Genomic DNA, 56,708 nt, shown 5'->3' with positions numbered 1-56,708 from the left:
TGACGACAGTGGTGGTGCGCATGTGATCCCCCGTTGGTTGTACCGCACGTGTGCGCTGTGCGATGCAGTGCGTGTTCGGTACGGCGCTTGTCCGTACATCCGTCACCTTTTCATCTCACCGGCGCTCGACGCGAGTTGAATCCGCCCGCGTCACCCGTCCGGTGACGTGATGTGGACCACGCCGCGTCTCAGCTGTCCGGCAGCTCAGCCGCCGCTGCCGCGTCGTACAGGACGGCCGCGTGGTCCCCGGCCGAGGCGACGCGGGCGGCCACGGACTCCGGGGTGAAGGCGAGGTCGGCCGGGGAGGTGCAGCCGTCGACCTCGGGCCAGGTGAGCGGGGCGGAGGCGCCCGGGAGGTCGGTGTGGGTGGCACGCAGCGTGTAGGGCGCGGAGGTGGTCTTGGAGGTGGAGTTCTGGGACCAGTCCAGGAAGACCTTGCCGCGCCGCAGCGACTTGGTCATCCGGGCCACCACCAGCGACGGATACGCCGCCGCCAGCCGCTCCGCGAGGGCCTTGGCGTAGGCGACGACCACCGCCTCGGGGCTGGGCCGCAGCGGTGCGTACAGGTGCAGGCCCTTGACGCCGGAGGTGACCGGCACGCAGGCGAGGCCGTCGGCGGCGAGCTCCTCGCGGATCAGCAGGGCGACCCGGCAGCACTCGGTGATCGTCGCGCCCTCGCCCGGGTCGAGGTCGATGACGAGACGGTCGTGGGCGTCCCGGCCGCCGGTCACGGTCCACTGCGGGACGTGGATCTCCAGGCAGTACATGTTGGCCGCGGCGATCAGGCTGGGCGTGTCGTCCAGGACCAGGTGCTGGCGCGGCCCCTCCTTGCCGATCACGTCCACCACCCGCAGCCAGGACGGGCTGCCCGGCGGCACGTTCTTCGCCACGAAGAGCGGGCCGGTCATCCCCTCCGGTCCGCGCAGGAAGGAGGCCGGGCGGTCGCGCAGGTGCGGGACCATCGCCCCGGCCACGCGGGCGTAGTAGTCGATCATCTCGGCCTTCGACCAGGCGGGCCAGAGCACCTTGTCCAGATGGGACAGGAGGATCGCGCGCCCGTCGACCTGCACGGGTACCTTTCCGGGCATAACGTGTGAATACCCCGGGAAAGGTGCAGGTCATGCCTCGCAGTGTGTGGACGGGCAGCATCACGTTCGGGCTGGTGTCGGTGCCGGTCAAGCTCTATCCCGCCACCGACACGCATTCCGGCCCCGTCCTCCATCAGGTCCACCAGGAGGACGGTTCACGCGTTCGGCTGAAGCGTTTCTGCGAGGCCGAGGACCGCGAGGTCGAGTACGGCGAGATCGCCAAGGGCTGGGACGCCTCGGACGGACGCGTCGTCGTCCTCACCGACGCGGACATGGCCGAACTGCCCGTGCCCAGCAAGAAGATCATCGATGTGGTCGCCTTCCTCCCCGCCGAGGAGATCGACCCGCTGCGCTGGGACAGCCCCTATTACGTGGGTCTCGGCGACAAGGCCCCGGCCAAGCCGTACGCGCTGCTGCGCGAGGCGCTGCGCGCGTCCGGGCAGGTGGCGGTCACGAAGATCACCATGCGCTCGCGCGAGTCGCTGGCGATCCTCCGGGTCCAGGACGAGCTCATGGTGCTGCAGACCATCCGCTGGGCCGACGAGATCCGCTCGACCGAGGGCCTCGGGCCCGAGGAGGACGTCGACCTGCGCCCGCAGGAGCTGGCCATGGCCCGCTCGCTGATGGAGACCCTCTCCGAGGGCTTCGACCTGGACGCGGAGAAGGACTCCTACGTCGTCGCACTGGCCGAGTTGATCAAGGCCAAGGCGGAGGGTGCGACCCCGGTCCACGTCCCCGTCGCCGAGGGCGGCGCGGAGGTGATCGACCTGATGGCCGCGCTAAAGTCCAGCGTGGCGGCGGCCAAGGCGCAGCGCGGCGAGTCCGCTGCGGACGACGACGCGGCGGAGGACGACGCGTCGGCGGCCCGCAAGACCGTCCCCGCGCGCAAGGCCACGGCGTCGTCCGGCACGGCCAGGACCAGCAAGGACGCGAACGCGAAGAAGTCGGTCTCCGGCACCCGGACCAGCAGCAGGACGCCTTCGTCGTCGGCGAAGGCGACGAAGACGACGGCGGCGAGGACGGCGACGAAGAAGACCGCGGCCAAGTCCACGGCCAAGTCCACAGAGTCTGCCAAGAAGAGCGCGCCCAGGCGCGCGTCCTGATCGGACCGGTCCTCTCATGGCTGCCCGCCCCCGCACCCCCGTCGCGCTGCCCGCCTACACGCCCATGCTGGCGACCACCGCGCCGCTGCCCCGCGACGTGTCGCACTGGGCCGCCGAGGTGAAGTGGGACGGGATGCGGGTGCTCGTCTACGTCCCCGGCGACGGCACGGTCACCGTCCGCTCGCGCACCGGCGGAGACGCCACCGAGCGCTACCCGGAGCTGACCGGCGTCGCCGAACTGCTCGGCGACCGCGCGGCGGTGCTGGACGGCGAGGTGGTCGCGCTCGGCGCGGACGGCGCGCCCAGCTTCGGCGCGCTGCAGGAGCGGATGAGCCTGCGCCGCCCGGCGCAGATCCAGGTGGCCCGGCATGACACCCCGGTCACGCTGATGGCCTTCGACCTGCTGAACGCGGGCGGCCACGACCTCACCCACGAGCCCTACACCCGACGCCGCACGCTGCTCACCGAACTCGGCCTGGACGAGGGCCCGGTGCGCACCCCGCCGTCCTGGATCGGCGACCTGGGCGCGGCGGTGGAGTGGACCGAGGCCTACGGCATCGAGGGCATCGTGGCCAAGCGGCTCGACTCCCTCTACCAGCCGGGACACCGCTCGCGGGCGTGGATCAAGCACAAGCACCGCCGACACGTCGACGTCCGCGTCGGCGGCTGGCTGGCCAACGAGCGCGGCGAGCTGCGCAGCGTCCTGGTCGGCCTGCCGGAACCGCGCGGCCTGCGCTACCTCGGCGCGGTCGGCTCCGGCATGGGCGTCAACGAGGCCGCCGACCTGGCGGAAGTCCTGCGCAGCCTGGAACTCGACCGCTCTCCCTTCGTCGCCACACCGACCGACCTCGGCCGCCCCGACTCCACCGTCCACTGGGCCTCCCCGGCCCTGGCCGCGGAGGTCGAGTACGCGGAACTGACGGCAGGCGGGATCCTCCGTCAACCGGTCTGGAAGGGCCTGCGCGAGATCACGCCTCCCGCGGAACTCCCGGACGAGCCCAGGTTCTGACGCTCAGTCATCTTGTGTGGCGGGGTCACCTCGCGTGGCGCGCTCAGCCCTGGGCGGAGACCAGTCCCGCCTCGTAGGCGAGGATGACCAGGTGGACGCGGTCGCGGGCGTCCAACTTGGAGAGCAGGCGGGCGACATGGGACTTGGCCGTGGCGACGCTGATGAAGAGCTGTTCCGCGATCTCGCTGTTGCTCAGGCCGCGGCCGACCAGGGTGAGGACCTCGAACTCGCGGTCGGTGATGCTCTCCCGGACGCGGTGCGGGGCCCGGGGTGAAGAGGCCCTGGACGACGGGCGGTTGGCGAACTCGGCGATGAGGCGGCGGGTGATGCTCGGGGCGATCAGGGCCTCGCCTGCCGCGACGACGCGGATGGCGGAGAGGATCTCGTCCAGGGCCATGTCCTTGACCAGGAAGCCGCTCGCGCCCGCGCGCAGCGCGCCGTAGACGTAGTCGTCGTCGTCGAAGGTGGTCAGCATGATGACGTGTGCCGACTCCGGCCCGGCGGCGATCCGGCGGGTGGCCTCGATGCCGTCCATGCCAGGCATCCGGATGTCCATCACCACCACGTCCGGCCGTACTTGGCCGACCAGCGTGATCGCCTCGTCGCCCGAGCCGGCCTCGCCGACGACCTCCAGGTCCGGATTGTCGTTGATCAGCACCCTAAGCCCGGACCGCACCAACGGCTGGTCGTCCGCCAGGACGACGCGGATCCTGGCCGGCAGGTCCGGCGCGTCCGGGGTGCTGATCATCTCGCTCATGCGCCGAGCGTATCGGCGCTCCGCGGGGTCGGCATCGACCCGCGGGACTACGCCCACGGGCGGGTCACCCGCCGACGGCGACTGCGCTCGGGTCCTGGTACACCGCGTCCAGGGCCAGAAACGCGCCTCCGCGTGCCGGCGCGGTGAAGCCCAGCGTCGACGGCAGGACCTCGCAGCCGCCTGAGTCCGCCGCCATGACCCGCTGCGCGACACCCTCGCGCACGGGGCCCAGCAGGTGCTCCGCGAAGACCGCGAAGTAGCCGCCCAGGACCACCGCCCGTGGGTTGAGGATGTCGACCAGCAGCGCCAGCCCCACGCTCAGGTCCTGCGCGATGCGCGTCAACGCGGCCAGCGTCCGCTCGTCGCCGCCGTCCGCCCGGGCGCGGAGGTCGGCGAGGCGGGACTCGACGTCCAACGACGGGTCGTGGACCGGGTCGTCCGGGTCGGCCGCGTGGCGCAGCAGCGCGCCGAGGCCGACCATGGTCTCCCAGCAGCCGCGGCGGCCGCAGGGGCAGGGGAGGCCCTCCGGGCCGGGGGTGAGCGGCATGTGGCCGATCTCGCCCGCGAAACCGCGGGCGCCGCGCATGAGTTGGCCGCCGGTGATGATTCCGCCGCCGACGCCGGTCTCACCGGTGACGTAGATCAGGTCGTGGATGTCGGACGCCGCGGCGACCAGGTACTCGGCGATCGCGCCCAACTTGGCGTCGTTCTCCAGGCGCAACGGCGGTGCGCCTGGGCCGAGTCGGGCGCGGAGCGCGTCCAGCGCGGGGATGCCGCGCCAGTCGATGTTGCTGGCGAAGGCGACCGTGCCGGTCGTGATGTCGACGTTGCCGGGCGCGGCCAGCGCCGCGCCGACGATGCGGGCGTTCTGGGCGCGCACCGCCGCGTCCGCCTCGCGGATCAGCGCCGCCGCCGCGTCGAGCACCGCCTCCGCGCCCGCCGCGCGGACGTCGACGGCGATCCGGCGTTCGAAGGCCACGTCGCCGCGCAGGGTCAGCGCCACGGCGGCGAGGTAGTCGACGTTGATCTCCAGGCCGACGCCGCAGATCGACCGTCCGTCGATGGCCACGGAGAGGCCCGGACGGCCGACCGAGCCGTCGCGCTCGGACTCGCCCTCCTCGACCAGGCCCAACTCGACGAGTTCGGCTATCAGGTTGGTGACGGTGGGGCGGGGCAGGCCGGTGTCCGCGGCGATCCGGGCGCGGGAGCGCGGGCCGGAGTCGCGGAGCAGGCGCAGCACCAGGCCCAGGTTGGTGCGCCGGATCGACGCCCGGTCGCTGGGCTTGGACGGGCCGGTCATCATCACCACCTGGTGGGCCGCGCTTCCGCGCAGGTCTGCCTTCACGGATCCTCCCTACCTCTCACGGTTCGACCCCGGCAAGAAGTTCGGCGCGGGTGTTGACAGTAGCTCAGTTAATTCTGATCCTACTTTAACTAATCACCTCGAACGCAAGAGATCCAGCCGCACCTCCACAGCAACGACATCATGGGAGACAGTCGGATGAGAAGTCGTCAGATACGCGTGGCCATCGCACTCACGGCCGCAGCCACCGTCGTCACGGCACTGGCGGGTTGCGGCTCCTCCGGTGGAAGCGGCAACAGCGGTGGGAGCAGCGGCGGTTCCAGCGCCTCTGGGCCGGTGAAGCTCGACTTCTGGGGCTGGGCGCCCGGTTACGACAAGTCGGTCGCGCTGTGGAACAAGTCGCACCCGGACATCCAGGTGACCTTCGACAAGATCCCCTCCGGCGCCAAGGGCGGCTACACCAAGATGCTGACGGCCGCTCAGGCGGGCAACGCGCCCTGCCTGGGCATGGTCGGCTACGAGACCATGCCCAGCTTCGCCGCCGCCGGTGCGCTGATGGACGTCACGCAGTACATGGCCCCGGCGCAGAGCCAGTTCGCACCGTGGACCTGGAACCAGGTGACCATCGAGGGGAAGACCTTCGGCGCGCCCGTCGACATCGCGCCGATGGCGCTGATCTACCGCAAGGACCTGTTCGCCAAGTACGGCATCACGCAGCCGCCCGCGACCTGGGCCCAGTACGCCGCCGACGCGGCCAAGGTGCACGCCGCCGATCCCTCCGTCTACCTCGGCGACTTCGGCAACGACGCGTACAACTACGCCGGCCTGGCCTGGCAGGCGGGCGCGCCGTGGTTCGGGACGAGTGGCGGTTCGTGGCAGGTGGGCATCGACAGCGCCGCCAACCAGAAGGTGGCGAACTACTGGCAGGGCCTGCTGGACAACAAGCTGCTCAAGACCGACCCCAGCTTCGACCCCAGCCTCTACAAGGACATGGCCGCCGGGAAGATCCTCTCCGACGTCAACGCCGTCTGGGACACGCCGATCCTCTCCTCCAGCGTCCAGGGCACCAGCGGCGACTGGGCCGTCGCGCCGATGCCGGTCTGGGACGCGGGCAACCCCGTCTACGGGAACGACGGCGGGTCGGCGACAGCCGTGCTCAAGGGCTGTGCCCACCCCAAGGAGGCGGCCGAGTTCGCCACCTGGATGAGCACCGACCCGTCCAGCCTGACCAACCTGATCAACGTCACCGGCATCTACCCGGCCGCCACCGCCGGGTTGAGCAACCCCGCACTGAACCGGCCCGACCCGTTCTACGGCAACCAGGTCGTCTTCAACGTCTTCAAGGCCGAGACCGCGCACATCGACACCAGCTGGCTCTGGGGTCCGACCATGACCCAGACCTCCACCGACCTCGCCGACGGCCTCGGTACCAGCGCCACCGGGTCCACCACACTCCCCGGCACGCTCGCCACCGTGCAGGGCAAGACCGTTGCGGAGATGAAGCAGCAGGGGATGACGGTCTCCGGATGAGCGTCGCAACCTCCCTCGCAGTCTCGCCGCACGCGCGGCGCCGGGTGCGCACCGCCGCCGCGTTCCTGGCGCCGTTCGCGCTGCTCTTCGCCGTCGTCTACGTGGCGCCGATCGGCTACACCGTCTACCAGAGCCTGTTCAAGCTGCACCGCGACGGCCTCGGACTGTCCGCACCGACGAAGGTCTTCGCCGGTCTCGGCAACTACGTGGACGCGCTGCACGACGCCGACTTCCGTGCCTCGCTGCTGCGGGTGCTGCTGATCGGCGTGGTGCAGGTGCCGGTGATGCTCGGGCTCGCGCTGCTGCTGGCGCTGTTGCTGGACGCGCGCTCGACGCTGTTCAAGCGGTTCTTCCGGCTCGCGTTCTTCCTGCCGTACGCGGTGCCGGGTGTGGTCGGCGCGCTGATGTGGTCCTACCTCGTCGCGCCCGGACTGAGCCCGATCACCGCCCTGGGCAAGGCAGTCGGGCTCCATCTCGACCTGACCTCGAACGCCATGCTCGCCCCGACCATCGGCAACATGCTGACCTGGGGCTGGACCGGCTACAACATGCTGATCATCTACTCCGCGCTGCAGGCCATCCCGCCCGAGTTGAGCGAGGCCGCGCGGATGGACGGCTGCGGCGCGTTCCGGATCGCCTGGCACGTCAAGATTCCGATCGTGCGCCCGGCACTGGTGCTGACCACGGTCTTCTCCATCATCGGCACCGCCCAGCTCTACAACGAGCCGGCCGTGCTGCAGCATGTCGCGCCCAATCTGAGCAGCAGTTACACGCCCATCTTCGCTGCGTACAACGCGGTCGACGACAACAACTTCGGCTATGCGGCGACGGAGTCGGTGCTGCTGGCGTTGCTGGCCTTCGTGCTGTCGTTCGGCTTCCTCAAGCTGGTCCAGCGGCGCGGGGCGGAGGCGGCGTCATGACGGTCTCCCAACTTCCGGTCGAGCGCCCGGTTGTGGAGTCGGACGACAGCAGGTCCCGGACGGGGACCGACCGGTCGGCGGCCAGCCCCGGTCGCTGGGTCACCCTGGGCGTGCTGGGCGTGGCGTCGGTCTACTTCCTCGCGCCGGTGTGGTGGCTGGTGGTCTCCGCGACCAAGACCAACAGCGCGCTGTTCACCACCGACGGCTTCTGGTTCGGCGGTCACTTCGCGCTCTTCTCCAACCTGCACGACGCGTTCACCCGCCAGGGCGGCATCTACGTCCGCTGGTTGCTCAACACCGCCCTCTACGCGGGCGGCGGCGCCTTGGTGAGCACGGCGGTCTCGGCGCTGGCCGGGTACGCGCTGGCCAAGTACGCGTTCCGGGGACGGGAGTTCGCGTTCAACGTGGTGCTGGCGGCGGTGCTGGTGCCGCAGCCGCTGCTGGCGATCCCGCTCTACCTGCTCTTCTCACCGGTCCATCTGGTCAACACCTACTGGGCCGTTCTCATCCCCAGCGTGGTCAGCCCGTTCGGCGTCTACCTGTCCCGGATCTACGCGGCGGCCTCGGTGCCGGACGAGCTGATCGAGGCCGGACGGATGGACGGCGCGGGCGAGGTGCGGATCTTCACCACCATCGCGCTGCGGCTGATGTCGCCCGCGTTGGTCACCGTCTTCCTCTTCCAGTTCGTCTCCATCTGGTCCAACTACCTGCTGCCCGCGCTGATGCTGGCCTCGGACCGGCTCCAGCCGGTCACCGTGGGCCTGGTCGGCTGGCAGGCGCAGCGCGGCATCGGCGACGCGGTGCCGTTCAACGTGGTGATCACCGCGGCAGCGGTGTCGGTGGTCCCGCTGGTCGTGATGTTCCTGTCGTTGCAACGGTTCTGGCGTTCCGGCCTGGTGGCCGGGAGCGTCAAGTGAGGGGAGCGGCATGCCCGCGCGGTACCCGACGCGTTACCACTTGCGGTTCCAGATCCACGCCGACGCCGACCCCGCCGTGGTCACGGCGGACGCGACCGCGCTGGCCAAGGTCTGCGCGGAGGCGGGCGTCGAGGAGGTGGTGCTGCTGACCGCCGCCGAGGAGGCCTTCCCCGGCCACCTGACCGGGCCGGAGGAGGAGTCCTGGCTGACCGCGACCCGGCTGGCCCGGGAGGTTCTCGTCGACGCGGGGCTGACCGTCAGCCTCAACCCCTGGGTGACCGTGGGGCATGCCGACCGGGGACGGCGCGGGCGGATGGAACGCCCCGGACCGGGCCCGGGCTTCGCGCCGATGGTCTCGCCCTACGGCGAGGTCGCCGCCGCTCAGGCGTCGTTCGCCTGCCCGCGCTGGCAGGCCTGGATCGTCGGGCACTACGGCCGATTCGCCGAACTCGGCTTCCGGGTCCTGTGGTTGGAGGACGACTTCCGCTACCACAACCACGCGCCGCTGCGCTGGGGTGGCGGCTTCGAACCGTTGATGCTGGAGCGGTTCGCCGAGCGGGCGGGCACGGTCGTCGGGCGGGAGGAACTGGTCGCGGCCGTCACGGCGCCGGGGGAGCCGCACCCGTGGCGGGCGCTGCTGCAACAGGTCTGGCGCGAGGCGCAGCTGGGGGTCGCCCGGGCGGTCGCCGCCGAGGTCGCACAACGCTCAGGCGGGCAGGCGCAGTTGGGGCTGATGAGCTCCGGTCTTGATGTCGCGTCCGTCGAGGGGCGCGACTGGCGGGCGCTCTTCGCGGCCATGTCGAGCGGCGGCCCCGGCGCGGCCCGGGCCGCGCACCGTCCGCACTTCGCGCCCTACTCCGACGCCCCCGGACGGGAGTTGAGCCGCCCGCTCTGGTCGCTGGAACTGCAGCGGTCGCTGCGCCCGGAGTTCGTCGAGAGCGCGCCGGAGGTCGAGAACTGGCCGCACACCGCCTGGTCCAAGTCCGACACGCAGACCTGGTCCGAGCTGGCCGCCGCCCAACTGGCGGGATCGGACGCGCTGTTGCTCAACGTCCATCCCATGCACGGCCGGCGCGCGGACCGCTTCCCGCGCGTCACCGACCTGCTGCGTCGCTCACGGGCCGGGCTGGACTGGCTGGCCGAGCGCTACGACCGGGACCAGCCCCGGCTCGGCGTCGGGCTGCCCTTCCGGCAGGACGCCGCCGCACACGTCCGGCTGCGCCCGGAGCAGTCGACCGATCCGGCGACGGCCCTGGGCGCGCTGGCCGTCGACCCCGCGCCGGCGGCCGACCTGCTGCTCCGCTACGGCGTCCCGGTCACCACGGCCGCCGACGCGCCGGTGCAGGCGGTCTTCGGGCAACTGGTCGAGGCTCTCGACGACGCGGAGGTGCGCAGCCTGCTCCACGGCGGCCTGCTGCTCGACGGTGTCGCGGCGGAAGCGCTGCTGCGGCGCGGCTTCGGCCCGCTGCTCGGCCTCGACGCGGTCGAGCTCGTCGGCCGTGAGGAGCCTTGTGCGACCGGACCGTACGCGGAGGAGCACCTCACCAGCGGCGAGGTGCTCAGCGTCAACATGCAGCCCGCGCTGGCCCGACTGACCCCGGCCCCGGGCGCGGAGGTCTGGTCCCGGATCCGGACGCCGTACGGCCCGCCGTGGGGCGCGGGCCGTACGGCGTTCCGCAACCGGCTCGGCGGACGCGTCGTCGTCCTCGCGGCGACCGACGCCACGGTGCTGCCCTACGACGACGCCGGACAGCGGCTGGTCCACCGCGCGGTCCGCTTCCTGGAGGGCGACACCCCGCGGCTGCCGCTGGTCAGCGGCGGACCATATCTGATGCCACATCACATCCGGGCGGCCGACGGCGTACTGCGGCTGGCGATCGCCAACGGCAGCGCCGATCCGACCCGGCCGGTCGTCGACTGGCCCGCGACCGCACTCCGTCGCGTCGACGCCACGCTGCTGCTCCCGCTCGCGGAGCCGCGGCCCACCCCGATCACCGCGGACCCGCAGGGCCCGCGGGCCGCCGAGGACCTCCCGCACCGCGCGTGGCTGGTCCTCGAAGCGGCAGCCCCCACCGATTAGCAACACCGAGACAACCGAGACAGGAGTCCCCCGTGGTGTTTCGCTCCGCTCGCACGTTAAAGCTTCCAGCCGCCGTTGCGGCCCTCGCCCTGGCACTGGTCGGCGGCAACGTCGTCGGCGCCGCCTCGGCGTCCGCACACGGCTCGTCCCACGACCCGTCCGCCGCGAGCTACACCGTGACCATCGGCTCGACCGGTACGTACAACTACGCCGACGACACCCCGGCCAGCAGCTACATCGACAAGGACGGGACGTTCTACTTCCAGGAGTCGCACTCGCTCTACGGCGCGACCGACCCCCGGGCGTGGAGCTTCTACAGCGGCAGCAACTTCGACACCGCTACCGCCGACTCGTCCCTCGACAACGCGGTCAACCCCGCCAACTCGAAGGACGGCAACGCCGACACCACCTGGCGCTGCAACAACAGCCCGACCGGCCTGACCGCCACCTCCGCGCCCTCCGGGTCCGGCTACGCCCAGCCCAACTACTGCGACCTGGTCGGAGTCTGGGTCGACCCGGACACCGGTGACTGGTACGGCCTGGTCCACAACGAGTTCACCCCGCAGCCGTTCGGCGACGGGCTGCACTACGACTCGATCGACTACGCCAAGTCGACGGACCAGGGCCACACCTGGAGCATCGAGGGCCACGCGATCACGTCCCCGTACAGCACCACGCGCGGGGACACCACGGCCTTCCCCAACCAGACCTACGACTACGGTGACGGCGACCCGCGTCTCTTCGTCGACACCGCGTCCGGGTACTTCTACGTCTACTACGGCTCGCGGATCATCCCCAAGGGCGGCGTCGGCGGCAGCAACGGCGGCCTCGCGCACGTCGCCCGCGCGCCCATCTCCGGCAGGATGGCGAGCGGCACCTGGCAGAAGTGGTACGACGGCTCCTGGTCCCAGCCCGGCATCGGCGGCCTGGAGAGCAACATGGTCCCGGTCACCTCGTCCACCCCGACGGGCTACACGGATCCGTCGAGCGACTACAGCCCGGCCAACACCGGCGACGTCGACCAGCAGATCGCGGCCGGAGTGCTGCCGGCCAAGTCGCAACTGTTCATCATGAACATCACCTACGACGCCTACCTCGGCCTCTACATCGGCGAGCCGGAGAACGCGACCACCTCGGCGGCGGCGCAGCAGTACTACGTCACCGACAACCTGGCCACGCAGAAGTGGTACCTGGCGGGCACCTCCGGCAGCTACACCGACCAGTCCTGGTACCGCTGGTTCCTGGACAGCGCCAACCTGACCAGCTCCAGCATCGTCGGCAAGTCGTTCCGGGCCTACTGCGCCATCTCCTGCCACAGCTCGGACGGCGAGTACGCCAACGTGACCGTGGACTCCTCGGCCCCGGCCGCCTCCCCGTTCGACCCGACGAAGACCTACACCGTCGCCAGCGGTGACGGCCGGGTGCTGACCCAGGTCGCCGGCGGCAGCGCCACCAGCTCCGCGTCCGCCGCCACCGGGTCGACGCTTGCGGACTGGTCCTTCGCCAGCGACGGCGACGGCTCCTACCGGATCACCAACGCGTCCACCGGGCAGCTGCTCGGTGTGGACTCCGGCACGACCGCCGGTCGCGCCTGGGGTACCAGTCCGACGGTCACCGCCGAGGGCAGCGGCGGTCCGACGGTCGGTCAGCAGTGGTTCGTCATCCCGGACGCCGACGGCAGCGGCACGTACCGACTGGTCAACCGCTACAGCGGCCTGGTGCTGGGGCTGTCCGCCGCAGGCGGCGGCGTCGCCGAGACCACTCCGGCCCGGTACTGGACCGACACCTCGGGCAGCAGCGTCGGCGGGGGCCGGACGGCGGCGCAGCAGACGCTGACGATGACCGCCGTGGGCACCGCGCCGAGCAACCTCAACGGCACCCACTCCCTGGTCCTCGGCGCGGGCGGCGGAGGCAAGGCGCTGGACGACCCCAACCACAGCACCAAGGCGGGCACCCAGCTGATCACCTGGACGGCCAACGGCGGCGCCAACCAGAGCTGGCAGTTCACCCAGCAGCCGGACGGGTCGTACCAGATCGTCAACGCCCAGTCCGGCCTCTGCATGGACGACAACGGCGGCGCCACCACACCCGGCGACGCCGTCATCCAGTGGACCTGCACCGGCAACAGCAACCAGCACTGGACGGTCGCCCGGCTGGCCTCCGGCCAGGACACGGTGACCAACGTCCACAGCGGGCTGCTGCTCACCACGGCCGGGGCCGCCGACGGCTCGCTGGTGACCCAGGAGACGGACACCGGCTCCGCGCTCCAGCAGTGGACGATCAGCTAGTGCCGTGAGGGTGGCGCGGCGAGTGTGAGGGCGTGCGGCACGCGGCCGCCCCGGACCCTGCGGGCCTGCTTCGGCCTAGGATCTGGGGCATGTCGCTGCCGCACGCCATCCTCACCGCCCTGCTGGAGAAGCCGTCCTCCGGGCTGGAGCTGACGCGGCGCTTCGACAAGTCGATCGGCTTCTTCTGGGCCGCCACCCACCAGCAGATCTACCGCGAGCTCGGCAAGTTGGAGGAGGCCGGGCTGATCCGGGCCATCCCCGGCCCGCCGGCCCAGGGCCGCCGCAAGGAGTACGAGGTGCTGCCCCGCGGCCGGGACGAGCTGGCCGCCTGGGTCTCCCGCAGCGACGAGCCGCGTGCGCTGCGCGACCCGCTCGCCCTGCGGCTGCGCGCGGCGGCCATGGTCGGCGTCGGGGACCTCGGCGCGGAGGTCCGCCGTCATCTGGCGCTCCACACCGCGCAACTGGACGCCTACCGGGTGATGGAGACCCGCGACTTCCCCGACAAGGAGGCCCGGCAGACCGCCGAGGCCAAGCTGCAGCACCTGGTGCTGACCGCGGGCATCGAGATGGAGCGGTTCTGGACCGGGTGGCTGACCGAGGTCGACGCCGTTGTCTCCGAACTGGGCGATGTCGGGGAAGCCGACGGGCGGTCGTAGGTCAGGCGGAGCGGGTGGCCCGCTGGATGTGGAAGTTGAAGTCCCCGTCCCCGAAGGACCCGTAGAGGCGGAGCCAGATCGGGAGCACCATCTCGGTCCCGCGCGCGCCGGTGACGTCACCGAGGTCGTAGATCTCGTCGGCGGGCCAGCCGATGGACTCCAGCAGCGCGGTCACCGTCTTCTTCGCCTCGGCGTCGTTGCCGCAGACGAAGACCGAGTGCGGTCCGGGGACGCGCGTCGGCTCGACCATGACCAGCGCGCTCATGGTGTTGAGCGTCTTGACGACGTGGGCCTCGGGGAAGGCCCGCTGGATCTGCTCGGCCAGGCTGTCGGTGTTGACCGGGCTGAGCGAGGGCGGGAAGCCCTGGGAGAAGTCGAGCGGGTTGGCGACATCGATGACGATCTTCCCGACCAGGTGGTCCGCGCCGACCGCCTCCAGCGCGGGCAGGCTGCCCTCTCCGGAGGTCGCGTTGACGACGTGGTCGGCGAACGCGCCCACCTCGGGGTAGGGGAGGAGCCGGACCTGCGGGTGTTCCGAGAGCCACGCGGAGATCGGTGGGTTCCCGGCGCGGTCCTTGTCCTGACGGGCGAGCGTCGCCTCCGGGTCGCGGGTGCCGATCACCACGTCGTGGCCGAGTGAGGACAGCTTTCCGGCGATCGTACGACCGACGATGCCGGTACCCAGGACAGCAAAGCGCATGAGCTGAAGTCCTTCCGCAGCGAGGGCGTTGACGCGCAGCACACGCGCGCTCGGCCGGTGGCCGACAACTCCTCATCGGCCATCCAACCCGGATTCGGCCGGAACGCTTCCTTCCAATAGTCGGTGTCGGCTGTGTCGTGCCGTGTGGCCCGCGTGGCAAGCTGAGCGCGCACGCACGAACGGCGACGAGACGGAAGGCGTGGCGGATGGCGCACGAGCACGGCGGGCACGGTCACGGCGGGCACGGCCACCAGCACGGGAGCGGCCACGACCACGACGGCCCGCGTCCGGTCCTGCCGGGGGACCGGGAGCGGATCGACGCGCTGTGGCCGTTCGTGAAGGAGCAGGTGCCGCCCGGGCCGGGCGCCGTGGTGGAGATCGGGTGCGGGCCGCTCGGCGGCTTCGTCCCGCTGCTGCACGCGAAGGGCCACCACGCCGTCGGCGTCGACCCGAGTGCGCCGGAGGGTCCGTCGTACCGGCGGCTCCGCTTCGAGGACTGGCAGCCGGAGGCCGGTGACCTCCCCGTCGAGGCGGCCGTAGCCTGCCTCTCGCTCCACCATGTCGACGACATCGACGCCCTGCTGGCCCGGGTGGCCGAGCTGATGCAGCCCGGCGGGCGGCTGGTCGTGCGCGAGTGGGCGCGGGAGCGGTTCGACGAGGCGACCGCCCGCTGGTGCTTCGACCGGCTGGGGCCCGACGCGCCCGAGCCGGCCGAGGGCGAGGGCGAGGGCGAGGAGCTGCAGCGGGGCTGGTGGCTGCGTCGGTACCGCCAGGCCTGGCAGGAGGAGGGCGGCGACTGGTCCGCGTACTTCAACGGCTGGGCGGACGCCGCGGGGCTGCTCACCGGCGAGACGCTGCTCCACGCGCTGGAGGCCTCGCCCTTCGAGACGGAGCTGCTGGAGTTCGACGCCTACTTCCACCTGGCACTGGACGGCGTCACCGCCGAGCAGGAGCAGGCGGCCATCGACGCCCGAGCGATCCGAGCCAACGGCATCCGCTACGTGGGCCGGCTCGCCTGAGGTGGACATCGGCACGAGCAGGCCAGCAGACTCGCTGACCATGAGCACTTCCCCTGCATCCTGCGTCGCGGCGATCGACATCGGCGGTACCAAGATCGCCGGTGGCCTGGTGGACCCGGACGGCGTCCTCCTCCACCGGGTCGAGCGTCCGACCAAGGCCAAGGCCCCCGATCCGGACGAGGTCTTCGCGGCGGTCGCCGAGGTGCTCGCGGTGCTGGCGGAGCACGAGCGGTGGGCCGGTGTCACCGCGGTCGGCGTCGGCAGCGCGGGGCCGGTGGACATCGGGCTCGGGACGGTCAGCCCCGTCAACATCCCGGCCTGGCGCGGGTTTCCCGTCGTCGCTCGGGTGCGCGGGCTGCCGCAGGTCGACGGTCTGCCCACGGTCCTGGGCGGTGACGCCGTCGCCATGACGGCCGCCGAGCACTGGCGCGGCGCGGCGCGCGGCTACGCCAACGCGCTCTGCCTGGTCGTCTCGACCGGAGTCGGCGCGGGCCTGGTCCTGGACGGCAAGGTCTACCCGGGGCCGACCGGCAACGCGGGTCATCTCGGCCACATCACCGTCGACTTCGACGGCGAGCCCTGCCCGTGCGGCTCACGCGGCTGCCTGGAGCGGGTGGCCAGCGGCACCGCCATCGCCTCCTGGGCGGTGGCCCACGGCTGGCGCACCCCTGACGGCCCGGACGGCGCGGTGGACGCGGCGGCGGTGGCGGAGTCGGCCCGTGCGGGCGACCCGGTCGCCGTGGCGGCCTTCGACCGCGCCGCGCGGGCACTGGCCGCGGGCATCGCGGCGACCGCGACGCTGGTCGAGCTGGACGTGGCCGTCCTCGGCGGCGGCGTCCTGCGGGCGGGCGAGCTGCTGCTCGCGCCGCTGCGTGACCACCTGACGACCTACGCGGCGCTGCCCTTCACTCAGGGCCTGCAGGTCCGCGCGGCGGAACTGGGCACGGACGCGGGCCTGATCGGCGCGGCGGCACTGGCGCTGACCTGAGCCGGAACCCACACCGCCGGGATTGTCACACCCCCTCGCTAGAGTCCTCTGCATGGAGACGAACGCCCGCTGGGTCGCGGTCCAGTCGCCGCTGCCCACCGGGCCGATACAGGTCGCGGTGACCGATCGCGGGGTCGTCAGCACGTCGTTCTGGCACGACGGGCTGCCCGGTGAGCCGTGTCCGGAGGACGACGAGCGGGCGGCGATGGTGGCCGCCCGGTTCGCGGAGTACTTCGCGGGGGCGCGCCGGACACTCTCACTGCCGTTGGACTGGAGCTGGACGGACGGGGTCCAGCGCCAGGTGCTGCAGACGCTGGAGCGCACCGTCGGGTACGGGCGGACGGTCACCTACGGCGAACTCGCCGCCCGCAGCGGCGCGTTCGAGAACGAGTTGGAGGCGCACCTCGCCGCCCGCGCGGTGGGGCAGATCATGGGGTCGAACCCGCTGTTCCTGCTGGTGCCCTGTCACCGCGTGGTCGCGGCCGACGGGTTGGGCGGCTTCTTCGGGGGAGAGCTGGGGATGGACGTGAAGCGCTGGCTGCTCACGCTGGAGGGCGTGCTCCCGCCGACGCTCGACTGGGACGGACCGAGCTGAGTGCTCAACTCTTCGCGGCGGCGATGATCTTCTCGACGGTGTGGTGGAAGCGCCCGGTGCCCTGGACGCCGAACGCCTTCTCCAGTCGCGGCACCGGGTTGGCCGGTCCGCGGCCCTCGACGACGCGGTAGCGGAGGTAGGCGGTCGCGTCGTGGAGGCCCACCACCTCCCAGTCGCCGCGGGCCCCGGCCTGCGGCAGGACGGACGGATCGAGCGGGCCGGTGGTGAAGAGCATCGAGTACCGCTCGTGGGAGGCGACCGGTCCCATGGCCGCGAACGGCGCGGCGGCGTACGCCTCCTCGACCTCGTCCAGGGTGTAGAGGGCGGTCGGGATCTCGAAGCCGAAGGCCGTCTGCAGCCGCGCCTCGATCCGCGCGCGCAGCGCCGCCCGCTTCGCGCCGCTGGTGCGCGGCGCGGCGAAGAAGGCGTTCCCGCTGGCGATGTAGGTACGGGCCGGCCCCAGACCGAGCTGGTCCAGCTCGGCCCGGAGCCGGGCCATCTCCACCTTCCGGCCGCCGACGTTGACGGCCCGGAGGAAGGCGACGTACGTGATCTGATCCGCGCTCATACGCCGATCGTAGGCGGCGCCACGCCGTCCGGGGTGGACCAGCGGTGGACTACCAGGCGTAGTCCTCGGGCGCGGGCTTGTGGCCGGGGAAGATCCGGTCCAGCTCGGCCAGCGCGTCCGCGTCCAGGGACAGCTCCAGCGCGGCCAGAGCCGTGGTGAGCTGGGCGTCGGTGCGCGGGCCGATGATCGGCGCGGTCACGGCGGGCTGGTGCAGCAGCCAGGCCAGCGCCACCGTGCCCGGCTCCGCGCCGAGCTTGTCGCAGAACTCCTCCCACTGCCGCAGCTGTGCGATCTGGGCCTCGTCGAGGCGGGCCAGCCGCTCCGCGCCGCGCACGCCCTCGTTCTCGGCCTTGCGCAGCACACCGCCCAGCAGGCCGCCCTGGAGCGGCGACCACGGGATCACGCCGAGCCCGTGGTACTGCGCGGACGGCAGCACCTCCAGCTCCACCGTGCGGGCCATCAGGTTGTAGAGGGACTGCTCGGCGATCAGCCCGAGGTAGTTCCGCCGGGCCGCCGCGCCCTGGGCGGTGGCGATGTGCCAGCCCGCGAAGTTGCTGCTGCCGACGTAGAGGATCTTGCCCTGCTGGACCAGCACCTCCATCGCCTGCCAGATCTCGTCCCACGGCGTGGCCCGGTCGACGTGGTGCATCTGGTAGACGTCGATGTGGTCGGTGCCGAGCCGCTTCAGACTGGCGTCGCAGGCGCGGCGGATGTTGAGCGCGGACAGCTTGTTCGTGTTGGGCCAGCCGCTCCCCGCGTAGCCCGGGATCGGCATCTCACCGTTGAGCTTGGTGGCCAGCACGGTCCGCTCGCGGCGGGCGCCGTCCTTGGCGAACCAACTGCCGATGATGCTCTCGGTACGGCCCTTGTTCTCGCCCCAGCCGTAGACGTTGGCGGTGTCGAAGAAGTTGATGCCCTCGTCCAGGGCGTTGTCCATGATCCGGTGCGCGTCGGCTTCCTCGGTGTGCGGGCCGAAGTTCATGGTGCCCAGGCACAGTCGGGAGACGGAGAGGCCGGTGCGGCCGAGCGACGTGTAGTCCATGGGGCAACCCTCTACCGGCAGGCCCCCGTTGTCGAGAAGGTCCCGCGCCGGGAAGGTCCCGCGTCGAGAAGGCTCTGATGTGCGGCGGGCTCAGTGCACCAGGACGGTGACCGTGCCCGAGACGCGGTCCACCCAGAGCGGACCCGTCGGGGTGCGGCGGGCCAGCAGGCGGGCGCGGAACTGCTCCGCTCCGCGCGACGTGGCGCGGACCGACCGGGTGTAGTCGTGCCACGGCTGTGCGGCGCACCCGAGCACGTGCCACCCGCTGCCGCCGGCCCGCTCGTCCAGGCAGAGGTAGGTGTACCGGACCGCGTCGTCCCCGCCGCTCGCGGTGACCTGCGCGCTCTGCCCGATCCGCAGCACCGGGGTCCCGGCGGAGACGTACGCCCCGGACTTCGCGTAGGCGGTGCCCGTCCCGGCGAGCACCGAGCCCGCCAGCACGGCCGAGCCGACGGCGAGGAGGGCGGCGGAGCGGACGCGGTGAGTGGTGGCAGCCATCGTTATCCCCCGTTGAGATTGCAGTCCGACAATGAGACTTATTCAGACCTTACACAGACCGGGACGCAGGACACGGCTAAGCCGTTCCCTCGGCGCACGGCGCTCCAGGTAGACTCGACCCCGTTCGAAGGGGAGTAGCCTTCCGCCGGACCGTCGACATACTGGCGAGCCTCACCGCTCGCCCGGCGCCCGGGACATGTTCGTCGCGCAGTTCGCGCGGGTGGACGCGTCGGCGAGACCTTCGGCCGCAGCCCGTCATACCCATGCGCGCTGCCGAGCCGAAGCGTCCCCGCAGCCGTGGGCCGGAGGCCCGGCGCCGAACCAACCCGAGGACGTCCTCCGTGAGCAGCATCGCCGTCGCCGGTATCACCTTCGGTGTGATCTTCCTGGCCGAGCTCCCCGACAAGACCGCCCTGGCCAGCCTGGTGCTCGGCACCCGCTTCCGTGCCTCCTACGTCTTCGCCGGGGTCGCGGCGGCGATGGCCGTTCAAGTCAGCCTGGCCCTGGTCGCCGGTCGGCTGCTGTCGCTGCTGCCGCACCGCGCGCTGGAGGGCGTGGTCGGCGGTCTCTTCGTGCTCGGCGCCGCGATGCTGCTGTTCCACAAGGACGAGGAGGAGGACGAGGGTTCCGGACGCGACCCGAAGTCGGACAGCTTCTGGCGCGTCGCAGGCACGAGCTTCGCGATCGTCGCGCTCGCGGAGTTCGGCGACCTGACCCAGATCATGACCGCCAACCTGGCCGCCAAGTACACCGATTGGCTCGCCGTCGGCCTCGGCTCCTGGCTCGCCCTCTGCGCGGTCGGCGGCCTCGCGATCGTCGGCGGGCAGAAGCTGATGAAGCACGTCCCGCTGAGCGTGATCACCCGCGTCGCCGCGGTGATCATGCTGGTCCTGGCCGGCATCAGCATCGCCGGGGCGATCACCGGCTGACCGGCTAACCGCCGTTGGTCCGGCCCCCGCTCTTGTTGCCCCTCGACGCCATCAACTGGGCCATCTTTGCCTGCGAGTTGGGCCCGTAGACACCGGACGGGTCGCCCTGCACGCCGTACCAGACCTGGAACGACGCGACGTCCTGCTCCGTGCGCTGGTCGTAGTCGCCGCTGGCGTTCAGGCCGCGGTCGATCCACAGTGCGCGCAGGTCCTGCTGGAGCGTCACCACGGCGGGCCCGGTCGAACCCAGTTGGAGGGTGGCGCCCACGCCCGGCGTCTTGGAGGGGCTGGGCGAGGGGCTCGGCCGCGTCGTGGACGGGGAGGGCTTCGGCGTCGGCGGGACCGTCGGGCTGGGCTTGGCACTCGGGCCGGGGCTCGCGCTGTGCGAGGGTGTCGGGCTCGCGGAGACGGACGCCGACGCCGACACGGAGGCGGTGACGGACGGCGAGGCGACCGTCCGGCTCGGCGACGTGCTCGCGGTCGGACTGCTGCCGGACGGCTGGGTCAGCAGCGCGGCGCCGGTTCCGGCGACGATCAGCAGCAACGCCCCACCGGCCAGGGCCCAGCCCTTGCGGCCACCGCCCCGCGCCTCGCGGGGGCGGGCGTCGGGTGCGGGCAGCACCGCCGTCGCGCCGCCCGGCTCGGCAGCAACCGGCTCGAGCTCGGCAGCAACCGGATCCGGGGCGGTCTCGGGTTCCGGTGCGGTCTCCGGCTCCGGCTCGGGCTCCGGTGTCGGCTCCCACTGCGCCGCCGACTCCGACTCCACCGCCTGGACGTAAGGGCGCACCAGCTCAGGGGCACCGTCGATCGGCGGCAGCACCGTCGTCTCGTCGTTGCTCCCGTTGTTCCCGTCGTGCGGCGGAAACGTCATCACACCCCCAGCTCGCCACCCACCCTGACGCACCGGCCCGCGCGTCGGTCGCGCCGATTATGCAGCATCATTCGGACGCTGCGAACCCGGGAAAGTGGCCGAAAAGCATCCACTTAGCCGGGTCCGCAGGCGATACCGGGACGAATGCCAGAAGCCGCTCGTGCGGATGCGCCGTCAGTCGCTCAGCATCCGACCCGGTGCGTCGAGGGAGTCGTCGGCCAGCACCCGGAGCATCGAGGCCAGCTCCGCGTGCTGCTCGGGGGAGTAGCCCTCGAGCTTCTTGCTGAGCTGGGCCACTCGCGCGGTGCAGAGTTTGTCGATGACGTCCCTGCCGCTCGCGGTCAGCGTCAGCACTCCGTTCTGGTCCTCCTGGACGCGGCCGGAGGCGACCATCGCGTCCAGCTTGGGCCGGATCTCGTCAGGGGTGATCTTGAGCCGGGCGCAGATCTGGTCCTGGGTGATCGGGCCCGCGTGGTGGAGCCGGAACAGGCCGTAGGCCTGCGGGACGGAGATGTCGACACCGGCCCGGTCGATGGCGCGGCCGTAGCGTTCCCAGATGTTCTCCCGGCTGGAGAGCCGGGTGATCATGCCCTCGATCTCCTCGGCCGAGGTGCGGAACGTGGGCGGCCCGGCGGCCTCGCCCTGCCCGCCGGTGCGGGTCGCGGTGCGCAGCGGCACCTCGCGCAGGAACAGCGACAGCACGAAGCCGATCACCGCGATCCCGGCCGCGACCAGGTAGACGGTCTGCAGCGAAATCGCGAACAGGTGCAGGAACGGGTCGTAGATCGCCTTCTGCGCGGGTGTCGCCTTCTGCACGAGCGTCGGGTCGGCCAGCACCTGCTTCACCGGGAACCGCGGCGAGAGCGTCCCGTCGGCGAGCGCGTGGGTGATCTTCGAGTTCAGCTGGTTGTTGAGCACCGTCCCGAAGATCGACGCGCCGAACGAGCCGCCGATGGACCGGAAGTAGGTCACGCCCGAGGTGGCCGTGCCCAGGTCGGCGAAGTCGGTCGAGTTCTGCACCGCGATGATCAGCACCTGCATCACCAGGCCCAGGCCGAGGCCGAGGATCAGCATGTAGGCGCCCATCACGGTCGCGCTGGTCTTCTCGTCCACCTGCGCGAGCAGCACCAGGGAGACGCAGGTCAGCGCGGTACCCAGGATCGGGTAGAGCTTGTAGCGCCCGGTCCTGCTGATCAGCTGTCCGGTGCCGATCGAGGTGATCAGCACGCCCGCCATCATCGGCAGCAGCCGCAGCCCGGACTGCGTGGGCGAGTTGCCGTTGACGACCTGCATGTACAGCGGGATGTACGACAGCGCCCCGAACATGCACAGGCCGATGATGAAGCCCATCCCCGAGCAGACGGTGAAGATCCGGTTCCGGAACAGCCGCAGCGGCAGCACCGGCTCCGTCACCCGCTGCTCGACCAGGATGAACGCCCCGATCAGCACGACCGCGCCGATGCCGAGGCCCCAGACCTCCACCGAGTTCCACGCCCAGGTCTGCCCGCCCAGGCTGGTGATCAGCACCAGGCAGGTGGACGCGGCGGCCAGCAGCACCGTGCCGACGTAGTCGATGCTGGGCCGGCCCTCCGGCTTCTTGGCGTGCAGCGCGGTCGCGATGACGAAGAGCGCGACCACGCCGACCGGTAGGTTGACGTAGAAGACCCAGCGCCAGTTGAGGTTGTCGACCAGGAACCCGCCCAGCAGCGGTCCGACCACCGACGAGACCCCGAAGACGGCGCCGATCACGCCCTGGTAGCGCCCGCGTTCGCGTGGCGGGACGACGTCGGCGATGACGGCCATGGCCAGCACCATCAGCCCGCCGCCGCCCAGGCCCTGGAGGGCGCGGAACGCGATCAGCTCGGTCATGTTGCGGGACTGTCCGCACAGCGCCGAGCCGATCAGGAAGATGACGATGCAGATGATGAAGACGCCCTTGCGCCCGAAGAGGTCGCCGAGCTTCCCCCAGAGCGGCGTGGTGGCGGTGGCCGCCAGCATGTAGGCGGTGACCACCCAGGAGAGGTGGTTGGCGCCGCCGAGGTCGCCGACGATGGTCGGCAGTGCGGTGGAGACGATGGTCTGGTCGAGCGCGGCCAGGAACATGCCCAGCATCACGCCGAGGAACACCAGCCGTACCCGCCGCGGACTCTCGTCGATCGGCGCGGGACCACCCTGGACGGCGTCTGTTGCCTGCTGCTGGGCCATGCCCAAGACGTACCAGCGCGCCGTCCGCGCTGCGCCCTGGCTGCCCCGAACGGGTGAGGGCCGGGGCGCTCACCCGTTCGGGGCGGGTTCCGGGGCTGGTTCGGGGCTGGTGCGGCCGCGCGAGCGGTCACGCGTACTGGACGTCGAGCCGCTTGATCCCGTTCAGCCACGGCGAGCGCAGCCGGCGCGGTTCGCCGGTGAGCCGGATGTTCGGCATGGCGTCGGCGATGGCGTTGAAGATCAGGTCGATCTCCAGCCGGGCCAGGTTGGCGCCGAGGCAGAAGTGCGGACCGCCACCGCCGAAGCCCAGGTGCGGGTTGGGGTCGCGCAGGATGTCGAAGGTCCGCGGGTCGGCGAAGACCTCCTCGTCGTTGTTGGCCGAGGCGTAGAAGATGCCGACCCGCCGTCCGGCGCGGATCTGCTGCCCGCCCAGTTCGGTGTCCTGGGTGGCGGTGCGCTGGAAGGAGATGACCGGGGTCGCCCAGCGGACGATCTCGTCGGCGGCGGTCTGCGGACGGCGCTCCTTGTAGAGCTCCCACTGGTCGGGGTGGGTCAGCATCGCGTGCATGCCGTGGCTGGTGGCGTTTCGGGTGGTCTCGTTCCCGGCCACCGCCAGCACCAGGACGAAGAAGCCGAACTCGTCGGAGTTGAGGTTGCCCTGGCCGGAGGCGTTGACCAGCTTGGTGACGATGTCGTCTGCCGGACAGCCCTTGCGTTCCTCGGCCATGCCCATCGCGTACATCATCAGCTCGGCGGCGGACTCCATCCCCTTCTCCGTGGAGATGGCGAGCTCGGGGTCGTCGTAGCCGACCATGGTGTTGGTCCAGTGGAAGATCTTGCCCCGGTCCTGCTGCGGCACGCCGATCAGTTCGGCGATCGCCTGCAGCGGCAGCTCGCAGGCCACGTCGGCGACGAAGTCGCCGGTCCCCTCCTTGACCGCGCTGTGGACGATCCGCTCGGCACGGTCCCGCAGCGTGTCCTGGAGCGCGTTGATGGCGCGGGGGGTGAAGCCGCGCTGCACGATCGAGCGGAGTCGGGTGTGCTCGGGCGGGTCCATGTTCAGCATGATCAGCCGCTGGCTGTCGATCGCGTCGCGCTGGATCGACGGGTGGAAGCGGATGATCGCGGTGTTGGTGCTGGAGGAGAAGGTTTCGGGGTGGGTAGAGACCTCCTTGACGTCGGCGTGCCGGGTCACCGCCCAGTAGCCGCCGTCGTCGAAACCGGCCGTCCCGTCGGCCTGCGGGATCCAGCGGACGGGCGCGGTGCGGCGCAGCTCCGCGAACTCCGGCAGCGGCACGGCCGCCTGGTTGACTTCCGGATCGGTGGGGTCGAATCCGTCGTGCAGGGCCGGGCAGGACATCTCGGGCCTCCTGGGCTGGGCCTGACGCACCGTCCGAAACGGGGCGGTCCGAAACGGGGCGGGGTCTGAAACGGGGCGAACGGTGCGGTCAACGCTGAACCGAGCTCTGACGTACCGTCAGATCTCCACTCGACGGTAGTAACACGTTCTAGTGGATGCAAGGGCCTTGCGCGGGGGCTCCGGGGCGAATAGAAAGGTCGACAGAACTAGAACGAGTATCAGTTCTTGGCCCAGTCGGGAGGGACTGCTCATGGCCGCTGAGCCCGTCATCGTCGAGGCAGTACGGACCCCTATCGGGAAGCGGGGAGGCGCACTCGCCAACCTGCACCCCGCCTATCTACTCGGCGAGACCTTCCGTGAACTGCTGGCCCGTACCGGCGTGCAGCCGGACGTGGTCGAGCAGATCGTCAGCGGAACGGTGACCCACGCCGGCGAGCAGTCGATGAACCCGGCCCGCAACGCGTGGCTGGCCATGGGACTGCCCTACGAGGTTCCGGCGACCACGGTGGACTGCCAGTGCGGCTCCTCGCAGCAGGCCAACCACATGGTCCACAACATGATCGCGGCAGGCGCCGTCGACGTCGGCGTGGCCTGCGGAGTCGAGTCCATGTCCCGCGTCCCGCTGGGCTCGGGCTCGGCGGGCGGCAACGGGAGGCCGTTCCCCGAGGAGTGGAACGTCGACCTGCCCAACCAGTTCGAGGCCGCCGAACGCATCGCCCGCCACCGCGGGTTGACCCGGGCGGACGTGGACGCGCTGGGCGTCCTCTCCCAGCAGCGCGCCGCGCAGGCCTGGGCGGAGGAGCGGTTCAAGCGCGAGACCTACGCGGTCCAGGTCCCGACCACGGAGGCGGAGCAGGCCGCGGGCCAGGGCATGTGGCGTCTCTTCGACCACGACGAGGGCTTGCGCGACACGTCGATGGAAGGTCTGGGCGGCCTCAAGTCCGTACTGCCGAACGCGATCCACACGGCGGGCAACTCCTCGCAGATATCCGACGGTTCGGCCGCCGTGATGTGGGCGTCACGACGTGCGGCGCGGGCGCTCGGGCTCACGCCCCGGGCGCGGATCATCGCCCAGGCGCTGGTCGGCTCCGACCCGCACTACCACCTCGACGGCCCGATCGACGCGACGCGCGCGGTGCTGGGCAAGGCGGGGATGTCGCTCAAGGACATCGACATCGTCGAGATCAACGAGGCCTTCGCGTCCGTTGTGCTGTCCTGGGCCCAGGTGATGAAGGCCGACATGGAGAAGGTCAACGTAAACGGCGGCGCCATCGCCCTCGGCCACCCCGTCGGCTGTACCGGCGCCCGGCTGATCACCACGGCCCTGCACGAACTGGAGCGCAGCGGCAAGGAGTTCGCCCTGGTGACGATGTGCGCGGGCGGCGCGCTGGCGACGGGGACGATCATCCAGCGGCTCTGAAGGCCGCCTGCTCGTCAGGACTTGGCAGGGCTTGCAGGGCTTGGCGGGCCTTGGCAGGGCTTGGCGCGGCTCGGTAGGGCTTGTTCTGGGCGGTGTCCCGCGCGTGCGGGGCGCCGCCCGTTTTCTGCGGACCGAATAAAGCAATCATGCTTGATTGTTTCTTGCCCGCCTGCCAGGCTGGCTCCGTCGCGTTCGGTGCCGCCGCGGAGGCGGAATGCGGAAGGGGCATGAGGTGTCCGATTCGATCCTGCGCGTCGGGAACGCGTCCGGGTTCTACGGGGACCGGTTCGACGCCGTGCGGGAGATGCTGACCGGTGGGCCGCTGGACGTGCTGACCGGGGACTATCTCGCCGAGTTGACCATGCTGATCCTCGGCCGGGACCGGCAAAAGGACCCCTCCCTCGGCTACGCCCGGACCTTTCTGCGGCAGATGGAGGAGTGCCTCGGCCTGGCCCTCGACCGGGGCGTCCGCATCGTCGTCAACGCCGGCGGCCTCAACCCCGCCGGACTGGCCGACCGGATGCGTGAACTCGCCGAGCGGCTCGGGCTGTCGCAGGCGCGGATCGCGCACGTCGAGGGCGACGACGTCCTCGCCACCGTCCGTGCCGAACGGCCGGACGCACTGGCGGCCAACGCCTACCTCGGCGGGTGGGGGATCACCGCCTGCCTGAACGCGGGCGCGGACGTCGTGGTCACCGGCCGGGTCACCGACGCCGCGCTGGTCAGCGGATCGGCCGCGGCGCACTTCGGGTGGGCGCGGGAGGACTGGGACCGGCTCGCCGGTGCGGTGGTCGCCGGGCATGTGCTGGAGTGCGGGACGCAGGCGACCGGCGGTAACTTCTCCTTCTTCCAGGAGGTGCTGCGCGGCGGCGAACGTCCCGGCTTTCCGTTGGCGGAGATCCACGCCGACGGATCGGCGGTCGTCACCAAGCATCCCGGCACCGGTGGTGCGGTCACGCCCGAGACCGTCACCGCCCAACTCCTTTACGAGACCGGCCCCGCCCGCTACGCGGGACCCGACGTCACCGCGCGCCTGGACACCGTGGCCCTGGCCGCCGACGGCCCCGACCGGGTCCGGATCTCCGGCGTGCGGGGCGAGGCCCCGCCGCCCACGCTCAAGGTCGGCGTCAACCGGCTCGGCGGCTGGATCGGTGAGGCGGTCTTCGTGCTGACCGGCCTGGACATCGACGCCAAGGCCGAGCTGATGAGGAGTCAACTTGCGGACACGCTCGACTCGCTCGGCAAGCAGCAGCCCGAGCATCTGCGTTGGACCCTCGCCCGCACCGACCACGCCGACGCCGCCACGGAGGAGCAGGCAAGTGCGCTGCTGCGGCTGACCGTTCGCGATCCGGACGCCAAGCTCGTCTCCCGTGCGGTCGCCGCCGCGCCCGTCGAGCTGGCGCTGGCCGGATACCCCGGCTTCCACCTCACCGCGCCGCCGGACAAGGGCACGCCCTACGGCATCTTCGAGGCGCTGACCGCCGATCCGGCCGAGGTCGCGCACACGGCCGCGCTGCCGGACGGCAGTCGCATCGCCGTCGAACCCGCGGCCGCCGCGCGAGCATTGGAGCCGGTGCCCGAGTGCGGGCTGCCGACGCCGCTGGATCCCGCCGTCCGCGCGGCGAACCGGCGCGCGCCGCTCGGCCACGTCGTCGGCGCGCGCAGCGGCGACAAGGGTGGCAGTGCCAACATCGGCGTCTGGGCCCGCACCGACGACGGGTGGCGCTGGCTCGCGCACACCCTCACCGTCGAGCGGTTGAAGGAACTGCTGCCCGAGACCTCCGGGTTGGCCGTGTCCCGGACCGTGCTGCCGAACCTGCGCGCGCTCAACTTCACCGTCGAGGGCATCCTCGGCGACGGCGTCGCCTCCCGTGCCCGATTCGACCCGCAGGCCAAGGCGCTCGGCGAGTGGCTCCGCTCGCGGCACCTGGACATCCCGGAGGTCCTCCTGTGACCGTTCTCTCGACCAGCGTCGACCCGAGCAGCGCGGAGTTCGCCGCGCACCGAGCGGCGATGCTCGACAAGTTGGCCGAGCTCGACGCCGAACAGGCCAAGGCCGTGGCCGGGGGCGGGCAAAAGTACGTGGAGCGGCACCGCAGGCGCGGCAAGATGCTGCCGCGCGAGCGGATCGAGCTGCTGCTGGACCCGGACACGCCGTTCCTCGAACTCTCCACGCTGGCTGCCTGGGGGACCGAGTACCCGGTCGGCGCGGGCATGGTCACCGGCATCGGGCGGATCTCCGGCACCGAGTGCCTGATCACCGCCAACGACCCGACCGTGCGCGGCGGCGCCAGCAATCCGTGGACGTTGAAGAAGGCGCTGCGCTGCCACCAGATCGCGCTGGAGAACCGGTTGCCGCTGGTCAACCTGGTCGAGTCGGGCGGCGCGGATCTCCCCAGCCAGAAGGAGATCTTCATTCCGGGTGGCGCGCTCTTCCGCGACCTGACCCGCCTCTCCGCCGCCGGGATCCCCTCCATCGCCGTCGTCTTCGGCAACTCGACGGCGGGCGGCGCGTACGTGCCCGGGATGTCGGACCACGTGGTGATGATCGACGAGCGGTCCAAGGTCTTCCTCGGCGGTCCGCCGCTGGTCAAGATGGCGACTGGCGAGGAGAGCGACGACGAGTCGCTCGGCGGCGCGCGGATGCACGCCCGCGTCTCCGGACTGGCCGACCACTTCGCCGTCGACGAGGCCGACGCGCTGCACCGCGCACGGCAGATCGTCGCCCGGCTGGAGTGGCGCAAGCAGGGGCCGGGACCGTCGGTCGACGCGCACGGTTCCCACGGCCTGGTCGAGCCGCCGAAGTACGACGAGGAGGAGCTGCTCGGTATCGTCCCCGCTGACCTGCGGCAGCCGTTCGACCCGCGCGAGGTGATCGCGCGCGTCGTGGACGGCTCGGAGTTCGACGAGGTCAAGCCGCTCTACGGGCCGAGCCTGGTGACCGGTTGGGCGCGGATCCACGGCTACCCGGTCGGGATCCTGGCCAACGCCCAGGGGGTGTTGTTCAGTCAGGAGGCCCAGAAGGCCGCCCAGTTCATCCAGTGGGCCAACCAGCGGGACATTCCGCTGCTGTTCCTGCACAACACCACCGGCTACATGGTCGGGCGCGAGTACGAGCAGGGCGGCATCATCAAGCACGGCGCGATGATGATCAACGCGGTCTCCAACTCCCGCGTCCCGCACCTGTCCGTGCTGGTCGGCGCCTCCTACGGCGCGGGCCACTACGGGATGTGCGGGCGGGCGTACGACCCGCGCTTCCTCTTCGCCTGGCCCAGTGCCAAGTCGGCGGTGATGGGGCCGCAGCAGCTGGCCGGGGTGCTCTCGATCGTCGCCCGAGCGGCGGCGACGTCGCGCGGCCAGGCCTACGACGAGGAGGCCGACGCCGGTCTGCGCGCCATGGTGGAGCAGCAGATCGAGTCGGAGTCGCTGCCGATGTTCCTCTCCGGCCGCCTTTACGACGACGGCGTGATCGACCCGCGCGACACCCGGACCGTCCTCGGCCTCTGCCTCTCCGCCGTGCACAGTGCGCCGATCCAGGGCGCACGCGGCGGCTACGGCGTCTTCCGGATGTGAGCCCCGTGACCGACAACCGTGCACCGAAAGGGAATGCTGTGGACACCGTGGACGCCGTGATCGGCTCCGTGCTGGTGGCCAACCGGGGCGAGATCGCCCGGCGGATCTTCCGCACCTGCCGCGATCTGGGCATCGCCACGGTCGCGGTCTTCTCCGACCCGGACGCCGACGCGCCGCACGCCCGCGAGGCCGACGCCGCCGTCCGCCTGCCGGGCGCCGCGCCCGCCGACACCTATCTGCGCGGCGACCTGGTCATCGCCGCCGCCCGGGCCGCCGGTGCGGACGCGATCCACCCCGGCTACGGATTCCTGTCCGAGAACGCCGAGTTCGCGCAGGCCGTGCTGGACGCCGGGCTGGTCTGGATCGGCCCGGCGCCGTCCGCGATCGCGGCGATGGGCGTCAAGACCCGCGCCAAGGAGTTGATGGCCGCGGCCGGCGTCCCCGTGCTGACGGCTGCCGCGCCGGGCGAGCTGACGGAGGCGGACCTGCCGCTGCTGGTCAAGGCGGCGGCGGGCGGCGGCGGACGTGGCATGCGCGTGGTCCGCGAACTGGGGCTGCTGGAATTGGAGTTGGCGGCGGCGCGGGCCGAGGCGGCAGCCGCCTTCGGCAGCGACGAGGTGTTCTGCGAGCCGTATGTCGAGACCGGCCGCCATGTCGAGGTGCAGCTGCTTGCCGACGCCCACGGCACCGTCTGGGCGGTCGGTGAGCGCGACTGCTCGATCCAGCGCCGCCACCAGAAGGTCGTCGAGGAGGCCCCCGCTCCGCTGCTCGCCGAGGACACCCGTGACCGGCTGCACGAGGCCGCCCGCGCGGCGGCCCGCGCCATCGGCTACGTCGGCGCGGGCACGGCCGAGTTCCTGCTCGCGCCGGACGGGCGGTTCTACTTCCTGGAGATGAACACCCGGCTGCAGGTGGAGCATCCGGTCACCGAGTGCGTCACCGGGCTGGACCTGGTCGCGCTGCAGCTGCTGGTCGCCGAGGGCGGGCAGCTGCCGTCGGCCGAGCCGCCCGCACCGCAGGGCCACGCCATCGAGGTGCGCCTCTACGCCGAGGACCCGGCGCGCGACTGGCAGCCGCAGATCGGGACCGTCGAGCGCATCGAACTGCCCGGCGTGGGCGCCCGGTTCGCTCCGCCGCGGGCCGGGGAGAAGGCCGGCCTGCGGCTGGACGCGGGCATCGAGCCGGGCAGCGCCGTCGGCGTCCACTACGACGCGATGCTCGCCAAGGTCATCGCCTGGGCCCCGACCCGCACCGAGGCCGCGCGTCGCCTGGCGGGAGCGCTGAGCCGCGCCCGCGTCCACGGGCTCACCACCAACCGCGACCTGCTGGTCCGGGTGCTGCGGCACCCGGAGTTCCTCGCCGGTCGCGTCGACACGGCGTTCCTCACCCGCAACCCTCCCGAGGGCGGGCCCGCGGCTGCCGACAAGGACGCCGTCGCGGTCTCCGCGCTGGCGGCAGCGCTGGCCGACGCGGCGGAACGGCGCACGCCGATCGCCGGGGGCTGGCGCAACGTGCCCGCGCATCCGCAGGTCAAGCGCTACGCCGTGGCCGGGGTGGACGGCGGCGAGCAGGAGGTCCGCTACCGCCTGACCCGGGACGGCCTGCGCGCCGAGGCGCACCCCGGCGTCGCGCTCGTCTCCTCGGCGCAGGACCGCGTCGTGCTCGAAGTCGAGGGCGTGCGGCGGACGTTCGCCGTCGCCCGCTACGGCGAGGCGCTGGTCCACGTCGACTCGCCGCTCGGCGCGGTCGCGTTGAACGAGCTTCCCCGCTTCCCGGACCCGAGCCTGGAGGCGGCGGCCGGATCGCTGCTCGCGCCGATGCCGGGCACGGTCGTCCGCGTCGAGGCGGCCGTCGGCGACCGTGTCACGGCCGGGCAGCCGCTGCTCTGGCTGGAGGCGATGAAGATGCAGCACAAGGTCACCGCCCCGGCGGACGGCACGGTCACCGAACTGCGCGCGGTCGTCGGCCAGCAGGTCGACACCGGCGCGCTGCTCGCCGTGATCGGCGAACCCGGCGGGTCGGGCGAGGAACAGATATCCACAGGCAGCAACAAGACCCCGGACATGACCCCGGAGGAGGGGACCCCGCAGCCATGACCGCGTCGGCAAGCACCTACGAAAGCACCTTCGTCGAGTCCGAGGAGCGCCGCGACCTGCGCGCCGCGGTGCGCGCGCTCGGCGCCCGCTACGGCCTCGACTACCTGCTCTCCTGCGGCAAGGAGCACCGCATCCCGGAGGAACTCTGGCGCGAGGCGGGCAAGCTGGGCTTCCTCGGCGTCAACCTGCCCGCCGAGTACGGCGGTGGCGGCGCGGGCATGCAGGAGCTCGCCATCGTCTTGGAGGAACTCGGCACCGCGGGCTGCCCGTTGCTGATGTTGGTGGTCACACCGGCGATCTGCGGCAGCATCATCGCCCGTTTCGGCGCCGAGGAGCAGAAGCAGCGCTGGCTGCCCGGCTTCGCCGACGGCAGCGTCCGGATGGCCTTCGGCATCACCGAGCCCGACGCCGGCTCCAACTCGCACCGCCTGACCACCACCGCGCGCCGCGACGGCTCGGACTGGCTGCTCACCGGCCGCAAGGTCTTCATCTCCGGTGTGGACGCCAGCGACGCGACGCTGATCGTCGGCCGCACCGAGGACGCCCGTACCGGCAAGCTCAAGCCGGCGCTCTTCGTGGTCCCGCGTGACGCGCCCGGCTTCGAGTACCGGCCGATCGAGATGGAACTGCACATGCCCGAGCGGCAGTTCCAGCTCTTCCTGGACGATGTCCGGCTCCCCGCCGACGCGTTGATCGGTGACGAGGACGCGGGCCTGCTGCAACTCTTCGCGGGCCTCAACCCGGAGCGGATCATGGCCGCCGCGTACTCGACCGGCATGGCCCGGTTCGCGCTGGACCGCGCGGTCGACTACGCCAAGGAGCGGACCGTCTGGAAGACGCCCATCGGCGCGCACCAGGGCCTGGCCCACCCGCTGGCCCAGGTCCGCATCGAGCTGGAGCTGGCCCGGCTGATGATGCAGAAGGCCGCCTTCCTCTACGACGCGGGCGACGACCTCGGCGCGGGCGAGGCCGCCAACATGGCCAAGTACGCGGCTGCGGAGGCGGCGGTCCGCAGCGTGGACCAGGCGGTGCAGACGCTGGGCGGCAACGGCCTGACGTCCGAGTACGGCCTGGCGACGCTGGTCGCCGGGGTCCGGGTCGGGCGGATCGCGCCGGTCAGCCGGGAGATGATCCTCAACTACGTCGCCCAGCACACGCTCGGCCTGCCGAAGTCCTACTGAGCGGCAGCCCTGCGGAGCAGCAGTCCTGCGGAGCGGCAGTCCTACTGAGCGGACGCCGCGAGTCCGCTCGGGCGGGGGCGTCTAGAGTTCTGCACGGAAAGGAATCAGCCGTGTCGCCACAACCAGTCGCCCCCGCCCCTGCCTCCACCCCTGCCCGCGCCCCCAAGCAGGACCGGAGCAGGGTCACCCGGCAGCGCCTGCTGGAGGCGGCCGTCGACTGCCTCGCCGAGGTGGGCTGGACCGGCAGCACGGTGGCCGTGGTCGCCGAGCGCGCCGGGGTCTCGCGCGGTGCGGCCCAGCACCACTTCCCGACCCGCGAGGACCTGTTCACCGCGGCCGTGGAACACGTCGCGGTCCAGCGTCACGCAGTGCTGGAGTCGGCCGCCGCCGCGCTGCCGGCCCGGGGGCCGAACCGCACCGAGGCCGTGGTGCGGATGCTGGTCGACCTCTACACCGGCCCGCTCTTCCGCGCCGCCCTGCAGCTCTGGGTCGCGGTCAGCACCGACGACCAGCTCCGCCCGCGCGTCCTCGAACTGGAGTCCCGCGTCGGCCGCGAGACCCACCACACCGCCGTCGCCCTCCTCGGCGCGGACGAGTCCCACCCGGGCGTCCGCGAAACCGTCCAGGCCACCCTGGACATGGCCCGCGGCCTCGGCCTCGCCGACATCCTCAGCGACGACGGCGCCCGCCGTGCGCGCATCGTGCGTCACTGGGCCCGGATCCTGGACGCCCAGCTGTCTTCGAACTCGTTCGAGTGAAGACTTCCTGACTCTCCGGCACGCCCCGCCACAGTGCGTAAGGGTGGTCGTGAACACCGAGGGGGTGGACCATGGCTTGTATGGCGCACGAGGCGATGCCGACACCTGAGGAGCTCCTGCTGGAGAGCTTCCTCGCTCTGGAAACCCCGGAGGGCTTCAAGGCCGAGCTCATCGAGGGGGAGATCATCGTGTCGCCCGCGCCGGACGGGGATCACCAGGACGCCATCGACCAGATCGCGTTCCGCGTCTACCGGGATTCGAACGTGCCGATGCAGCAGTCCGGGAACACGGGGCTGTTGTTGCCGAGGGGCGGGCCCTGCCCAAAGAACCACGCGATTCCCGATATCACCTTCGCGCCCCGGGCTCTTCGGCTCTTCCGAGGCGCGCCTTCGTGGATGCGCTGCGACGGGGTGGCCATGGTCGTCGAGGTCACCAGCCTCAGAGCATCGCTGGACCGGGTGATGAAGCGCCACTGTTATGGCCGTGGCGGCATCCCTCTTTACCTGCTGGTCGACAGGGAACAAGGCAAGGTCGTACTGCACAGCCTTCCCAAGGGTGATGACTACGTGGACCGCTACGCGGTCGACTTCGGCGAGCCGCTGCCGCTGCCGGCGCCGTTCGGCTTCGTGCTGGACACTGGCGAGCTGCTGTGACAAGGCAGCAGCTCGTGAGCGTTGCGACGTTCGACGGCTTGCTCGCTCTGGAGACTCTGGAGGGTTGCAAGGCCGAGCTCGTCGATGGCGCCTGCGTTGTGTCTCCGACGCCCGACGGGGATCACGAGGACTGCATCAGCACCGTGATGCGGCAGATCCAGGCCTACGCCAAGGTGAGCATGGATGCCTCGGGCATGAAGGGGCTCCGCATGCCCAGCGGTGGGGGTTGCCCCAAGAACCATGTCATTCCCGACATCACCTTCGCTCCGCGCGAGCTGCGGATCTTCCGTGGAGCGCCGTCCTGGATGGATGCCGACGGGGTGGCGATGGTGGTCGAGGTGACCAGCACCAGGCCCTCCGACGACCGGACGGTCAAACGCCACTGTTACGCTCGCGCGGCGATCCCGCTGTACCTGATCATCGATCGGGACGAGTCGCGGGTGCTGCTCTACAGCGACCCCGCCGGGGAGGACTACGCGTCGGGGGTATCGGTTCCGTTCGGGGAGCCGCTGCAACTGCCCGAGCCGTTCGCTTTCGCGTTGGAGACGGCCGAGCTGCTCTGACGGGTCAGGAGCGCTTGCTGCGGCTGTAGCTGATGAAGAGTCCGGCACCGACGCTGGCGATCAGCACCACGGCAAAGAACAGCCACGGGGAGGTGCCGCTGCTGCCCTTGCTTGGGGCCGGGGAGGCGGAGGACGCCGACGCGGGGGCGCTCGGGCTCTGCGGCGCGGTGGGGTGGCTGGTGGCGGTTCCGGCGGTGGCGGTCGGCGCCGAAGAGGAGGCGGAGGCCGCAGCGGGCGCGGAGGCCGCAGCGGACGGTGACGCGGTGGTGGGCGCAGCCGCAGGGGCGGTTGTCGGGGAGATCGGCGAGCCGTTCATCGGCGCGGCCAGCGCGGGCCCGGCGATGCCGAGCACGACGGACGCCGACAGGGCGACACCACATGCCGCCGTCACGACGGGGCGGAGGGCGGAGTGCATGCGGGTGAGGCCTTTCGCTGAGCATGGAACGCGGCACCGATCGCGGCGCGGAGCAACGCCGCGAGCCACACCCTAGCGCTCACCGTGCGTGGTAGCGGATCGGCTCCTCGTCCGTGACCGCCTCCGCCAGGCCCGTCTTGACCAGTCTGCGCAAATGCGCCGCCGCCTCCGAGACGGCCAGGTGCCGGGCCAGGAAGCCCAGCTCCTCCCAGGGGCGGTTCCAGTGCATGCCTTGCGCCGCCTGCCAGAGCGTCAGCGGTTCGTCGCGCAGCTGGCTGTGCAGGTCGGCCAGCCGCGTGGCGTGGTGGTCGAGCAACTGGCGGACCCGGCCCGGCGCGTCCGTGAAGCGGTACTGGTGCGCGGGCAGGACCTCCTCGGGAGCGAGTGCGGCGATCCGCTCCAGGGAGTCGAGGAAATCGCCGAGGGGATCGGTCGGCTCGTCCTGCGGGTTCTCCGGATAGAGGCTGACCACCGGGGTGATCGTGGGCAGCAGATGGTCGCCGCTGAGCAGCCGGGTGCGCGGCTTCTCGTCCAGGAAGAGGCAGACGTGGCCCGGCGTGTGGCCGGGCGTCCACATCACCCGCAGCTCACGCCCCGGGACGCCCGCGCTCTCGCCGTGCACGAGCTCCCGGTCGGGGACGGCCGCGCCGAGCGTCGCCGGGCCGCCCTCGGAGTCGTCGCCCCAGGAGGACAGGCCGTCGAGATGCTCCTGCGGGATCCCAGCCGCCCTCATGCTCCGGGTCATCCGTCCGATCCAGACCTCCGAGGGGATGTCGCGGACCGCCCGGACCACCGCGGCCTCCGCCGCGTGCATGCCGATCCAGGCCCCGGAGAGCTCGCGCACGTGCGCGGAGAGCCCGTGGTGGTCGGGGTGGTGATGGGTGATCAGCATGCCGTGGATGTCGGACATCGCGTGCCCGGCGGCCGCGACCCCGGCGGCGAGGATCTCGCGTCCGGACGGGTCGTCCCAGCCGGTGTCGACCAGGACCGGACCGCGGTCGCTCTCCAGCAGGTAGACGAGCGTGTACCGCAGCGGGTTGTCCGGGATCGGTACGGGGATGCTCCACACCCCGCCGCCCAGGTCCTGCGCGGGCGGGAGGACGCGGTCGCGCCAGGCCACGCGGTCGGGGTTCTCCTGCGGCGGCTCCTGCGGCACTTGCAGCCTCCTCGTTCGACGCACCGGAACGGCGGACGGGCGCAAGAGACTGGAACAGGTTCCTTGTGCCATGCATCCAATCCGGGAGGTTACTGCATGGCCATTGCTGCCCATAAGTAGAACTGGTATCAGTTCTCATTGAGTGGGACAGGGTTCCGGAGGGAGAGGTCGATGACCGAAAGCGCTGCGTCCGGTGGCGTCACCGAGTACGGCGAGCTCTACATCGGCGGCGTGCTGGTCGCCCCGGCCGGGTCCGAGGTGATCGAGGTGATCTCCCCGCACACGGAGGAGGTCATCGGCCGGGTCCCGCACGCCTCCCGCGAGGACGTGGACCGCGCGGTCGACGCCGCCCGGACGGCGTTCGACGAGGGACCGTGGCCGCGGATGAGCCTGGCCGAGCGGATCGCCGTCTGCGAGCGGATCAAGGACGGCATCGCCGCCCGTGCAGACGAGATCGCCCGCGTGATCAGCTCCGAGAACGGCTCGCCGTACTCGTGGAGCATCCTGGCCCAGGCCTACGGCCCGATGATGATCTGGGACGCGGCCATCGCCGCCGCCCGGAACTTCCGGTTCGAGGAGTACCGCAGCGGCGTGCTCAGCCCGCTCCTCGTCCGACGCGAACCGGCCGGGGTGGTCGCGGCCGTGGTGCCGTGGAACGTCCCGCAGTTCGTCGCGGCGGCGAAGCTGGCGCCCGCGCTGCTCACGGGCTGCACGGTGGTGCTCAAGCCGTCGCCGGAGACCCCACTGGACTCCTACATCCTCGCCGAGATCGCCACCGAGGCCGGGCTGCCCGACGGCGTGCTCAGCATCCTCCCGGCCGACCGCGAGGTCAGCGAGTACCTGGTCGGGCACCCGGGCATCGACAAGATCTCCTTCACCGGTTCGGTCCCGGCCGGCAAGCGGATCATGGAGGTCGCCTCGCGCAACCTCACCCGCGTCACCCTGGAGCTGGGCGGCAAGTCGGCCGCCATCCTGCTCCCGGACGCGGACCTGGACGCGGCGGTCGCCAACCTCATGGGCTCCTCCTACATGAACAACGGCCAGGCCTGCGTCGCCCTGACCCGCGTCCTCGCGCCGCGCTCCCGCTACGACGAGATCGCGGACAAGATGGCGGCGGCGGTGGGGGAGTTGGTCGTCGGCGACCCGCTCGCCGCGGAGACGCAGATCGGCCCGCTGGTCGCGAGGCGACAGCAGCAGCGCAACCTCGACTACATCCGCATCGGCCAGGACGAGGGCGCGAAGGTCCTCGCCGGCGGCGGCGTCCCGGAGTCCCAGCCCCGCGGCTGGTACGTCGAACCGACGCTGCTCGGGTCCGTCGACAACCGGATGCGGGTGGCCCGCGAGGAGATCTTCGGCCCGGTCGTCTGCCTGCTGCCCTACGAGGACGAGGCGGACGCGATCCGGATCGCCAACGACTCCGAGTACGGCCTCTCCGGCAGTGTCTGGGCGGCCGACGCGGAACACGGCGTCGACATCGCGCGGCAGGTCCGTACCGGGACCTTCTCGGTCAACAGCTTCAGCCTGGACTTCAACGGCCCGTTCGGCGGCTTCAAGAACTCCGGCCTGGGCCGGGAGTTCGGCCCCGAGGGCCTGGCGGGCTTCCTGGAGGAGAAGACCATCAACCTGCCGCAGGGCTACGCGATTCCCGAGGAGGGCTGAGCGCGGATGGGCGATCGGTGGCACGTCGAGGTCGACCGCGGCGTCTGCATCAGCAGCGGGTTCTGCGCGAACAGCGCGCCGGAAGCGTTCCGCTTGGACGCTGCGCGTCAGTCGCACCCCAGGGAGGACGAGCTCGACGCTTCCGAGGCGGTGTTGGCGGCTGCGGAGAGCTGCCCGGTGGAGGCGATCCTCATTCAGCTGGCAGAGACCGGAGACCCTGTCTTCCCGGATTGAGTTGCAGATGCCTCAGGGGCGCCAAGCAGGGCCCCGCGCCCCTGGAGGTGCAACTTCCCCGCGTGCCCAAGGGATCCGTCTACTCCATCGTCAACAGCTTGCATGCCGTCTCAAGGTCGATCCGCACCTGCGCGATCGACGCCCGCCCCGACAGCCAGGTCACCAGCGCCGAGTGCCACGTGTGCTCGATCACCCGCACCGCGGCCAACTGCTCGCGAGTGGGCGGCTGGTCCAACCCCATCGCGTCGAGAATGAGTGCTCCCGTGATCCGGGAGACCTGGTCGACCTCCGCGCTGACCGAGCGGTCCGCGAAGGTGAGGGCGCGGACCATCGCCTCCGCGAGCTGCGGTTCCCGCTGGAGCCCGCGGAAGGTCCGCATCAGCGTCTCCGCGACCCGCGTGCCGGGGTCCTCCCCGGCCGCAGGGTGCTTGCGCGTCTGGTCCTGGAAGAGCTGGAGCTGGTCCTGCATGGTCGCGACCAGCAGATGCACCTTGGAGGGGAAGTAGCGGTAGAGCGTCCCCAGCGCGACGCCCGCCGTGTCCGCGACCTCGCGCATCTGAACCGCCTCGAACCCGCCGCGCGACGCCAGTTGGGCGGCAGTGTGCAGGATGCGGCGGCGACGCGCCTCCTGCCGCTCGGTGAGCGGTGGCGCCGCCGGCCGTGGGCTGGTCGTCATCGGGAGCTCCTACGTACCTACCACTGGATCCCACGCATGATGGCGCACAGGGCAGGCGTGGCGCGAATCACCCCACCCCGCGAAACCGGGAAAAGCTACGGGCCGGTAATCTTCATGCTCTCTCCATGCTGTCACGCTGGAACGTGTTCTAGATTACCCTGGCCAAGGCGGCCCGGGGAGGGCACGGGAGAGAAGCAAGAGACCCAGGAGAGGGGTCCCAGTTGACCGCGAGCCACGACGAGCCGCTGCGCATCGCCCTGCTCTCGTACAAGGGCAACCCGTTCTGCGGCGGCCAGGGCGTCTACGTCCGTCACCTCTCGCGCGAGCTGGCCCGGCTGGGGCACGACGTCCGGGTGCTCGGTGGGCAGCCCTACCCCGTGCTGGATGTCGACGCGATCGACCCGGCCGGTCCGGGCAGGCTGGCCTTCGGCGAGATCGCCAGCCTGGACCTCTACCGCGAGCCGGACCCGTTCCGCACGCCGGGACTCTCCGAATACCGCGGGCCGGTGGACGTGCTGGAGACCGCGATCATGCGCACCGGCGGCTTTCCCGAGCCGCTGACCTTCAGTCTTCGCGCTCGGCGCCACCTCGCGCTGCACCGCGGCCGGTACGACGTCGTGCACGACAACCAGACCCTCGGCTACGGCCTGCTCGGTCTGGACCGGATCGGCTTCCCGCTGGTCACCACCATCCACCACCCGATCACCGTGGACCGCAAGCTCGACCTGGCCGCGGCGCCGAGCTGGGCGCGCAGGCTCTCGGTCCGGCGCTGGTACCGGTTCGCGAGCATGCAGCGCCGCGTCGCCGCCCGGTTGGACTCGGTGCTGACGGTGTCCGAGAGCTCCGCCCGCGAGATAGTCGAGCACCTGGACGTCGCGCCGCAGCGCGTCCACGTGGTGCCGATCGGCGCGGACGTGGAGCTGTGGTCGCCGGACGCGTCGGTCGCCGAGGTTCCGGGGCGGATCGTCACTACGGCCAGCGCCAACGTGCCGCTCAAGGGCCTGGTGTACCTGGTCGAGGCGCTGGCCAAGGTCCGCACCGAGCGCGAGGCGCACCTGGTCGTGGTCGGCAAGCGGCCCGAGGAGGGCCCGGTCGCCGAGGCGATCAAGCGGCTCGGTCTCGAGGGCGCGGTCGAGTTCCGCGGCGGCATCGACGACGCGGCCTTCGTCGACCTGGTCCGCAGCGCCCAGGTGGCCTGCGTGCCGTCCCTCTACGAGGGCTTCTCGCTGCCCGCCGCCGAGGCGATGGCCACCGGCACGCCGCTGGTCGCCACCACCGGAGGCGCGATCCCGGAGGTCGCCGGTCCGGACGGGGAGACCTGCCTGGCCGTTCCGCCGGGCGACCCGGGCGCGCTGGCCGCCGCCCTCGGCCGGCTGCTGGACGAGCCCGAGCTGCGCGCCCGGATCGGCGCGGCCGGACGCGCCCGCGTCCTCTCCCGCTTCACCTGGCGCCGCGCGGCCGAACTGACCGTCGAGCGCTACCGCGAGGCGATCGCGACCGGTATCGGGCAGCACGCCCGCGCGGGTGCGGGCTGGCGCTACGTCTGAGCTTCCTGCCGGCCCGCTCCGGCTCCCTGAACTTTCCGAACTCCTCCGCCACTTCTCTGCACTGTGCGCCACTCCTGGACCGCAGCTCGCAGTTCCCGCAACCCTAAGGAGCCCCGGCCGTGCTGACCGTCGACTTCTCCCGCTTCCCCATCGCGCCAGGCGACCGGGTGCTCGACCTCGGCTGCGGCGGAGGACGCCACGCCTTCGAGGTCTACCGGCGCGGCGGCCGGGTGGTGGCGCTCGACCAGAACGCGGAGGAGATCCGCGAGGTGCGGCGCTGGTTCGCGGCGATGGACCTGGAGGGCGAGGCTCCTCCCGGCGCGTCCGCGATCGCGGTGGAGGGCGACGCGCTCTCGCTGCCCTTCCCCGACGACAGCTTCGACAAGATCATCATCTCCGAGGTGATGGAGCACATCCCGGACGACAAGGGCGTGTTGGCCGAGATGGTCCGCGTGCTCAAGCCGGGCGGCTCGATCGCGATCACGGTGCCGCGCTGGCTGCCCGAGCAGATCTGCTGGGCGCTCTCCGACGCCTACCACGAGGTCGAGGGCGGCCACATCCGCATCTACCGCGGCGACGAGCTGCTGGAGAAGATGCGCGGCGCGGGGCTCGACCCCTACGGCACCCACCACGCCCACGCGCTGCACTCGCCGTACTGGTGGATCAAGTGCGCGGTCGGCGTCGACAACGACAAGGCGCTGCCGGTCCGCGCCTACCACCAGCTGCTGGTGTGGGACATCGTGGGCGCGCCGGTCGTCGGCAAGCTGACCCGCTGGACCGAGAAGGCGCTCAACCCGGCGATCGGCAAGAGCTTCGTCGCCTACGCGACCAAGCCCCGCACCGGGGAAAGTGCGTCGTTCGAGGTGGGCGAGTGAGGACGCTGATCCTGGACGGTGTGCTGACGGCCGAGCAGGCCGAGGTCACCGTCCGCAGCATCCTGGCCGAGCAGCGCCCGGACGGGGCCATCCCGTGGTTCACCGGAGGGCATCTGGACCCGTGGGACCACGTCGAGGCCGCCATGGCGCTGGACGTCGCCGGCGAGCAGGCGGCGGCGGAAGCGGCCTACCGCTGGCTGATGCGGAGTCAGAATCCGGACGGCTCCTGGTTCTCCGCCTACCGGGAGGGCGAACCCAGCGACCGCAGCCGGGAGTCCAACTTCTGCGCCTACGTCGCCGTCGGGGCCTGGCACCACCACCTCTCCACGGGCGACGACGCCTTCCTGGAGGAGATCTGGCCCACCGTCATCCGGGCCGTCACCTTCGTCCTCGGTCTCGGCCGTGCGGACGGCACCGTCTCCTGGCGGCGCGAGGAGGACGGCGGTGCGCCCGACGAGGCGCTGCTGACCGGTTGTTCCAGCGTCCACCACGCGCTGCGCTGCGCGTTGGCCATCGCCGAGTACCTCGAAGAGCCGCAGCCCGACTGGGAACTGGCGGCGGGTCAACTCGGCCACGCGGTCGCCTGTCACCCGGAGCGGTTCCTCGACAAGGACCGCTACTCGATGGACTGGTACTACCCCGTCCTCGGCACGGCGCTGCGCGGCGAGGCGGCCCGCGAGCGGCTGGACCGCGACTGGAACCGCTTCGTCGTCCCCGGACTCGGCGTCCGCTGCGTCTCCGACCGCCCGTGGGTGACCGGTGGCGAGAGCGCCGAACTGGCGCTGGCGCTCTGGGCGGTGGGCGAGTCGACGCGGGCGGTGGAGATCCTCAAGTCCATCCAGCACCTGCGCCACGACAGCGGCGGCTACTGGACCGGCTACGTCTTCGAGGACGACGCCGTCTGGCCGGAGGAGCGCACCACCTGGACGGCGGGCGCGCTGCTGCTCGCCGTCGCCGCCCTCGGTGGCGACGAGGCGACCGTCTCGGTCTTCGGTGGGGAGGAACTCCCCTCCGGCCTGACCGCCGACTGCTGCGCGACCGTCCGCGAGGCCTGACTCGACGCACCCGGCAACCAGGCCTGGGGCGCTCGGACGGCCCCCAGCAGGCCCGCGGAACTACCCGCATGACGGTGAGCCGCGGGCCTGTTAGCGTCCGTGCCATGGCAATGGACTGGCTGTCACATGAGCGCTACCTCGACGCCGCCGAGGACAACGGCCGTCGGCTGGCCGAGATCGTCACCCGCGTCGGGCCGGACGGGCTGACCGCGCCCGTGCCGAGTTGCCCCGAGTGGACCCTGCGCGACCTGGCCTTCCATACGGGCATGGTCTACCGCTGGATCGGCGAGATCGTCGGCCGCAAGGCCCAGGAACCGGTGCGGATGCGCGAGGTCCCGGACCGGGAGATGTCGGACGACGCCGCGGCGCAGTGGCTGCTCGCAGCCGTCGAGCTCGGCGTCGGCCGGCTGCGCGACGCCGGTCCGGGCGTGGAGCTGTGGGGCTGGGCAGGCAACGGCAGCACCTGCTGGTGGGGCCGCCGGATCGCGCACGAGTCGCTGGTGCACGGCATCGACGGCCAGCTGGCGGTCGGCGAACTCCCGGTCGCCGAGCCGGAGCTGGCCGCCGACAACATCGACGAGCTGCTCGCCAACGCCGGCACGCCCGCCGTGCTCGCCGCCAAGGGCCGGGAGGCGCTGGGCGGGGAGGGCGACAGCCTGCATCTGCACTGCACGGACGTGCCGGGGGAGTGGCAACTGCTGCGCACGCCCGAGGGGTTCACCGTCGAACACGGCCACGCCAAGGCCGACGCCGCCGTCCGCGGTACCGCGCTGGACGTGATGCTCTGGCTCAACGGCCGTCTGCCGCAAGGTACTCCGGGCCCGGAACGGTTCGGCGACCCGCGCGTCCACGCCCTCTGGCGCACCGGCCTGACGCTCGACTGACGCACTGCGGTTCAGGTTCAGAGGAGCAGTTCGGCCAGGGTGCGCAGCGTCAGCGGGTCGCGTGAGGTGACCAGCAGGTCGGTGACCGGGGAGGCGTGCCAAGCGGCGAGGCGGTCGGCGATCCGCTCGCGCGGGCCGACCAGGCTGATCTCGTCCGCGAACGCGGTCGGGACCGCCGCGATCGCCTCGTCGCGGCGGCCCGAGAGGAACAGCTCCTGGATCCGCCGGGCCTCCGCCTCGAAGCCCATCCGGGCCATCAGGTCGGCATGGAAGTTGCGCGACTGCGCGCCCATCCCGCCGACGTAGAAGGCCAGCATGGCCCGGATCGGCGCCAGGCCCTCCTCGACGTCCTCGCAGACGCGTGCGTGGACCATCGGCGCCACCATGAAACCGGGCCGCGCCGCGGCCAGCGGCTCGGCGTAGAGGTCGGCGCGCTCGGGGGACCAGTACAGCGGCAGCCAGCCGTCGGCGATCCTGGCCGTCTGGGCGATGTTCTTGGGGCCCTCCGCGCCCAGCAGGATGGGGAGTTCGGCCCGCAGCGGGTGCAGGATCGGCTTGAGCGGCTTGCCCAGCCCGGTGCCGTCCGGGCCCGCGTAGGGGTGGGCGTGGTAGCGGCCCTCCAGCGTCACCGGCCTCTCGCGGCGCAGGACTTGGCGGATCACGTCCACGTACTCGCGCACCGCCGTGAGCGGCGAACGCGGGAACGGCCGTCCGTACCAGCCCTCGACGACCTGCGGGCCGGAGAGGCCGAGTCCGAGCAGCATCCGGCCGCCGGAGAGGTGGTCCAGGGTCATCGCGTGCATCGCGGTGGCCGTGGGCGTGCGCGCGGCGAGTTGGGCGATGCCGGTGCCGAGCCGGATCCGGCTGGTGTGCGCGGCGATCCAGGTGAGCGGGGTGAACACGTCCGAGCCCCAGGACTCCGCGGTCCACACCGAGTCGAAGCCGAGCCGTTCGGCCTCCTGGGCCAGTTCGACGAAGCCCGGCGTGGGCGCTGCGCCCCAGTAGCCGAGGACCAGACCGAGGCGCATGACGAAACCCCCACGGTAAACTGACGGAGCATCAGATTAACGTGGGGGTCCGCAGGTGACAATGGGCGCTGAGTTGTCAGCCCCTGGTCGGGTCTCCGGGATCAGCCGCGCTGGATGCCCGAGGTGTCCTTGAGCAGGCCGCGCTTGCCCTCCTGGGTCTGCGTCAGCAGCGCCTCGCCGCGCTGGGCGATGGCCAGGTACCAGGTGCCGGGCACCAGTTCGCCGACCGACGGGCCGCTCGGGTGGTCTTCGGGAGCCAGCGGACGCGCAGCCGGGACCGCGAACCAGAACGGCGAGAAGGACGGCGGCGCAGGCGTCGCGGCGGCGGCGACAGCACCCGCCGGGGCGGCGGCAGCAGCGGGAGCCCCGACCTGTCCGTGCGCCTGCCCGGACGTCTGCCCGGGCGCCTGCGCAGCAGAGGCTGCCGGTGCCGGGGTGGACGCCTGGCCCTGCGGGCCGGGTTGGGCCTGCGCTCCCTGCTCCGGCTTGAGCGCGCCCGGTTCCGGCTTGAGGCGGAAGGTGCGGCCACCGCGCTCACGGGGCGGCGGTGCGTCGTGCGGGGCGGCCTCGCGGAGCGTCGCCGGCTGCGGCGAGGGCGCGGGGGGCTGCTGCTGCGCGTACGGGTACCCGGCGCCGGCCGGCGGGGTCTGCCCCGGCGTCGCCTCCGGGCCGTGGAACGGCTGTCCCGGGTGGGCCTGCTGGACCGGCTGGCCGCCGAAGTGGCCCAGGTGCGGCTGCTGGGCGCCGTAGCCCTGCATGCCCGGGGCGCCAGGCGCGCCCGGTGCGCCCGGCGTCGTCGGCTTCGCCTCGGGCAGCAGCGGAACGACCAGCGCCGGCAGCACCGGACCGGAGACCGCGAAGACCACCGTGAGCAGCGAGAAGAGCAGCGCGAGGAACGCGCCGAGCTGCGGGCCGGACGTCGCCGCCGGCTCCCCCCACAGCGCGCCCGTCGGGCCGCCGAACAGCGCCCAGAGCGCGGACCAGGCCGACGCCACCGTCAGCACCGTGCCCCAGACGCGCAGCGGAATGTTCAACACCTGTGGCGGCTGCGCGATCAGACGGTCCAACAGGACCAGCACCGCGCCGCCCACGCCGAGCAGGAAGACGCTGGGGAGCAGCGGGAAGAGCGCGACGCTCCAGGCGTTGGTGGAGCAAACGCCACCGCCCCCGGGCGCCGTCTGGCACAGCCCTGCGTCCGCCTTGTAGAAGGTGAAGAAGGAGGAGACGAACAGCAGCAGCGCCGAGGCCGCCAGCGCGGCATCTCCCCGGGTGACGCTTCGCAGATTCACCGAGTCAGGCCTCTCGTGAGTCGTCGAGTACGGTGCGGCGAACGGATGATACGGGCGGACCACCCATGACCGTTTAGGACCGTATCAGCCCGACGTGTTGCCTTCGTGCAGGACGAACTCGCTGAGTCCGTCGGCGATGCCCTGAGCGGCCAGCTGACGCCAACTCGCCGAGGTGACCTTGGCGGCGTCGGCGGCGTCCCGCATGTTCGCGCACTCGATGAAGACCTTCGGCACGGTGGAGAGGTTGAGGCCGCCGAGGTCGCTGCGGATGTCATAGCCCTGACCACCGTTGATGTAGGTGGCGTAGTGCTCGCCGGTCGCCGTAGCGAACGCCGAACGGACGTCCATGCCCAGGGTGTGCGACGGCGCGACGATGGCCTGGTTGTCCACGCTGCCCTGGTCGACCGGGGCGGGCATGATCACGTGGAAGCCGTAGTCGGTCGGTCCCGCGCCGTCCGCGTGGATCGAGATGGCCGCGTTCGCGTGCGCCTGGTTGCCGACGGCGGCACGCTGCGTCACGCACGGGCCCCACGGGGTGTTCCCGTCCTGGGTGAAGATCACCTTGGCGCCCTCGGCCTCCAGCAGCGTGCGGACCCGGCGGGCCACGTCGAGGGTGAAGTCCGCCTCGGGGTAGCCCGCGTCCGTCGAGGCGCCGGTGGTGTCGCAGGCCTTGCTGCCGTTGCCCACGAAGACCAGGCTGTTGATCTCGTCGGGGTGGTTCACGTTGTTCGGGTTGTGGCCGGGGTCGATCACGATCACCTTGTCGGCCAGCGGCTTGCCCGTGCTGCCTGCCGCGGTGGATGCCGCGGTTCCTGCCGAGGTGGAAGTCGGGGAGGAGGAACTGCTCTTCGTGGCCCCGTCGCTGGACGGCTTCCTGCCGTTCGCGCCCGCCGTCGGCTTCGCTCCGGACGTGGCAGCGGTGCCGCGCTCCCCGGCGACGGCCTGCCATCCCAGCCACCCCGCGAAGCAGAGCGGCACCAGCGCGGAGAGCACCAGCACGAGCGTGGTGGCCTTGGAGAGCCGCCGGAGCGGCGCGGGGTCGTCGTCGTGATGGTCAGAGTTCATTCTCGGTCCAGGGGTGGAGTCCGTACTGGCTGGCGATCGGGTCCCATTGCAACACGAACGCCTTCTTGTCGGTCGTGGCCTGGGCGCTGCTGGCGCCCGCGGCCTGATAGTCCGAGGTCTGCGTCACCTTGTTGGGCTGGCAGCCGCCATTGGCCATCGCGCCGGCCCAGGAGGCGTAGCCCTGGTCCGCGCTGAGCGACTCGTTCTCGGCCTTGGTGAGCAGCTGCTGCAACGCGGTCCCGTTGGGGAGGGCGGAGACGTTGAGCTGCCCGAGCTTGCTGATCAGGTTCTGCCGGTCGGCGGCGGCCTGCTGGAGCGAGGACTGCGCGGCGGCGACGGACGCCGGGCTGCTGCAGGCCGCCACCGACTGCACGGCGGAGACCACCTGGTTGCGGTCGGAGTTGCTCTCGTTCAACAGCCCGTCCACGGCCTGCGCCTGCGTCCGGGCGTTCCCGCTCGCGCTCGCGGAGGCGCTTCCTGACGGCGACGCCGCCCCGGACCCGCCGGTGGCGGCCGGGCCGGAACGGGCGGGCGTGGCCGACGAGGCGGACCCGGCGGCCCGGCTGCTCGATCCCGACGACGAGCCGAGCCCGAGCGCCCACACCGCGCCGACGCCGAGCACGGCGGCGCCGACGATGACCGCCGCGACCAGCAGCGGCATGCGCGACCGGGGAGCGGGACCGTCGTCGGTGGCCGTCGTCCCGTAGGGCTCGAAGCCCGGCGGGTCGTGGGGCCGGCGGTCAGGCTGGCGGTAGGGGGACTGAAAGGGCTGGTGGTGCTGCGCGTACGGCTGCTGAGGCGCTGTCGTCGGGTAGGACGGCGGGTACGTGGGCGGCTGTGCGGGCTGAGGCGGGTAGGGCGGCGGGTACGACGGGGGCGCCGGATGCGCGCCCGGGTCCGGGTTCTGGGGTGGAGGCGGCGGGTACGACGGGGCCGCGGTCGGCGCGTAGGGGCGGACCATCGGCTGGTCCAGCTCCCGAACGGGCGGCAGCAGTTCGGTCGGTTCCTCGTCCGCCGAGGAGCTCGCGGCAGCCGTCTGCGGCCGGGGCGGCAGTGGGGACTGCTGGGGCTGGGACGGCTGACGTGGCTGGGGAGGCTGGGGAGGCTGGGACGGCTGAGGTGGCTGCTGGGGTTGCTGCGTCGGTGCGGTTCCGCCGTTGCCGCGGCGGACCCAGCCGCCCGCTCCGCCCCGCGCTGTCGGGTCCCACACCGCGGGTGCGGGGTTGTCCTGCTCGCTCACGCGCCACCTCGTTCCCGGTTCGATGGCGGCCACCGTATCGAACCGGTTCGTGGGCGCGGCGGATCTTCCCGACGGTCGTGGTCCCGTTCTGGGCCGGTCCGGACGGGTCCGCCGGAACAGAACGGTCCGTGCGCTTTAGGGCGTTCTGTCCGGGTGGCGTGCGTGGTCGGTGCGGCCGATCCAGCCGCTCCAGCCGGTTCGGCCTGTCAGCCGCGTCGCAGCACGCGCAGTGAGCCGGTGACGGAGATCTCCTCGAAGCCGTCGGCAAGAGCGCGCAGGTAGATCCGGTACGGCGCCTGACCGCCGTCGGCCGGGTCCGGGAAGATGTCGTGGATCACCAGCAGGCCCTCGGGTGCCAGGTGCGGGACCCACCCGTCGTAGTCGCCGGTCGCGTGCTCGTCGGTGTGTCCGCCGTCGACGAAGACCAGCCCGAGCGGCCTGCCCCAGAGCGCGGCCAGCTGCGGCGACCGCCCGACCAGGGCCACGACGTACGGCTCCAGCCCGGCCGCGTGCAGGGTGCGGCGGAACCGGGGCAGGGTGTCCATCAGGCCGATCTCCGGGTCGACCAGCGTCGCGTCGTGGTACTCCCAACCCGGCTGCTGCTCCTCGGACCCGCGGTGATGGTCGACGGTGACGGCCACGCCGCCCCCCAGCCGCGCCGCCTCGGCGAGCAGGATCGTCGACCGGCCGCAGTAGGTGCCGACCTCCAGCAGCGGCAGCCCGGTCCGGGTCACCGCGTCCACCGCCGCCGCGTAGAGGGCGAGGCCCTCGTCGACCGGCATGAACCCGGTGGCCGCCTCGAACGCGGCGAGCACCGCCTCATCCGGCACCGCCTCAATCGGCCGCGCCGGGTCGAGCTGCGGCGCCGTCGGGGCCGTCGTTGACGTCTGCGCCATCTCTGTGGCCTGCGAGGTCGCGTCCATAGCGGGTCACCTTACCGGCGGGTCACTTCCGCCGGATACGGGCGGTGCGCAGCGTTGGCCTGCTCGGCGGTCGAGCTCGGCGGTCGAGCTCAGCTGTCGAGGACGTGGGCGGCCAACCGGTTCGCAAAAGGCCGCAACTCGCTCGCGATCGCGTCCCAGGTCTCGGCCGACGGCGCCAGCTCTGCCGGAGCGTCGGGGAAGGCGCGCACGTACCCGACCCGGAGGTGGGTCGGCGGGTGGCTGCCGTCCGCGACGGTGTCGCTCAGCTCGTCGGCGACGATCCGCCGGGTGCGCTCCGTCTCGGGGATCGACCGGACGTACTCCTGGAGTTCGGCCCAGAGGGTCTCCGGGCCCTCCTGCGTCTCCGTCTTCGCCGGGGCCTTCGCGCCGCGTCCACTCGGTACCCACCGAGCCGCGACCGTGCGCTGATGGACGACGTGCCAGTACGCCGACTGCAGCGTGAGCGCCCCGAGCAGTCCCGCTGCTCCGTCCGCTCCGGCGAGGCGGACCGCGAAGCCGTCCGCCAGGTACTCCGCCCGGCGGCTGTCCGCGAGGGTGAACCGTTCCAGCAGCCGGAACCAGAGCACGACCAGGCCGCGGACCGCGAACATCACCACCTGGGCGAGCGCCTCGCCGGCCACGGCGAGACCGCCTCCCGCGCTGCGGCCACCGCTCAACCGGCGTCCGGGCAGCAGCATCTCGTACCACTGCGCGAGGGAGACCAGCGCGGTGCCGAGCCAGAATCCGCTGGTGGCATCGCCGTTGGCCCCGTGGCCGAACTCGTGGGCCAACAGTGCGACGCGCTCCTGCGGTTCGAGCGAGTACCAGAGCGGCACTCCGATCGTCAGCACCACCCGGCGTCGCAGCCCGGCGCGGCGGTAGCTCGCGTTGAAGGAGGCGTTGAGCAGGATCGCGTCGGCGCGCCGTGTTCCGAGCCGGTCGGCGACGGAGTCGGCCAACGCCCAGAGCTCCGGGGCCCGTTCGCGGCCCGGCGTCGGCGCGCTCTTCAGCACGCGGGAGAAGCGGCCCAGTCTGGGGCGGAGGAAGACCGCGATCAGGACCACCGCGACGCCGAAGGCGTCGGCGATCCAGGTGCCGAAGGTCAGCAGCCAGCAACCAAGGGCGAGCAGGGCGAAGGTGACCAGGTGTACGGGTAGGGCCAACACCGCGGCGGCGCACCAGTTTGCGGACATGGTGGGCCGCAGCGTCCTGCCTTCGGCGGCGGCTGTGCCGACCTCGGTGAAGAGCCGTTCCTCCGCGTTGCGGTCGAGCCGGCCGGTGAGTCGCCGACGACTGCTCGGAGCAGCGTCGGAGGCTTTGGGCTGCCCAGTGCTCGGCAGGGCGTTCCAGCGGCAGGCGGGACACCAGCGGGTGAACCGCTCGTCGTCGGTGAGCGTGCCGCCGCAGTCCGGGCAGGCGGCAGCGGTGCTGGTCACAGGGGTGGTCACGGCGGCAGATCATGCCGTAGGCCGACGGCCGCGCGAAAGAGGTTTCCCTGGAGCCTTCCCGCTCTGCTCTTCCCAATTACTGGAACAGGTTCTAATCTGACGGCACGTCAGTTCCGGGAAGGGGCGTGGATGGCCATCGGGATCAGCGAGGAGCACCGGGAGCTACGGGCCTCGGTGCGTCGCCGACTGGAGCGGGATGTCTCCGGTGAGGTGGTCAGGGGCGCGCTGGCGGAGGGGCCGGGTGCGGTGGGGACCGTTCGGCCCTTGTGGTGGAAGGGGTTGGCCGAGCAGGGGATGCTCGGTCTCCACCTCGCCGAGTCGGTCGGCGGAGGTGGAGGCGGCCTGCTCGACCTGGCGGTCGTGGTGGAGGAGACGGGCCGGGCGGTGCTGCCCGGCGCGTATCTGCCCACCGTGCTGGCGTCCGCACTGCTAGCCCCGTCGGGTGACGCCCGCCTTGCCTCCCTTGCCGAAGGCGGGCTCACCGCAGCCGTGGTCCGCGGTGGTCCGCTCCGCGTGGCCGACGGCCGGATCAGCGGCACGGCCACGCCCGTGCTGGGCGCGGCGGAGGCCGACCTGCTGCTCGTCCGTGCCGGGGGCGGCTGGTACACGGTCGATGCGGACGAGGTCCGGATCACCCCGCTGACGGCGCTCGACCTCACCCGCGGCCTGGCCCGGGTGGACTTCGAGGGCGCCGCCGCCGAGCCTGTGGCGGTGGTGGACGACGACTCCGGCGCCGCTGCCTCCGACGTGGTCGCGCCCGACGCGGTTGCCTCCGACGCGGTCGCGCCCGTCCTGTTCGCCGCCGAGGCCTGCGGGCTGGCCCGCTGGGCGTTGGAGACCGCCGTCGAACATGCCAAGGTGCGTGAGCAGTTCGGGCGCCCGATCGGCCAGTTCCAGGCGGTCAAGCACCTCTGTGCGGGGCTGCTGGTCCGCGCCGAGAAGGCCGCCGCCGCGACCTGGGCCGCGGCGCGCGAACCCTCGCCGCTCACCGCCGCCGTGGCGCTCGCCCTCGCCGTCGACGCGGCCTGCGCCAACGCCGAGGACTGCATCCAGATCCTGGGCGGTATCGGCTTCACCTGGGAGCACGACGCCCACCTGCGCCTGCGTCGCGCTCTGACGCTTCGTCAACTACAGGGCGGCGAATCGGCGCTGTGGCGAGCGGTCACCGAGGCTGAGGCAGCGCAGCCGGGGGAGTGGCGGCCGGAGCTGGAACTTCCGGCCGAGGCCGAGGAGTTCCGCGCCGAGGCCCGCGCCGCCGCAGCCTCCGTGGCGGGCCTCGAACCGGCCGAGCAGCGCCGCCGCCTCGCCCCCGGAGGCTGGGCCGCGGCCCATCTGCCGCAGCCCTACGGCCTCGGCGCGAGCCCGCTGCGCCAACTCGTCGTCGAACAGGAGCTGCGCGCGGCCGACGTCCGGCTGCCGGACCTGACCATCGGCAACTGGATCGTCCCCTCCCTCGTCGCCCACGGCACCGAGGCCCAGCGCGAGCGCCTGCTGATGCCGACCCTGCGTGGTGACATCACCTGGTGTCAGCTCTTCTCCGAACCCGAGGCCGGATCCGACCTCGCCTCGCTGCGCACCCGCGCCGTCCGCCAGGAGGACGGGAGTTGGCGTGTGGACGGGCAGAAGGTGTGGACCTCCAGCGCCCGCACGGCCGACTACGGCATCCTGCTGGCCCGTACCTCGCCGGAGAAGCCGAAGCACAAGGGTCTCACCTACTTCGTGGTGGACCTGCGCCGTACCCAGGGCATCGAGATCCGCCCGCTGCGCGAACTGACCGGCGACGCGGTCTTCAACGAGATCTTCCTCGACGACGTCCGGCTGCCCGCCGACGCCGTGGTCGGTGCGGTCGACGAGGGGTGGAAGGTCGCCCGGCACACGCTCGGCAACGAGCGGGTCCACATGGCCGACTCCAGCCCCACCGGGCCCGCCGTCCGGCGACTGCTGCACGCCCACGGCGGCGACCTGGTCGCCGATCCGGTCGCGCTCGGTCGGATCGCCGCCGACGAGCACGTGCTGACCTGCATCGACCTGCGGACCGCGCTCACCGCGCTGGACGGCCTCGACCCCGGCGCGGGTGGCAGCGTCCGCAAGCTGGTGTCGGCCCCGCACGCGCAGCGCGTCGCCGCGTGCGCGCTGGAACTGTGCGGGGCGTCGGGGGCCGTGTACGAGGGTCTCGGACGTGAGGCCGGGCACGCGGTGCTGATGGCGCGCTGCCTCACCATCGCGGGCGGCACCACGCAGGTCCAGCTCAACGTGGTGGCCGAGCGGATCCTCGGCCTGCCACGCGACCCGGAACCGGTATCCGTGCCCGCATCCGTGCCCGCATCCGCATCCGCACCGGCACCGGCACCCAGGCCCGCACCCACGCACCACGTCTCCCAGAACAGGAGTGGAGCATGACCGAGAAGGTGTTCCTCGTCGGCGTCGGCATGACCCGTTTCGAGAAACCGGAGACCCGGGACTGGCAGTACTGGGACATGGCCAAGGAGGCCGGCGAGGCCGCGCTCGCGGACGCCGGCATCGGCTACGACCTGGTCGAGCAGGCCGCCGTCGGCTACTGCCACCAGCAGTCCACGGCCGGACAACGGGCTGTCTACGAGGTGGGGTTGACCGGTATCCCGGTCTACAACGTCAACAACAACTGCGCCACCGGCTCGACCGCGCTGATGATGGCGCGTCAGTTCGTGGCGGGCGGCCTCAACGACTGCGTGCTGGCGCTCGGCTTCGAGAAGATGAGCAAGGGCGCGCTCGGCGGCGGCAGCGGCGCGGACGGCTTCGCGGTCAGTCCGGTCGCCCGGCACTACGGCATCATGGCCGCCAAGCACGGCTTCGAGCGGACTCCGCCCACCGCGCAGATCTTCGGTAACGCCGCGCGCGAACACATGGAGCGCTACGGCACGACCGCCGAACAGCTCGCCCTGGTCGGGGTGAAGAACCACCGTCACTCGACGGCCAATCCACGCGCCCAGTTCCGCGACGCCTACTCGCTGGAGCAGGTGCTGGAGGCGCGCACCATCCACGAGCCGCTGACCAAGTACCAGTGCTCGCCGACCTCCGACGGCTCCGCCGCGGCCGTCGTGGCCAGCGAGCGGTTCGTGCGCGAGCACGGACTGGAGGACCGGGCCGTGGAGATCGTCGCCCAGGCGATGACCACCGACACCGAGGAGAGTTTCGCCTCCGGCTCCTGCATCGACGTGGTCGGCAAGCCGATGTCGCGGGAGGCGGGCCGGGCCGTCTTCGAGCAGTCGGGCCTCGGGATCGAGGACGTCGACGTGATCGAGCTGCACGACTGCTTCTCCGTCAACGAGTTGCTGACGTACGAGGCGCTGGGCATGTGCGCGGACGGAGAGAGCGGCAAGCTCGTCGCCGACGGCGCGACCACGTACGGCGGGCGCTGGGTGGTCAACCCGTCGGGCGGTCTGATCTCCAAGGGCCACCCGCTGGGCGCGACCGGCCTGGCCCAGGCCGCCGAGCTGGTCTGGCAGCTGCGCGGCCAGGCGGAGGGCCGCCAGGTCGCCGGGGCCCGGGTCGGCCTGGCGCACAACATCGGCCTCGGGGGAGCCGCAGTGGTCACCCTGCTGCGGAAGTGACGCGGTCGGCGGGGGAATCGCACCGACAAGGCCGTGCCGGAGCGTTCTCAACTCCACTGCGATGCGCTAGAACTTGTTCTAGCCCACTGATACTTGATTGAACACGGATAGGTACGCCCAGCCCGCGGGACCGGCAGGACGACGACTGCCGGAGCCCGCGTCGATCGACCCCGGCGCGGCCGACGGTGCGGACGGTCGCGCCGGGGTCTCCCAGTCCCCGGCAACAACAGCGACGGCTGCCGGGCGACATGGTGTGGGACGACAGAGCGACAGCCAGAGAGCGACACCGCCACAGAGACACCGCCACAGAGACACGGCGACAGAGAGACGGCGACAGAGAAAGGCATCCGCAATGCCCATCGATCCCGCAGTGGCGCTGGCCGCGCCCGCGCGCACCACCGACCTCGCCTGGGACCACAAGGACGTCATCCTCTACCACCTGGGCATCGGCGCCGGCGCGCAGCGTCCCGCCACCGACCCGGACGAGCTGCGCTTCACCTACGAGAAGGATCTCCAGGTCATCCCCAGCTTCGTCACCGTTGCGGGCGGCGGACTGGCCAAGGCGGGTGCCTTCAACCTTCCGGGGCTGGACATCAACCTCGCCCAGGTCCTCCACGGCGGCCAGCGGATCGAACTGCACCGTCCCGTCCCGGCCGTCGGCAAGGCGACGCTCACCAGCTCGCTCGCCGCGATCTACGACAAGGGCAAGGCTGCCGTCCTGGTCATGCGCAGCGAGGCTGCCGACGCGGACGGTCGCCTCTACACCTGCGACACCGAGATCTTCGTGCGCGGCGAGGGCGGCTTCGGCGGAGAGCGCGGCGAGAGCGCGCGGGTCACCTTGCCGGAGCGCGGGGCGGACTACCAGCGCGAGGTGCCGGTCCGGCACGACCAGGCGTTGCTCTACCGGCTCTCCGGCGACTGGAACCCGCTCCACGCCGACCCCGACTTCGCCAAGCTGGCCGGCTTCGACCGCCCCATCCTGCACGGGCTCTGCTCCTACGGAGTCACCCTCAAGGCGGTCGTGGACACCGTCCTCGGCGGCGACGCGACCCGGGTCCGCAGCTACGGCACCCGCTTCGCCGGGATCTTCTTCCCGGGTGAGACGCTGCGCGTCCGCATCTGGGAGGAGTCCGGCAACCGGCTGCTGGTGAGCGCGACCAGCGTCGAGCGCGACGACGCCCCCGTCCTGGCCGACACGGTCGTCACCTACCAGCCCTGACGGACACAGGCGTTCCGTCACCCGCTTTCGACTTCGTTCACAGCGATTCGCGCACTGCAACGACCCCGCACTGCAACGACCCCGCACTGCAACGACCGAGGAGCCCGAAGATGCGCGCAGCGGTACTGCACGAGACCGGTCAGGAGAAACTCGAGGTCCACGAGGGCGTCGACGTCCCGGCCACCGGACCGGGCAAGGTCCGGGTCCGGATGAAGGCCGCCAGCCTGTGCCACTCCGACCTGTCCGCGATGAGCGGCGTGCTGCCGCAGCCCGCGCCGTTCGTGCCCGGGCACGAGGGCGCGGGCGAGGTCACCGAAGTCGGCGAGGGCGTCGAGGGCCTGGCCGTGGGCGACCGGGTCATCGTCTGCTGGATGCCGCCGTGCGGCAACTGCGCCGCGTGCAAGCGCGGCGAGGGCAACCTGTGCCTGGCCGCGTTCATGAACATGGGCACGCCCAGCTACACCCACCAGGGCAAGGACATCTTCGGCTTCTCGGCCACCGGCACCTTCGCCGAGGAGAGCGTCATCGCGGCCGGGTGCGCGTTCAAGATCCCCGACGACGTCCCCTACGAGGTCGCCGCGCTGATCGGCTGCGGGGTCACCACCGGTGTCGGCGCGGCCATCAACACCGCCAAGGTGGAACCGGGCTCGTCGGTCGTGGTGGTCGGCTGCGGTGGCGTGGGCATCGCCGCGATCCAGGGCGCGAAGGTCGCGGGCGCGGCCCAGATCCTCGCCGTCGACCCGGTCGCCGGACGCCGCGAGTGGGCGCTGCGCTTCGGTGCGACCGAGGCGGTCCACCCCGACCAGCTCGACGAGGCCAAGAACCGGATCACCGGTGGTGAGGGCTTCGACTACGCCTTCGAGGTCGTCGGCCGGTCCGCCACCGTCCGCACCGCCTACGACGCCACCCGGCGCGGCGGCGCGCTGGTTGTCGTCGGCGCGGGCGCGATGGACGACATGGCGCAGTTCAACATGTTCGAGCTGTTCTTCAACGAGAAGCGCATCCTGCCGTCCCTCTACGGGGGTTCGGACGTACTCGCCACCTACCGCACGGTCATCGAGCTGTGGCGGGCCGGGCGACTCGACCTCGAAGGCATGGTCACCCACCATGTCCGACTCGAGGCCATCAACGACGCGCTCCAGCAGATGCGCACGGGCGAGGCCCTGCGCACCGTCATCGACCTGGGCTGACCGGCTTCAGACAGCCCCCTGTTCTGCTCTCCTCCGATCCGAACCTCGCTCATCGATCCGAACCTTGCTCATCGACCGGGAGTCAACGGATGACCACCTCTCTGCAAGGCCTCACCGCGATCGTCACCGGCGCGGGCCGGGGTCTCGGCCGCGCCGAGGCGCTGGAACTCGCCCGCGCGGGCGCCAACGTCGTCGTCAACGACTTCGGTGCGCCCGGCCGGGACGGCAGCGGAGGAGCCTCGGCGGCGCCTGCGGATGAGACCGTGGCCGAGATCCTCGCCCTGGGCGGCCACGCCGTCGCCCACTACGGTGACGTCGCCCACCTGGCCGCGGCCGAGGCGCTGGTCGACCTGGCGGTCGAGACCTACGGGCAGTTGGACATCCTGGTCAACAACGCCGGGATCCTCCGCGACCGGATGGTCTTCTCGATGAGCGAGGAGGAGTGGGACTCGGTCATCCACGTCCACCTCAAGGGGCATTTCGCCACCACCCGTTTCGCCGCCGCCCATTGGCGCGACCGCAGCAAGGCGGCCGGCGCTCCGGTC

Annotated in this window: 51 protein-coding genes (2 of these 51 cut by a window edge); 31 read left to right on the top strand and 20 right to left on the bottom strand. The window is 71.8% G+C overall.

The window, feature by feature from the left end; translation table 11 throughout:
• Window positions 1-22 carry the start of a hypothetical protein gene (locus ABH940_RS22315; protein ID WP_370106030.1) on the bottom strand. It extends 371 nt beyond the left edge of the window, so the window shows 22 of its 393 coding nt (coding positions 1-22); the start codon lies at window positions 20-22; the stop codon falls past the left edge of the window.
• A 166-nt stretch (window positions 23-188) separates the two neighbouring features.
• The gene (gene ligD, locus ABH940_RS22310; protein WP_370069372.1) at window positions 189-1,088 is read right to left on the bottom strand and encodes a non-homologous end-joining DNA ligase; all 900 of its coding nucleotides are present in this window, start codon (window positions 1,086-1,088) and stop codon (window positions 189-191) included.
• 32 nt (window positions 1,089-1,120) lie between these two features.
• Between ligD (ABH940_RS22310) and ABH940_RS22305 the strand changes: the two genes are divergently transcribed.
• On the top strand, window positions 1,121-2,191 hold the full coding sequence (locus tag ABH940_RS22305; protein ID WP_370069374.1) for a Ku protein: 1,071 nt from the start codon (window positions 1,121-1,123) through the stop codon (window positions 2,189-2,191).
• A gap of 16 nt (window positions 2,192-2,207) precedes the next feature.
• A complete protein-coding gene (gene ligD, locus ABH940_RS22300; protein ID WP_370069376.1) occupies window positions 2,208-3,200 on the top strand; it encodes a non-homologous end-joining DNA ligase in 993 nt (330 codons plus the stop codon).
• 43 nt (window positions 3,201-3,243) lie between these two features.
• On the opposite strand, the gene ABH940_RS22295 is transcribed toward ligD (ABH940_RS22300), so the two are convergent.
• Window positions 3,244-3,957, bottom strand: coding sequence for a response regulator (locus tag ABH940_RS22295; protein WP_370069378.1), 714 nt, complete (start codon window positions 3,955-3,957; stop codon window positions 3,244-3,246).
• A 64-nt stretch (window positions 3,958-4,021) separates the two neighbouring features.
• Window positions 4,022-5,302 (bottom strand): ROK family protein, encoded by a 1,281-nt coding sequence (locus ABH940_RS22290; protein WP_370106029.1) that lies wholly within the window; start codon window positions 5,300-5,302, stop codon window positions 4,022-4,024.
• Window positions 5,303-5,479: 177 nt separating this feature from the next.
• Here ABH940_RS22290 and ABH940_RS22285 point away from each other — a divergent pair, with 177 nt between their 5' ends.
• The 6 genes from ABH940_RS22285 (at window position 5,480) to ABH940_RS22260 (ending at window position 13,651) form a co-directional block, all read left to right on the top strand.
• Entirely contained in the window at window positions 5,480-6,790 is a 1,311-nt protein-coding gene (locus ABH940_RS22285) for a sugar ABC transporter substrate-binding protein (RefSeq protein ID WP_370106028.1), read from the top strand.
• Window positions 6,787-7,710: a carbohydrate ABC transporter permease gene (locus ABH940_RS22280; protein WP_370069384.1), complete on the top strand. Its 924-nt coding sequence runs from the start codon at window positions 6,787-6,789 to the stop codon at window positions 7,708-7,710. Before ABH940_RS22285 ends, ABH940_RS22280 begins: the two co-directional genes overlap by 4 nt.
• Window positions 7,707-8,627, top strand: a complete 921-nt coding sequence (locus ABH940_RS22275) for a carbohydrate ABC transporter permease (protein ID WP_370106027.1) — start codon at window positions 7,707-7,709, stop codon at window positions 8,625-8,627. Before ABH940_RS22280 ends, ABH940_RS22275 begins: the two co-directional genes overlap by 4 nt.
• 10 nt (window positions 8,628-8,637) lie before the next feature.
• On the top strand, window positions 8,638-10,707 hold the full coding sequence (locus ABH940_RS22270) for a hypothetical protein (protein ID WP_370106026.1): 2,070 nt from the start codon (window positions 8,638-8,640) through the stop codon (window positions 10,705-10,707).
• 32 nt (window positions 10,708-10,739) lie between these two features.
• Complete coding sequence (locus ABH940_RS22265; RefSeq protein WP_370106025.1) at window positions 10,740-12,995, top strand: RICIN domain-containing protein; 2,256 nt, start codon at window positions 10,740-10,742, stop codon at window positions 12,993-12,995.
• Between the two features lie 89 nt (window positions 12,996-13,084).
• Entirely contained in the window at window positions 13,085-13,651 is a 567-nt protein-coding gene (locus tag ABH940_RS22260) for a PadR family transcriptional regulator (RefSeq protein WP_370069392.1), read from the top strand.
• Between the two features lies 1 nt (window position 13,652).
• Here ABH940_RS22260 and ABH940_RS22255 read toward each other — a convergent pair whose 3' ends face one another.
• Entirely contained in the window at window positions 13,653-14,351 is a 699-nt protein-coding gene (locus tag ABH940_RS22255; RefSeq protein ID WP_370069394.1) for an NADPH-dependent F420 reductase, read from the bottom strand.
• Window positions 14,352-14,557: 206 nt separating this feature from the next.
• Between ABH940_RS22255 and ABH940_RS22250 the strand changes: the two genes are divergently transcribed.
• The 3 genes from ABH940_RS22250 to ABH940_RS22240 are packed head-to-tail and all read left to right on the top strand — an operon-like array spanning window position 14,558 to window position 16,953.
• Window positions 14,558-15,370, top strand: coding sequence for a class I SAM-dependent methyltransferase (locus ABH940_RS22250; RefSeq protein WP_370106024.1), 813 nt, complete (start codon window positions 14,558-14,560; stop codon window positions 15,368-15,370).
• 40 nt (window positions 15,371-15,410) lie between these two features.
• Entirely contained in the window at window positions 15,411-16,358 is a 948-nt protein-coding gene (locus tag ABH940_RS22245; protein ID WP_370069398.1) for an ROK family protein, read from the top strand.
• 52 nt (window positions 16,359-16,410) lie between these two features.
• Entirely contained in the window at window positions 16,411-16,953 is a 543-nt protein-coding gene (locus tag ABH940_RS22240) for a methylated-DNA--[protein]-cysteine S-methyltransferase (protein ID WP_370069400.1), read from the top strand.
• 4 nt (window positions 16,954-16,957) lie between these two features.
• On the opposite strand, the gene ABH940_RS22235 is transcribed toward ABH940_RS22240, so the two are convergent.
• From ABH940_RS22235 to ABH940_RS22225, 3 genes are all read right to left on the bottom strand, one after another.
• On the bottom strand, window positions 16,958-17,521 hold the full coding sequence (locus ABH940_RS22235; protein WP_370069402.1) for a DUF1697 domain-containing protein: 564 nt from the start codon (window positions 17,519-17,521) through the stop codon (window positions 16,958-16,960).
• 49 nt (window positions 17,522-17,570) lie between these two features.
• Window positions 17,571-18,563, bottom strand: a complete 993-nt coding sequence (locus tag ABH940_RS22230) for an aldo/keto reductase (RefSeq protein ID WP_370069404.1) — start codon at window positions 18,561-18,563, stop codon at window positions 17,571-17,573.
• Between the two features lie 90 nt (window positions 18,564-18,653).
• The gene (locus ABH940_RS22225) at window positions 18,654-19,061 is read right to left on the bottom strand and encodes a hypothetical protein (RefSeq protein WP_370069406.1); all 408 of its coding nucleotides are present in this window, start codon (window positions 19,059-19,061) and stop codon (window positions 18,654-18,656) included.
• Between the two features lie 341 nt (window positions 19,062-19,402).
• On the opposite strand from ABH940_RS22225, the gene ABH940_RS22220 reads away from it, so the two are divergent.
• A complete protein-coding gene (locus ABH940_RS22220; RefSeq protein WP_370069408.1) occupies window positions 19,403-19,990 on the top strand; it encodes a TMEM165/GDT1 family protein in 588 nt (195 codons plus the stop codon).
• A gap of 4 nt (window positions 19,991-19,994) precedes the next feature.
• Here ABH940_RS22220 and ABH940_RS22215 read toward each other — a convergent pair whose 3' ends face one another.
• From ABH940_RS22215 to ABH940_RS22205, 3 genes are all read right to left on the bottom strand, one after another.
• Window positions 19,995-20,861 carry a peptidoglycan-binding protein gene (locus ABH940_RS22215; RefSeq protein WP_370069410.1) on the bottom strand — a complete coding sequence of 289 codons (867 nt, stop codon included), beginning with the start codon at window positions 20,859-20,861 and terminating at the stop codon, window positions 19,995-19,997.
• A gap of 174 nt (window positions 20,862-21,035) precedes the next feature.
• The gene (locus ABH940_RS22210) at window positions 21,036-23,066 is read right to left on the bottom strand and encodes an MFS transporter (protein WP_370069412.1); all 2,031 of its coding nucleotides are present in this window, start codon (window positions 23,064-23,066) and stop codon (window positions 21,036-21,038) included.
• Between the two features lie 127 nt (window positions 23,067-23,193).
• Window positions 23,194-24,426, bottom strand: a complete 1,233-nt coding sequence (locus tag ABH940_RS22205; protein WP_370106023.1) for a cytochrome P450 — start codon at window positions 24,424-24,426, stop codon at window positions 23,194-23,196.
• 250 nt (window positions 24,427-24,676) lie between these two features.
• On the opposite strand from ABH940_RS22205, the gene ABH940_RS22200 reads away from it, so the two are divergent.
• From ABH940_RS22200 to ABH940_RS22165, 8 genes are all read left to right on the top strand, one after another.
• Window positions 24,677-25,846: a steroid 3-ketoacyl-CoA thiolase gene (locus ABH940_RS22200; protein ID WP_370106022.1), complete on the top strand. Its 1,170-nt coding sequence runs from the start codon at window positions 24,677-24,679 to the stop codon at window positions 25,844-25,846.
• A gap of 214 nt (window positions 25,847-26,060) precedes the next feature.
• Window positions 26,061-27,800 (top strand): acyclic terpene utilization AtuA family protein, encoded by a 1,740-nt coding sequence (locus ABH940_RS22195; protein ID WP_370069418.1) that lies wholly within the window; start codon window positions 26,061-26,063, stop codon window positions 27,798-27,800.
• Window positions 27,797-29,419 carry an acyl-CoA carboxylase subunit beta gene (locus ABH940_RS22190; protein WP_370069420.1) on the top strand — a complete coding sequence of 541 codons (1,623 nt, stop codon included), beginning with the start codon at window positions 27,797-27,799 and terminating at the stop codon, window positions 29,417-29,419. Before ABH940_RS22195 ends, ABH940_RS22190 begins: the two co-directional genes overlap by 4 nt.
• Before the next feature lie 56 nt (window positions 29,420-29,475).
• Window positions 29,476-31,515 (top strand): biotin carboxylase N-terminal domain-containing protein, encoded by a 2,040-nt coding sequence (locus ABH940_RS22185; protein WP_370069628.1) that lies wholly within the window; start codon window positions 29,476-29,478, stop codon window positions 31,513-31,515.
• Window positions 31,512-32,696, top strand: coding sequence for an acyl-CoA dehydrogenase family protein (locus ABH940_RS22180; RefSeq protein ID WP_370069422.1), 1,185 nt, complete (start codon window positions 31,512-31,514; stop codon window positions 32,694-32,696). The genes ABH940_RS22185 and ABH940_RS22180 overlap by 4 nt, the downstream gene beginning before the upstream one ends.
• Before the next feature lie 110 nt (window positions 32,697-32,806).
• Window positions 32,807-33,454, top strand: coding sequence for a TetR/AcrR family transcriptional regulator (locus tag ABH940_RS22175; RefSeq protein WP_370069424.1), 648 nt, complete (start codon window positions 32,807-32,809; stop codon window positions 33,452-33,454).
• 80 nt (window positions 33,455-33,534) lie between these two features.
• The gene (locus ABH940_RS22170; RefSeq protein ID WP_370069426.1) at window positions 33,535-34,107 is read left to right on the top strand and encodes a Uma2 family endonuclease; all 573 of its coding nucleotides are present in this window, start codon (window positions 33,535-33,537) and stop codon (window positions 34,105-34,107) included.
• A 14-nt stretch (window positions 34,108-34,121) separates the two neighbouring features.
• Window positions 34,122-34,670 (top strand): Uma2 family endonuclease, encoded by a 549-nt coding sequence (locus ABH940_RS22165; protein WP_370106021.1) that lies wholly within the window; start codon window positions 34,122-34,124, stop codon window positions 34,668-34,670.
• 4 nt (window positions 34,671-34,674) lie between these two features.
• On the opposite strand, the gene ABH940_RS22160 is transcribed toward ABH940_RS22165, so the two are convergent.
• Window positions 34,675-35,085, bottom strand: a complete 411-nt coding sequence (locus tag ABH940_RS22160; RefSeq protein ID WP_370106020.1) for a hypothetical protein — start codon at window positions 35,083-35,085, stop codon at window positions 34,675-34,677.
• Window positions 35,086-35,164: 79 nt separating this feature from the next.
• Window positions 35,165-36,241, bottom strand: coding sequence for an MBL fold metallo-hydrolase (locus ABH940_RS22155; protein ID WP_370069432.1), 1,077 nt, complete (start codon window positions 36,239-36,241; stop codon window positions 35,165-35,167).
• Window positions 36,242-36,412: 171 nt separating this feature from the next.
• Between ABH940_RS22155 and ABH940_RS22150 the strand changes: the two genes are divergently transcribed.
• Together ABH940_RS22150 and ABH940_RS22145 are read left to right on the top strand one after the other, a co-directional pair.
• The gene (locus ABH940_RS22150; protein WP_370069433.1) at window positions 36,413-37,900 is read left to right on the top strand and encodes an aldehyde dehydrogenase; all 1,488 of its coding nucleotides are present in this window, start codon (window positions 36,413-36,415) and stop codon (window positions 37,898-37,900) included.
• Between the two features lie 6 nt (window positions 37,901-37,906).
• Window positions 37,907-38,134, top strand: coding sequence for a ferredoxin (locus ABH940_RS22145; protein ID WP_370069435.1), 228 nt, complete (start codon window positions 37,907-37,909; stop codon window positions 38,132-38,134).
• A 79-nt stretch (window positions 38,135-38,213) separates the two neighbouring features.
• Here ABH940_RS22145 and ABH940_RS22140 read toward each other — a convergent pair whose 3' ends face one another.
• Window positions 38,214-38,810 carry a TetR family transcriptional regulator gene (locus tag ABH940_RS22140; RefSeq protein ID WP_196198070.1) on the bottom strand — a complete coding sequence of 199 codons (597 nt, stop codon included), beginning with the start codon at window positions 38,808-38,810 and terminating at the stop codon, window positions 38,214-38,216.
• A 221-nt stretch (window positions 38,811-39,031) separates the two neighbouring features.
• On the opposite strand from ABH940_RS22140, the gene ABH940_RS22135 reads away from it, so the two are divergent.
• From ABH940_RS22135 to ABH940_RS22120, 4 genes are all read left to right on the top strand, one after another.
• The gene (locus tag ABH940_RS22135) at window positions 39,032-40,357 is read left to right on the top strand and encodes a glycosyltransferase family 4 protein (RefSeq protein WP_370069437.1); all 1,326 of its coding nucleotides are present in this window, start codon (window positions 39,032-39,034) and stop codon (window positions 40,355-40,357) included.
• A gap of 119 nt (window positions 40,358-40,476) precedes the next feature.
• Complete coding sequence (locus tag ABH940_RS22130) at window positions 40,477-41,232, top strand: methyltransferase domain-containing protein (protein ID WP_370069439.1); 756 nt, start codon at window positions 40,477-40,479, stop codon at window positions 41,230-41,232.
• A gap of 20 nt (window positions 41,233-41,252) precedes the next feature.
• Window positions 41,253-42,287, top strand: coding sequence for a prenyltransferase (locus ABH940_RS22125; protein WP_370069630.1), 1,035 nt, complete (start codon window positions 41,253-41,255; stop codon window positions 42,285-42,287).
• 104 nt (window positions 42,288-42,391) lie between these two features.
• Window positions 42,392-43,171 carry a maleylpyruvate isomerase family mycothiol-dependent enzyme gene (locus tag ABH940_RS22120; protein ID WP_370069441.1) on the top strand — a complete coding sequence of 260 codons (780 nt, stop codon included), beginning with the start codon at window positions 42,392-42,394 and terminating at the stop codon, window positions 43,169-43,171.
• Between the two features lie 17 nt (window positions 43,172-43,188).
• Here the strand turns inward: ABH940_RS22120 and ABH940_RS22115 are convergent, their stop codons facing one another.
• The 6 genes from ABH940_RS22115 to ABH940_RS22090 all read right to left on the bottom strand — a co-directional run bounded on the left by ABH940_RS22115 (window position 43,189) and on the right by ABH940_RS22090 (window position 50,164).
• Complete coding sequence (locus ABH940_RS22115; RefSeq protein WP_370106019.1) at window positions 43,189-44,199, bottom strand: LLM class F420-dependent oxidoreductase; 1,011 nt, start codon at window positions 44,197-44,199, stop codon at window positions 43,189-43,191.
• Window positions 44,200-44,300: 101 nt separating this feature from the next.
• The gene (locus ABH940_RS22110; RefSeq protein ID WP_370069445.1) at window positions 44,301-45,488 is read right to left on the bottom strand and encodes a hypothetical protein; all 1,188 of its coding nucleotides are present in this window, start codon (window positions 45,486-45,488) and stop codon (window positions 44,301-44,303) included.
• Window positions 45,489-45,572: 84 nt separating this feature from the next.
• Window positions 45,573-46,553 (bottom strand): N-acetylmuramoyl-L-alanine amidase, encoded by a 981-nt coding sequence (locus ABH940_RS22105; protein ID WP_370106018.1) that lies wholly within the window; start codon window positions 46,551-46,553, stop codon window positions 45,573-45,575.
• On the bottom strand, window positions 46,543-47,793 hold the full coding sequence (locus ABH940_RS22100) for a hypothetical protein (protein ID WP_370106016.1): 1,251 nt from the start codon (window positions 47,791-47,793) through the stop codon (window positions 46,543-46,545). The genes ABH940_RS22105 and ABH940_RS22100 overlap by 11 nt, the downstream gene beginning before the upstream one ends.
• Before the next feature lie 206 nt (window positions 47,794-47,999).
• Complete coding sequence (locus ABH940_RS22095) at window positions 48,000-48,575, bottom strand: class I SAM-dependent methyltransferase (RefSeq protein WP_370069632.1); 576 nt, start codon at window positions 48,573-48,575, stop codon at window positions 48,000-48,002.
• A 230-nt stretch (window positions 48,576-48,805) separates the two neighbouring features.
• A complete protein-coding gene (locus ABH940_RS22090) occupies window positions 48,806-50,164 on the bottom strand; it encodes a M48 family metallopeptidase (RefSeq protein WP_370069451.1) in 1,359 nt (452 codons plus the stop codon).
• Window positions 50,165-50,293: 129 nt separating this feature from the next.
• Between ABH940_RS22090 and ABH940_RS22085 the strand changes: the two genes are divergently transcribed.
• From ABH940_RS22085 to ABH940_RS22065, 5 genes are all read left to right on the top strand, one after another.
• On the top strand, window positions 50,294-52,564 hold the full coding sequence (locus tag ABH940_RS22085) for an acyl-CoA dehydrogenase family protein (RefSeq protein WP_370106015.1): 2,271 nt from the start codon (window positions 50,294-50,296) through the stop codon (window positions 52,562-52,564).
• Window positions 52,561-53,754 carry a lipid-transfer protein gene (locus tag ABH940_RS22080; RefSeq protein WP_370106014.1) on the top strand — a complete coding sequence of 398 codons (1,194 nt, stop codon included), beginning with the start codon at window positions 52,561-52,563 and terminating at the stop codon, window positions 53,752-53,754. Before ABH940_RS22085 ends, ABH940_RS22080 begins: the two co-directional genes overlap by 4 nt.
• 352 nt (window positions 53,755-54,106) lie before the next feature.
• Window positions 54,107-54,973 carry a MaoC/PaaZ C-terminal domain-containing protein gene (locus ABH940_RS22075; RefSeq protein WP_370069457.1) on the top strand — a complete coding sequence of 289 codons (867 nt, stop codon included), beginning with the start codon at window positions 54,107-54,109 and terminating at the stop codon, window positions 54,971-54,973.
• A gap of 110 nt (window positions 54,974-55,083) precedes the next feature.
• Window positions 55,084-56,163 (top strand): Zn-dependent alcohol dehydrogenase, encoded by a 1,080-nt coding sequence (locus ABH940_RS22070; protein ID WP_370069459.1) that lies wholly within the window; start codon window positions 55,084-55,086, stop codon window positions 56,161-56,163.
• Window positions 56,164-56,252: 89 nt separating this feature from the next.
• Window positions 56,253-56,708, top strand: partial view of a 3-oxoacyl-ACP reductase gene (locus ABH940_RS22065; protein WP_370106013.1) — the 5' portion only. The gene runs 489 nt beyond the window's last position; the window shows 456 of its 945 coding nt (coding positions 1-456); it begins with the start codon at window positions 56,253-56,255; the stop codon falls past the right edge of the window.

This window comes from Streptacidiphilus sp. BW17, from assembly GCF_041262485.1.
Lineage (GTDB): Bacteria > Actinomycetota > Actinomycetes > Streptomycetales > Streptomycetaceae > Streptacidiphilus.
This window is presented reverse-complemented; position numbering and strand designations above follow the sequence as displayed.

What these genes read in the sequence shown, in the direction of transcription:
- ligD (WP_370069372.1), bottom strand. Translation starts at nt 1,088, where the DNA reads ATGCCCGGAAAGGTACCCGTGCAGGTCGACGGGCGCGCGATCCTCCTG.
- ABH940_RS22305 (WP_370069374.1), top strand. Translation starts at nt 1,121, where the DNA reads ATGCCTCGCAGTGTGTGGACGGGCAGCATCACGTTCGGGCTGGTGTCG.
- ligD (WP_370069376.1), top strand. Translation starts at nt 2,208, where the DNA reads ATGGCTGCCCGCCCCCGCACCCCCGTCGCGCTGCCCGCCTACACGCCC.
- ABH940_RS22295 (WP_370069378.1), bottom strand. Translation starts at nt 3,957, where the DNA reads ATGAGCGAGATGATCAGCACCCCGGACGCGCCGGACCTGCCGGCCAGG.
- ABH940_RS22280 (WP_370069384.1), top strand. Translation starts at nt 6,787, where the DNA reads ATGAGCGTCGCAACCTCCCTCGCAGTCTCGCCGCACGCGCGGCGCCGG.
- ABH940_RS22275 (WP_370106027.1), top strand. Translation starts at nt 7,707, where the DNA reads ATGACGGTCTCCCAACTTCCGGTCGAGCGCCCGGTTGTGGAGTCGGAC.
- ABH940_RS22270 (WP_370106026.1), top strand. Translation starts at nt 8,638, where the DNA reads ATGCCCGCGCGGTACCCGACGCGTTACCACTTGCGGTTCCAGATCCAC.
- ABH940_RS22260 (WP_370069392.1), top strand. Translation starts at nt 13,085, where the DNA reads ATGTCGCTGCCGCACGCCATCCTCACCGCCCTGCTGGAGAAGCCGTCC.
- ABH940_RS22255 (WP_370069394.1), bottom strand. Translation starts at nt 14,351, where the DNA reads ATGCGCTTTGCTGTCCTGGGTACCGGCATCGTCGGTCGTACGATCGCC.
- ABH940_RS22250 (WP_370106024.1), top strand. Translation starts at nt 14,558, where the DNA reads ATGGCGCACGAGCACGGCGGGCACGGTCACGGCGGGCACGGCCACCAG.
- ABH940_RS22245 (WP_370069398.1), top strand. Translation starts at nt 15,411, where the DNA reads ATGAGCACTTCCCCTGCATCCTGCGTCGCGGCGATCGACATCGGCGGT.
- ABH940_RS22240 (WP_370069400.1), top strand. Translation starts at nt 16,411, where the DNA reads ATGGAGACGAACGCCCGCTGGGTCGCGGTCCAGTCGCCGCTGCCCACC.
- ABH940_RS22235 (WP_370069402.1), bottom strand. Translation starts at nt 17,521, where the DNA reads ATGAGCGCGGATCAGATCACGTACGTCGCCTTCCTCCGGGCCGTCAAC.
- ABH940_RS22230 (WP_370069404.1), bottom strand. Translation starts at nt 18,563, where the DNA reads ATGGACTACACGTCGCTCGGCCGCACCGGCCTCTCCGTCTCCCGACTG.
- ABH940_RS22225 (WP_370069406.1), bottom strand. Translation starts at nt 19,061, where the DNA reads ATGGCTGCCACCACTCACCGCGTCCGCTCCGCCGCCCTCCTCGCCGTC.
- ABH940_RS22215 (WP_370069410.1), bottom strand. Translation starts at nt 20,861, where the DNA reads ATGACGTTTCCGCCGCACGACGGGAACAACGGGAGCAACGACGAGACG.
- ABH940_RS22210 (WP_370069412.1), bottom strand. Translation starts at nt 23,066, where the DNA reads ATGGCCCAGCAGCAGGCAACAGACGCCGTCCAGGGTGGTCCCGCGCCG.
- ABH940_RS22205 (WP_370106023.1), bottom strand. Translation starts at nt 24,426, where the DNA reads ATGTCCTGCCCGGCCCTGCACGACGGATTCGACCCCACCGATCCGGAA.
- ABH940_RS22200 (WP_370106022.1), top strand. Translation starts at nt 24,677, where the DNA reads ATGGCCGCTGAGCCCGTCATCGTCGAGGCAGTACGGACCCCTATCGGG.
- ABH940_RS22195 (WP_370069418.1), top strand. Translation starts at nt 26,061, where the DNA reads ATGCGGAAGGGGCATGAGGTGTCCGATTCGATCCTGCGCGTCGGGAAC.
- ABH940_RS22180 (WP_370069422.1), top strand. Translation starts at nt 31,512, where the DNA reads ATGACCGCGTCGGCAAGCACCTACGAAAGCACCTTCGTCGAGTCCGAG.
- ABH940_RS22170 (WP_370069426.1), top strand. Translation starts at nt 33,535, where the DNA reads ATGGCGCACGAGGCGATGCCGACACCTGAGGAGCTCCTGCTGGAGAGC.
- ABH940_RS22160 (WP_370106020.1), bottom strand. Translation starts at nt 35,085, where the DNA reads ATGCACTCCGCCCTCCGCCCCGTCGTGACGGCGGCATGTGGTGTCGCC.
- ABH940_RS22150 (WP_370069433.1), top strand. Translation starts at nt 36,413, where the DNA reads ATGACCGAAAGCGCTGCGTCCGGTGGCGTCACCGAGTACGGCGAGCTC.
- ABH940_RS22145 (WP_370069435.1), top strand. Translation starts at nt 37,907, where the DNA reads ATGGGCGATCGGTGGCACGTCGAGGTCGACCGCGGCGTCTGCATCAGC.
- ABH940_RS22140 (WP_196198070.1), bottom strand. Translation starts at nt 38,810, where the DNA reads ATGACGACCAGCCCACGGCCGGCGGCGCCACCGCTCACCGAGCGGCAG.
- ABH940_RS22120 (WP_370069441.1), top strand. Translation starts at nt 42,392, where the DNA reads ATGGCAATGGACTGGCTGTCACATGAGCGCTACCTCGACGCCGCCGAG.
- ABH940_RS22115 (WP_370106019.1), bottom strand. Translation starts at nt 44,199, where the DNA reads ATGCGCCTCGGTCTGGTCCTCGGCTACTGGGGCGCAGCGCCCACGCCG.
- ABH940_RS22105 (WP_370106018.1), bottom strand. Translation starts at nt 46,553, where the DNA reads ATGAACTCTGACCATCACGACGACGACCCCGCGCCGCTCCGGCGGCTC.
- ABH940_RS22095 (WP_370069632.1), bottom strand. Translation starts at nt 48,575, where the DNA reads ATGCCGGTCGACGAGGGCCTCGCCCTCTACGCGGCGGCGGTGGACGCG.
- ABH940_RS22085 (WP_370106015.1), top strand. Translation starts at nt 50,294, where the DNA reads ATGGCCATCGGGATCAGCGAGGAGCACCGGGAGCTACGGGCCTCGGTG.
- ABH940_RS22080 (WP_370106014.1), top strand. Translation starts at nt 52,561, where the DNA reads ATGACCGAGAAGGTGTTCCTCGTCGGCGTCGGCATGACCCGTTTCGAG.
- ABH940_RS22075 (WP_370069457.1), top strand. Translation starts at nt 54,107, where the DNA reads ATGCCCATCGATCCCGCAGTGGCGCTGGCCGCGCCCGCGCGCACCACC.
- ABH940_RS22070 (WP_370069459.1), top strand. Translation starts at nt 55,084, where the DNA reads ATGCGCGCAGCGGTACTGCACGAGACCGGTCAGGAGAAACTCGAGGTC.